This is a genomic window from Micromonospora sp. RHAY321, from assembly GCF_023896955.1.
Lineage (GTDB): Bacteria > Actinomycetota > Actinomycetes > Mycobacteriales > Micromonosporaceae > Micromonospora.
In genome coordinates, this window is the sequence record NZ_JAMHIW010000024.1 from 1 (window position 1) to 57,671 (window position 57,671).

Sequence of the window (57,671 nt, forward strand, 5' to 3'; positions counted from 1 at the left end):
CGCGGCCCGTCGGTTACCATCCGGTACCTGCCCGCGCGCCTCGGCTGCGCCACCAGCCGCGTACCCAGTGGGCGGCCGCCAGCGGCGGGATCAGCGCGCTGGTGGCCAGCATGGTGGCGACCTCGTCGACGGATCGGGGGCCGGGGGCGATCCTCGCCCGGGCGAACTCGACGGTGCCGACGGCCCAACCGAGCGCGGCCAGAACGGTGGCGACGTCGAGCGCCCGCCGGGTCGGGCCGCCACGTGGCCGTGACCGGGCGGTGATCGCGCCGGCGACGGCCAGCACGGCGGCGCCGGTGACCGCGACGTGCCGGTGCCGGCGCCCCGGCGGCACGCCCAGTTCGGTGCGCCAGCGCGGGCCGTACAGCCGGCGCAGCAACGCGTCGTCGGCGTTGCCGCGCTGCGTGCGCAGGCTGATCCACCGGCTCTCCGGGCGTACCGGATGGGTCACCGTCCGCTCCCCGACGAGCAGCTCCCAGCCGGCGCGGCGGATCCGGTGGGCCAGCTCGGCGTCCTCGCGGTAGGCGCGGGGGAAACGTTCGTCGAAGCCGCCCACCGCCGCCAGGGCGGCCCGCCGGTACGCCATGTCGGCGGTGATCCACTCGCCGTCGGCCAGGCCGGCGGTGACGCGTTCCCAGTCGGTTGGCCGCCGGTGCGTCGGCAGCGGGACCCGCACCCGCCCCTGCACGCCGCCGACCCGGTCGCCGACGGCCAGGTCGGCGCGCAGCCGCCGGGCCCAGTCGTCGGCCGGCACCACGTCGTCGTCGAGGAAGACCACCCAGGGCGCCCGGGCCGCCCGCCAGCCGACGTTGCGGGCCGCCGCCGGGCCGGCGCTCCGACCGGTCAGCACCTTGGTGTACGCCGCCAGCGCCCCCGGCACCGCCAGCTCGCCGGTCTCGTCGCGCCGGTCGTCGACCAGCAGCAGCTCCGCCTCCGGCAGCTCACCGATCTGGTCGGCGAGCGCGGCGAGCAGCACGGCCAGGCTCGGCCGGCCGAGGGTCGGCACCACGAGACTGATCACCGGGCACCGCCCAGCGCCGACCGGCGGACCGCGAACGGGCCGAGGGCGAGCAGCTCCACCGGCGCGGAGCCGAACAGCTCCATGGCCTCGCGCGGAGTGTCCACCATCGGCCGGCCGGCGGTGTTCAGCGAGGTGTTGACCACCACCGGCAGCCCGGTCAGCCGCTCGAACTCGGCCAGCAGCTCGGCCACGACCGGCTCGGTGTCGGCGGCGACGGTCTGCACGCGGGCGGTGCCGTCGACGTGGGTGACGGCCGGGATGCGGTCCCGCCACCACGGTTTCACCCGGTGCACGAAGAGCATGTACGGGCTGGGCAGCACACCGTCGAAGATCTCGGCGGCCCGCTCGGCGCGGACCATCGGCGCGATCGGCCGGAACTGCTCCCGACCCTTCACATCGTTCATCCGGGCGGTGGTGGCCGGGTCACCGGGGTGGGCCAGCAGCGACCGGTGCCCGAGGGCGCGTGGGCCGTACTCGCTGCGGCCCTGGTACCACGCCACGATGCCGTTGTCGGCCAGCACCCGGGCCGCCTCGGCGGCGATCGACCGCGGCCGGGTGTACGGCAGGGCGGCCCGGCGCAGCTCCGCCTCCAGTTCCTCGTCGGACCAGCCACGGCCCAGGTCCACCCCGCTCATCGGCGCCGTCCGGTCACCGAGCGTGCCGGCGACGTGCAGGGCCGCACCCAGCGCGGTGCCCGCGTCGCCGGCGGCCGGCTGCACCCAGACCCGCCGGTACGGGCCCTCGGCCGCGAGCCGGGCGTTGGCCACGCAGTTGAGCGCGACGCCGCCGGCCAGGGCCAGGGTGGACGCCCCGCCCGAGGCGTCGTGGAGCCAGCGGGACAGTTCGAGGATCACCTCCTCCAGGCGGGCCTGCACGCTCGCCGCCAGGTCCGCGTGGTCGTCGGTCATCTCGCCGTCGGGATCGCGCGGCTTGGCGAGGCTGGCCCAGTCGACCCGGTCCACGGTGAACCCACCGTCGTCGGTGACCCGGACCAGCTCGCGCAGCAGCCCCAGGTGGCGGGGGCGGCCGTAGGAGGCCAGCGCCATCACCTTGTACTCGTCGCTGGAGTGCAGGAAGCCGAGGTGTCGGGTCAGGTCCTCGTAGAGCAGGCCGAGCGAGTGCGGCAGTTCCTGCGTGCGCAGTGACCGCAGCTCGCCGCCGTCGTACACCCCGGCGAGGTGACTGGCCACCTCGCCGCGCCCGTCGAGGACCAGCACGGCGGTGTCGTCGCCGGCGGTGGGCGCGGCCAGCCCGGCGGACGCGGCGTGCGCCACGTGGTGGGGGACGAAGCGCACCCGGGCCGGGTCGAGGCCCGGCAACGCGGCGGCCAGGAACTGCGGTGCGCGGGTGGCGTACTCGACCCGCAGCCAGTCCCACGGGTCGCTCAGGCCGAGGGCCGCGGCGTCACCGCAGAGCGTCGGGTCGAAGGAGTAGGCCACCGCGTCGAGGTCGTCGACGCCCAGGCCGGCGCTGCTCAGACACCAGGCGGCGGCGAGTTCGGGCAGCTCCCAGGCGGAGAAGGGCACCGGTCGCTTGCCGTGCTTGCGACGGCTGAACCGCTCCTCCTCCGCGGCGGCCACCGCTCGCCCGTCGACCACCAGGGCAGCGGCCGGATCGTGGAAGATCGCATTGATACCGAGGACCCGCATGAAGGGTCGGTACCCCTGCTTCGCCCGACTAACCTGTAGATCATCGACTTCTCCGCGGGCGCGGATCGACTGGTCCGGCGCGTGATCGGGCGATCACCATCCGTGTCCGATGTGGCCGGAGACGGCGGAGGCCCCGCCGGGTGGCGGGGCCTCCGGTGACGGTTGCGGTCAGGAGACGGAGATGCTCCCGTTGCCCGCGCGGACGCAGGCCACCGACCGTGCGCTGGTGGCGGCGGCGCCGCTCAGGCACTGGCCGAGCACCTGGTGCCCGGTGGCGTTCGGGTGCCACGACTCCTGGCAGGTCTGGAAGTAGCTGACGCAGGTGTTGGCGATCCGCTGGATCGCGATCTTGTCCTTGCCGGAGAGGCTGGTGACGAAGGTGCCGTTCGGAGGGTTGTCCTGCAGCCGGATCGGGGTCGCCAGCGCGCCGGTCGGGCTGGCCGCCGACTCGCAGAGCCGGGCGCCGTCGAAGGCCCGCTGCACGTTGAGGTAGACCAGGTCGGCGCCGGGGAACTCGGCGGCCAGGGTGTCCCGGGTGGACTTCACCAGGGTGCCCAGGCCCTGCGAGAAACGGTGTCCGGGCGCGAGGCTCGCCCGGTGGATCGGGCAGCCGGCCGCGTAGCGCTCGGCGCCGAGGTCGCGGAACTTGTCCCGGGTGTCGTCCCGGCCGTCCTGGGTGTGGAACGTCGGCTCCAGGTCCAGCGGCAGCGGGTTGGTGTAGTCCTGGAACACGACCCGGTGCTGCCCGTCCGCGTCCACCTGGTCCAGGGTGGTCAGCAGCTGGCGTACCGCCGCGGTGGTCTCCGCGGTGGCGGCGCTGAGCTGCGCGGCGGTGGCCAGGTCGGCGTCGCTGCACGGCTTCTGCTCCACCGGGCCACCGAGGTACGCCCAGAACTCCCACCAGCCCGTCCAGGCGTCGGCGATGAACCGGTTGGCGCACTTCTCCGCGACGCTGCCGAAGGTGAACGAGCTGTTGTTCGACCCCAGGCCGATCAGCACCAGGTCGATGTCCTGGGTCTGCGCGACGGCACGCACCTGGTCGATCTGCGAGGCCACCGTGCGGCCCTTCTCGCGCGCCGCCGACGCGGTGGCGATGTCGTGCGGCTGACCGCCGGAGCAGGCCAGGTTGAACCGGTTCTGGATGCCCGGGAGGTTGGCCTGGTTCAGCGAGGCGTTCGCGGAGCGGTGGCAGAAGTAGGCGTTGTTGTTCGGTGCCGTCCAGCCGGGGAAGCCCTGCGCGACCCCGTTGACGTCGACCACCGAGGTGTACGCCCCGGCGCCCTCGCCACTGATGAAGCTGTCACCGATCGCCACCGCGGCGGTGGGCAGCGCGGCGGACGCGGGGGCTGGCAACGCGACGGCGGTCGAGAGCGCCGCCGTGACGATCGTGATTGCCGCGGCGAGCGCGGTACGCCGGAACCTGGGCATGGGGCTCCCATCCATCGAAAGATGAAAGATTCTCTGAGAGCGCGATCAGATCACCCCTGTGCGACGGGCGTCAATGGCCCGTAACAGAATCGTTCGATGAAAGACACGCCGGACCGGTACACCGAGACGGGGTGCACGACCGTCACCGCCCCGCAGCGCGAGGGTCGGGCGGCCTACCGGTAAGACCGGCGGCGCCGCCAGAGCAGGGCCGCACCGGCGGCGTTCAGGCCGACACCCCAGACGAGCAGGACCGTCAGCCACTGCACCCACCGCAGGGCGCTCATCTCGCCGGAGAGCAGGTTGCGCACACTTCCGTACGGGGTCAGCCACGCCTGGGCGGGACGCAGAGCGTCCACGCCGCCCAGCAGCCCGTACAGGCCCAGCGGCAGCACGATGGTGGCGAGGAACGCGACGACCGGCGAGCGCAGCAGCAGGCCCAGCCCGGTGCCCACCAGCCCGGCAACGACCTGCACCAGCACACCGCCGACCGCGACGGTGCCGGCGTGCCGCCACGGTTGGTCGGCGATGTCCGCCGGAGCGAGGGCGAGCGTCACGGCGCAGACCACCACCCCGAAGACGCCGATGACGACTGCCGGCAACCCCACCGCCACCAGGGTCGGGCCGACGCGCACGGCATCGGGTGCCCGCCGCAGGTCACGCACCAGCAGGATGCCGAACAGCGGTGTCAGGACCGACATCAGGCTCTGCACCGTGTCCGACAGTGCGGCGAACGTCCGGTCGGCCGGGTCGGCCGCCGCGGTCAGCGCCACGGCGGCGAGCACGCCCGCCAGCAGGGTGATGGCGAGCAGCCACCGGCGGGCCCGCGTACCCAGGGCGCGCCGGAGGGCGTCACGCGTCGACTCGTGCGCCACGGCGGCCCCCTGACGGTCGGACGTACCCCGGTCGTCGGGGCTCCTCGTCGCGGTCACCCGATCGGCCCTCGCCGAAGTTCGGCGCGCCAGCGGCGTACCCCGCTCTGGTCCCGGATGTCCTCCACCCCGACCGGCGCGAGCCCGGCGCCGGCGAACGCGTCGACCTCGGCGCGGGTCAACGGCCACGGCGGCCCGACCGGCGCGGGGTCCCTGTCGGCGCGCCCGGCGGCGATGACCAGCAGGGTGCCGCCCGGCGCGACCAGCTCACCCACCGCGTCGATCGCCGCGGCACGGATCTCCGCAGGCAGAGCCTGCACCGTCATGCTCTCCACCACCAGGTCGAACGACCGTCGCCAGGCCGGTGGCGGGTCCAGCAGGTCCGCGGTGCGGTAGTCGACCGGTGAGCCGGGGTGCCGGTCGCGGGCGGCGGCCACCGCCGTGGGGGAGATGTCGAAGGCCACGGTGGCGAAGCCCAGCCCCGCGACGTGCTCGGCGTCGCGGCCGTACCCACAGCCCACCACGACCGCCCGGCGGCCAGCCCCGGTCGGACGCCGCTCGGCGGTCCACTCGACGAGCAGGCTGTGCGGGGCCTCCCGGTCCCAGGGGACGATCGCCCCGCCGTGCCGCGCCTCGGTGTAGAGCTGCTCGAACCAGCCCGTCGGGTCACCGGCGGCCAGCGACGCCGCGGCCAGCCGCCCGGTCGCCTCGTCGTCGTCCATGCCCGCTCCCGCCCCGCGCCGGCACCTGCCGGACGCGATCGCCGGTCAGACTATCGGCCGGACGGCCCCTCCGTTGTCCCGCGAACGCCACGGCGAGGCCGGTCAAGGCCGCCGGGGGCTGTTCCGTGGCTCACGTCTCAGGGGTCGACACCCGGCGGGTCGCGCGGGGCCTCCGAATCTTGTCCCAGCCTCGGGCTAGGCTCGCTGCGGCGCGCCACGCCGGCTGATGTCGCCGGTGAGAGGCAGCACACCGCCGAGACCCGGGAGTTCGACCAGTTGACCGCAGAGCCTGACACCCTGTACGGGGCCGATGACCTCACCCACCTCGAGGGGCTGGACGCTGTCCGCAAGCGGCCCGGCATGTACATCGGCTCCACCGACAGCCGTGGCGTGGGTCACCTCGTCAACGAGATCCTCGACAACTCCACCGACGAGGGTGTCGCCGGTCACGCCAGCCACGTCGAGGTGATCCTGCACGCCGACGGCTCGGTGCAGGTCGACGACGACGGCCGGGGCATCCCCACCGACGTGCACGCCAAGTCCGGCATCTCCGGCGTCGAGCTGGTGCTCACCCGGCTGCACGCGGGCGGCAAGTTCGGCGGCTCCGGCTACAAGACCTCCGGTGGCCTGCACGGCGTCGGCGCGTCCGCGGTCAACGCGCTGTCCCGCCGGTTCGACGTGACCGTCCGCCGCGCCGGCAAGATCCACGCGATGTCGTTCCGGCACGGCGTGCCGGGGATCTTCGACGGTGACGGCCCGGACGCGCCGTTCACCGCCGGCCCCGGGCTCCAGGTGGTCGGCGCGATGAAGCGCCGGCAGGCCACCGGCACCTCGATCCGCTGGTGGCACGACACGCGCTACTTCGAAACCGGCGCGGCGCTCGACGTCGACGCGGTCCGGATGAAGCTGCGCAACACGGCCTTCCTGGTCCCCGGCGTGACGTATCTGCTGCGCGACCTGACCGGCGAGGCGCCCACCGAGGAGCGGTTCCACTACCCCAACGGGCTCAGCGACATGGTCGAGTTCCTCGCCCCCGCCGGCGACCGGCCCGTCTCCGGCACCCTGCTGGTCACCGGCGAGGGGACGTACCGGGAGAACGCCGCCGACGCCAACGGCGTCATGCAGTCCAACGTGCAGCGCCGCGCCGAGGTCGAGGTGGCGTTCCGCTGGGGCACCGGCTACGACCGCACCGTCGAGTGCTTCACCAACACCATCCGCAACGCGCACGGCGGCACCCACCGCAAGGGCTTCGAGCGGGCACTGGTCCGCACCCTCGCCGACGCCGTCCGCAACACCCGCGGGCTGCTCAAGGCCAAGGAGGAGCCGCCCACCCTGGACGACGTCCTGGAGGGGATGACCGCCGTGGTGCACGTGCGGCTGCCCGAGCCGCAGTTCACCTCGCAGACCAAGGACGAGCTCTCCACCACCGGCATCACCAAGGTCATCCACACGCTGGTCGAGGCGCACATCAAGGCGTGGATGGAGGACCGGCGCACCAAGGCCGAGGCGCGCACGGTGCTCCAGAAGATCGTTGACGCGGCCCGGGTGCGGCTCACCCAGAAGCAGCAGAAGGACGCCGCCCGGCGCAAGACCGCCCTGGAGGGCGCGTCGATGCCGCCGAAGCTGGTCGACTGCCGGGCCACCGGCATCGACCGCAGCGAGCTGTTCATCGTGGAGGGTGACAGCGCCCTCGGCACGAGCCGGATGGCTCGTTCGTCGGAATACCAGGCGCTGCTGCCGATCCGCGGCAAGATCCTCAACGTGCAGAAGGCCAACCTCCAGCAGGTGCTGGACAACGCCGAGTGCGCGGCGATCGTCCAGGTGCTCGGCGCGGGCTCGGGGCGTACGTTCGACCTGTCCGCGCTGCGCTACGGCCGGGTGCTGATCATGGCCGACGCCGACGTGGACGGCGCGCACATCCGCACGCTGCTGATCACCCTGTTCGCCCGGTACATGCGCCCGCTGATCGAGGCCGGCCGGCTCTACGCCGCCATGCCACCCCTGCACAAGATCACCACCAAGGGGCGCAACCCGCAGGTCGTCTACACCTACACCCAGGCCGAGATGGAGACGACGGTCCGCAAGCTGGAAAAGGCCGGCAAGCAGATCGTCACGCCGATCCCGCGGTTCAAGGGTCTCGGTGAGATGGACGCCGACGAGCTGTGGGACACCACGATGAACCCGGCCACCCGGGCGGTCCGCCGGATCACCATGGACGACGTGGACGCCGCCGAGCGGATCCTCGAGTTGCTGATGGGCGAGAAGGTCGAGCCGCGCCGCAACTGGCTCATCGACTCCGCCGACCGGGTCGACCGCGAGGCGATCGACGCATGAGCACGGGTTCCGTCCGAGGGGAAAGCTGAGTCATGGCACGCCGCAAGGAAAACAAGGTCGACCTCTCCTCGTTCGACCAGGCCGGCGCGCGGGTCTTCGACAACCCGCTGGTCACCGAGGTGTCCGACTCCTACCTGGAGTACGCCTTCTCGGTCATCCACTCCCGCGCCCTGCCCGACGCCCGCGACGGCCTCAAGCCCGTGCACCGGCGCATCCTCTGGTCCATGTACGAGCAGGGCTACCGTCCGGATCGCGGGCACGTGAAGTCCGCCCGCATCGTCGGCGACACGATGGGTAAGTACCATCCCCACGGCGACACGGCGATCTACGACGCCATGGTCCGCCTCGCGCAGGACTTCTCGCTCAACGTCCCGCTGATCGACGGGCACGGCAACTTCGGCTCCCCGGACGACGGGCCGGCCGCCTCCCGCTACACCGAGGCGCGGATGTCCCGCGAGGCCATGCTGCTCGTCGGTGAGCTGGGCGAGGACACCGTCGACGTCGAGCCCAACTACGACGGTTCGCTCACCCAGCCGACCGTGCTGCCGGCCGCGTTCCCCAACCTGCTGGTCAACGGCGCGTCCGGGATCGCGGTCGGCATGGCCACCAACATGATCCCGCACAACCTCGCCGAGGTGGTCTCCGCCGCCCGCTGGCTGATCAACCACCCGGACGCCACGCTCGACAAGCTCATGGAGTACGTGCCCGGCCCCGACCTGCCCACCGGCGGGGTGCTGCTCGGCCTCGACGAGGTGCGCCGGGCGTACGAGACCGGGCGCGGCGTGGTGCGGATGCGTGGCAAGGTCGAGATCGGCCCGATCGAGGGCAGCCGGGGCCGCCAGGCCATCACGGTGGTCGAGCTGCCCTACGGCGTCGGCGCGGAGAAGGTCATCGCGGCGATCACCAACGAGGTCACCAAGACGAAGCGGTTGACCGGCATCGCCGACGTCAAGGACCTCACCGACCGCGAAAGCGGCACCCGGCTGGTCATCGAGTGCAAGGTCGGGGTCAACCCGCAGGCCCTGCTCGCCGACCTCTACCGGTTGACCCCGCTGGAGCAGTCCTTCGGCGTCAACAACCTCGTGCTGGTCGACGGGCAGCCGCGCACCCTCGGGCTGAAGGCGTTGCTGGAGGTCTTCCTGGCCCACCGGTACGAGGTGGTCACCCGGCGCAGCTCGTTCCGCCGCCGCAAGCGCCAGGAGCGGCTGCACCTGGTCGACGGTCTGCTGATCGCGTTGCTGGACATCGACCGGGTGGTGCGGCTGATCCGGGGCAGCGACGACGCACAGGCCGCCAAGGACGGGCTCATGAGCCAGTTCGGCCTCTCCGACATCCAGGCCACCTACATCCTGGACACTCCGCTGCGCCGCCTGACCAAGTTCGACCGGATCGAGCTGGAGGCCGAGCAGGAGCGGCTGCGCACCGAGATCGCCGAGCTGTCCACGATCCTCGACGACGACAAGGTGCTCAAGAAGCTGGTCTCCGACGAGTTGGCCGCCGTGGTCAAGCAGTTCGGCACGGAGCGGCGCACCACCCTGGTCGACGGTGACCTCAAGGAGGTGCTGGCCGCGTCCGCGCCGGCCGGTCCGCTGGAGGTCGCCGACGACCCGTGCCAGGTGATCCTCTCCGCGACCGGGCTGGTCGCCCGGACCGCGGCCGAGTCGGAGGAGAGCTCCGAGGGGCGCCGACGCAACGGCCGGGTCAAGCACGACACGGTCCGCGCGATCGTGCACTCCACCGCCCGGGGTCGGGTGCTGCTGGTGACCAGCGCCGGTCGGGCCTTCAAGGTCGACGTGCTGCCGCTGCCGGTGCTGCCGGAGCAGGCCGGCACCGTGTCACTGCGGGGCGGCATGTCCGCCGCCGAGCTGGTGCCGTTGGAGCCGGGGGAGACGGTGGTCGGCCTCGCCCCGCTGGGCGGTTCGGCCGAGGGTTCACCGGGGCTGGCGCTGGGCACGCGGCAGGGCATGGTGAAGATCTGCGCGCCGGAGTGGCCGGTGCGCTCCGACGAGTTCGAGGTGATCGGCCTGCGCGACGGCGACGAGGTGGTCGGGGCGACCTGGCTGACCGACGGCGCCGAGACGCTGACGTTCGTCACCTCGGAGGCGTCGCTGCTGCGTTTCGCGGCGGGGCTGGTCCGCCCGCAGGGTCTCAAGGGTGGCGGCATGGCCGGCATCAACCTGCCCGCCGGGGCGCGGGTGGCCTTCTTCGGCGCCGTACGTACCGACGATCCGGGGCACGGGGAGCCGATGGTGGTCACCTCCACGGGGGCGACGGTCAAGGTGACGCCGTTCAAGGCGTACCCGGCGAAGGGGCGGGCGACCGGCGGGGTGCGTGCGCACCGTTTCCTCAAGGGTGAGACGGACGTGGCCGTCGCCTGGGTGGGGCCACGTCCGGTCGGCGCGACCGGCACCGGCGAGCCGGTCGAGCTGCCCGCGGCGGACCCGCGCCGCGACGGCTCCGGCTTCGCCGTGATGCTCGGCCCAACCGTGGTGGGCCACCTCATCGAACGCGACTAACCCAACCCAACCCAACCCCAACCCCAACCCGGCCTCGTTGACCATGAAGTTATTGCGGTGACACGCCGATTCTGCGGGCGACAACTTCATGATCAACCTAGTTCGGGTGGGGTGGGGGAGTGGTGCGGCACGGTATGGTGGGCGCTCTGTTGTCGGTGAGGGTTCGGGTGCGCCGCTAAGCACTCTTCGCATGATCTTTCTTCTGTCCGGCGGAGTCGCCGGCGCGGCGTGAGCGCCGCCATCCGGGTCCGGCCGCCGCGCGAGCTGCGGGCCGCTCGCCGGCCCCGGCCACATCGCTGCTGGGGTCACCTGATCGCGGCTCCACTCTGGCCGCTGCACGGCGCGAACCTGGGCACCCTGCTGCGCACCTGCGACGCGGTCGGCGCCTGCCTCGCCGTGCCGCCGTTCCGTTGGGTGGACGAGGCCGTGGCCCGAGGCAACACGCTGCGCCGGCCGGGCTGCGTCCACCGGGTTGGCAGTCCGCTGCGCTGGCTGGCCGCCGAACGGGCCGCCGGCACCCGGATCCTCGGGGTGGAACTGGCCGACGAGGCCGTCCGGCTGGGTGATCTGCCCGCTGCTCGGGGTCGCACCGTGGTGCTGCTCGGGCACGAGTCGACCGGCATCCCGCCCGAGGCGCTCGACCACCTGGACGCGGCAGTGGAGATTCCCATGGTCGGGCACGGCCACAGCCTGAACGTCGCCGTCGCCGGCTCGCTGGTCCTCTACAAGCTCGCCGGCCTTCTCTAGCCCCTCACCCCACCCGTCGATCTTGCACTTACTGCCCCTGCAAAGGTGCACGAAAGGGGTACTTCGGAGTCCGAAAGTGCAAGATCGGCGGGGGTGGACCGCGCGGGGTGGGGTGGGGTGGGTGGGGGTTAGGCGACGTTGACGGGGCGGAACTGGACGCTGACCCGGGGGCCGACGGGGCGGGCGGTCTTCGGGATGGCGTGTTCCCAGGTGCGTTGGCAGGAGCCACCCATCACGATCAGGTCGCCGTGGCCCACGGGGAAGCGCAGGCTGTCGCCGCCGCCGCGAGGGCGCAGCAGCAGTGGCCGGGGCGACCCGAACGAGACGATCGCGACGACGGTGTCGGTGTGCGCCGAGCGGCCGATGGTGTCGCCGTGCCAGGCCACGCTGTCCCGCCCGGAGCGGTAGAGGCACATGCCGGCCGTGACGAACGGCTCGCCCAGCTCGGGAGCGTAGTGCCGGGTCAGCTCCGTCCGTGCCGTGGTGAGCACCGGGTGCGGCAGCTGCCGCTCGCCGTCGTACCAGCAGAGCAGGCGGGGCACGTCGACCTCGCGGTCGTACATCGGGCGCCGCTCGGCCCGCCAGGGGACCTCGGTGAGCAGGGTGTCGAGGACCGCGTCGGAGCCGCGCACCCAGCCGGGGAGGTGGTCGACCCAGGCGCCCCGGGTGAGGTGGTGCCGGCGGATCTGGCCGGGCAGCGGCCCCAGGGTCGGCCCGGCGTCGGCCAGGTCGAGCATCGACGGCTGGTAGGCGGCCTGCGTCATGGGGCCACCCTAGCAGCACTTTCGTACACCCGTGCCAATTGGTGTTCGTGGCCCGGATGGGCCAAGATCAAGCGGTGAGCATTCGTGATCTCCTGCGCGGCCTGCCCGTCTTTGCCCGGCCGCTGCCCCGGTTCGCACCCGACGACGCCCCGGATCGTCCCGACGACCTGTTCGTGTCGTGGCTCGACGAGGCCATCGCGGCGGGTGTCGTGGAGCCGCACGCGATGACCCTGAGCACGGTCGATGCCGACGGGCGACCCGACACCCGGGTTCTCCTCCTCAAGGACCTCGACGACCGGGGCTGGCAGTTCGCCACCGACGCCGACAGCGCGAAGGGCCGCCAGGTCGCGGGGCAACCCGCTGCGGCCCTGGGCTTCTACTGGCGCGAACAGGCGCGGCAGGTCCGCGTCCGGGGGAGCGTCACGCCACTGGATTCGCAGACCTCGGCCGGCGACTTCCTCGACCGGCCCGTCGGCTCCCGGGTGGCGAGCCTCGCCAGCAGGCAGAGCGAGGTGTTGGATGATCCGGCCGACCTCGGTCACGCCCTCGCCGCCGCCGAGGAGGCCGTCCGGGACGACCCGCAGGTGCTCTGCGCGAGCCACACGGTCTACGCGGTGACACCGGTGACCGTCGAGTTCTGGCAGGGCGATGCCGAGCGACGGCACGTGCGCCTGCGGTACCGCCGAGTCGACGACGCCTGGGTCAAGGAGATGCTCTGGCCCTAGCTGCTCCGGCCCTGGCCAGGTCGCGGTCAGCCCCCGACGGCGGCCGGGCGTACGGCGTCGAACACCGCGTCCACGACCCGTGCCCGGCCCCGCCCGTCGACGGTGGACCAGGCCCGTGCGGCGAGCGCCGTGCGCCGCTGCGGTGAGCTGAGCAACCCGTGCAGGGTCCGCGCCGCCGTTGCGCGGGCGGCCCGGCCGGCGACCCCACCGCCGGTCAGCTCCGGCAGTTCGCCCAGTCCGGCGGCCAGGCCGTGCCGCACCACCCGGGCGTACGAGTCACGCTGGTTGTCCACCACGCAGACCAGCGCTGAGGGCGCGCCCAGGCAGCAGAGTTCCCAGGTGGACGTGCCGGCGGCGCTGACCACCAGGTCGGCGTCGGTGATCAGCGCCGGCAGCGATCCGGTGGGCGGGACCGGCCGTACGACCTGCCCGCGCCCCGGGGTGATCTCCTCCAGCTCCGCCTCGATCTCCGGTCGGCCGACGACGACCGTGAGGTCCATCGGATGGCCGGTGGCCACCAGCACCCGGGTCAGCACCGGGGCCGCGCCGACGGCGTCCGTGCCGCCGAAGAAGGCCAGCACGCGGGGCCGGCTGACCGCCGTGGCGGGTCGGGGGGCCGGCGGTCGGGCGGTCACCACCGAGTCGCGCAGCAGGGCGTACCCGCTGCCGGCGAGCAGCCGTCCGGGCAGCACGGCGGACTGCGCCCCGAAGTTCTGATCGAGGTAGAGGTCCGCGTCCTGGCCCCGGCTGTCCCCGTCGATCAGGGCGAGGGTGAACACACCGGCGGCGCGCAGCGCGCCCGCCCCGGCCGGGTCCAGCTCGTAGGAGTCGAGGACCAGGACGTCCAGCTCGTGGCGGCGGGCCGCCTCGACCAGTTCGGCCGGCGACTCGGGTCCCGGATGCAGGGGGATGCCCCGCGCGGCCAGTTCCGCGGTGGCCCAGTCGAGCCGCTCGACCGCGCCGAACACCGCGACCTGGGCGCCCCGGGCCAGGAACTCCTCGGCGAGCGCCAGACAGCGGACGAGGTGGCCGACGCCGCGTCGCGGCCCGGCGTCGCAGCGCAGTCCGACCCGTAGCGTGCTCAGGACTCCTCCAGCCGCTTCTGCCGTACGTCGGCGTTGAGGGCGCGCAGCCGGGGCTGACCGTCGAGCCAGTCGGCGAGCTTGGCCAGCGGCACGCTGACGTCGCCGAAGTGGTCGGCCACCGCGCTCACCAGCGCCCAGTCCTGCTCGGTGTCGAGGGTCAGCCGCAGCGCCGAGCGGTCCGGGGTGAGCGTCACCCCGAGCACCCGGAACAGGTCCGGATGGGTGTACGCGTACGAGGTGACGTGCACGCGGTGGTGACCGGTGGCGAGCCGGTCGAGCGTACGCAGCGTCTCCGCGCGGACGATCTCCACGTCCATCCCGCGGGGCAGGGTGCGGGCGATCGACGTGCTCGCGTAGTCCAGCCCGGGCACCGCGCGGTAGACCGACGCGACCAGTGTGATGATCTCCGGGTCGAGCAGCGGGCAGTCGGCGGTGAACCGCATGACCGCGTCGGCGGGGTGTGCCGCCAGAGCGCCCACGAAGCGGCCCAGCACGTCGTCGACCGGCCCGCGGTGGCAGGGCACTCCCAGTCGCGCGCACTCGGCCACCACGGCGTCGTCGACCGCGTCGGTGCTGGTGGCGACCACCAGGTCGGCCAGGACGCCGCTGTCCCGCGCGGCGCGGACCACCCGGCCCAGCACTGAACGCCCGGCCAGCGGGCGCAGCACCTTGCCGGGTAGTCGGGACGATCCCATGCGGGCCTGCACGATGCCGACGATGCGCGGTCCTCCGGCCGCGACCGTGGCCTCCGTCGTCGGGAGCACAGCCCGCGCCGCGTCGGGCGCGCCGTCGTGGCCGTTCACTGCTGCTCCTCCTGCTTCGGGGCGAGCGCCCAGCGGGCGCGGCGCTTGGCGGCACGGGCGCCCCGCTTGGCCAGCCGCGCCGGGGTGATGGCGAGCCGGCCGACCCGGTAGCTGAGCGAACCGCTGAGCAGACTGATCGTCGTCTCGGCCCGGCGCAGCGCCCGCTCCCGCGAGGTGAGCAGTTCGTCGGTCCACCTGGCCAGGGAGGCGAGCCGGCTGATCTCCTCACGCTGGCGCAGCCACGCCTCCCGCAGTTGCTGGTAGCTGTGCGCACCGACCGGCGGATCGGTCGGCTCGATGGCGTGCAGCCGGGTGGCCAGGCTGCCCCGGCCGTCGGTGTCCAGCCCGTGCAGCGCCGCGGTGATCGCCGCCTCGGCCTCCACCGCCTGCGCCACGGTGTCCCGGGACAGGTCGTGGCCGGCGAGCCCGCCGAGCACCACGGTCAGTCCCGCCACGTCGAGGGTGGACGACCACGGGTTGGCGTATCCGCCGGTGAGCAGCTCCGTCGCGAAGCGCCACAGCCCGCGTGCCAGCACCACGTCGCCGGGCAACGCGGCGGTGGCCCGCCAGCTCGGGTCGAGCACCGCGTAGCGGTCCCCGTCGACCACGACGTTGTCGGTGCTGGCCAGCGCGCCCGCTCCGGCGATCCGGCCGTCGTCGTCGGTCTGGCCGGCGAGCCAGCCCGCGTACCCCTGGAGCAGCGTGCGCAGCGTCGCCAGGTCGCGGCGCAGCGCCGCGTCGAGCAGCAGGGTACGCAGCAGCCGCCCGGACGGCACCGGCCCGGTCAGCGCGTCGGGATCCCGGTACGCGGCCTCGCGGCTGGCGAACGGCGCGGCGGCCGGCACCCTCGCGTCGGTCGGCGCGGCGAGCCCCCACCGCCATCCGGACGGGCCGTGCAGCACCTCCAGCACGCCGATCCCGGTCGGCCCGGTCTGCGCCAGCACCGTCGGCAGGTCTCCGCTGCCGGCCGGTGTGGCCGGGTCCTCCGGCCCACCGGGTCGCCGGGCCAGCATCAGCCAGCCCGGCGCGAGGTCGGCGGCGCGCCCGGCGTGCAGCGCGTCCACGGCCAGCCGGGCCGGGTCCTGGAGCACCGGCGCGGTGGTCGAACCGCCCGCGCAGGCGCCGTGCAGCACCGCGTCGAAGAGCCCGGACCCGGTGTCCCGGTCGAGCTGGTCGGCGTCGAGCAGCGCCGTCGCGCTGCCGGCGGCGGGGTACGCGGCCCAGCAGGCGGTCGGCAGCAGCCCGGAGCCGGTGAGCCGCTGGCGCAGCTGCTCCCGGTTGGCCGGGTGGGTCCGGTCCAGCACGCCGCCGATCACCCAGGCGGAGTCGTCCCGGTCGGCGTACCAGGGGGTGGCGGCGACCATTCGTTGCAGGCCGAGCGGGTTGTCCAGGCGCAGCAGCAGAGCGCCACCGGGCCGTACGGCGGCGGCCAGGCGCGCCAGCACCCCGTCCCAGCCGAACCGGGCGCCCTCCACCGACTCCACCGGGTCCAGCCCGGCACCGGCGATCACCACGTCGTACGTGTCGTCGTCGGGCAGCCCACCCGGGCCACCCACCACCACCCGGGCGGCCCGCTGGGCCAGCGCCACCGCGTCCGGGTGGCTGCGCAGCAGGCAGGTCACCTCGGCGTGGGCGAGCCGGTCCAGCAGCGCCGGGTCGTGCGGCCCGGCCAGCAGGACCCGCGCACCGGCCGGCACGATCCGGGCGACCAGAGCGGCCAGCGGCCCGCCGTCGGCCAACCGCTCCTTCGGCAGGTCGGACCAGGCCAGCATCTCGCCGCCCGGCAGGGTCATCCGGCCGGCGGGTGCCGTCTCAGTCGTCACGGTCTTCCTCTTCCTCCTGGAGGTGCGCCCAACCGAGCAGCTCGCGCAGCTCGGCCGGCGTGCAGCGGTGGTCCGTGCCCAGCTCGGCGCGGGCGATCTCGACCGCGGTGGGCAGGTCGACCGCGGCGCCGTGCAGCTCCGGCCACTGCCGCCGGATGCGGGCGGTCCCGCCGAAGGTCGGATCCTCGTTGGACAGGACCATCGGGTCGCCGTAGACCGCCGGTTCGCAGCCCGCCGCGATGCCGTAGAAGATGGCGCTGGTCAACCGGTTGGACGCTACCCGGCGATGCCGGCGCAGCTCGGTCAGCTGGTTGTCGAGGAACTCGGGGTCGGTGTCCTTCCACCAGTGCCCCCGGTAACCGTGGCAGATCACGCGGAAGCCGGCGCGTTCGTAGAGGCGGCGGACGTTGCGCATGCCGTACTCGTGCCAGTAGAGGCAGACCGTCACGGGGCCGGGCTCGGTGTCCCGGATACGGGCGATCAGCGCGCGGTGGTCACCCTTGACGTGCTGGCCCTCCCAGCCGTGGAACGGGTACCAGATGGTGCCCTCCCGTTCCTCGGCGGGCGGATCCTCGGGCCGCATGGCCAGCAGGTAGACGAACGGGGCGCCGATCACGACCACGTTGCGCCGCCCCACCGACCAGGCCCGGCGGCGGGTCTGCTCCGACCAGAGCAGGCTCGGGGTGCGGTCGGCGTACGGGTGGCCGGGGGCCAGGCCGTCGCCGATGTTCCAGCCGTGCTGCACGTACCCGTTGATCCGCGGTGGGTGCCGGTCGCCGAGGCCGGCGTACCGGGCCAGCACGTGGGCGTGGCCGTAGAAGTGGTTGGCGTGGTGCATCAGGTTCCCATCAGGCGGCGGAACGCACCGAGCCGGCCCGCAGGGCCGCGGTCAGCGCGTCGATGACGCGGTCCTGGTCGGCGTCGCTGAGTCCCGGGTAGAGCGGCAGCGACAGCTGCTGGGAGTAGAACGACTCGGCCACCGGGCAGGATCCGCGCCGGTAGCCCAGGTCCGCGAAGGCCGGGTGCCAGTGCACGGGGATGTAGTTGACCTGCACGCCGATGCCGGCGGCGCGCATCCGGTCGTACACCTCGCGGCGACGGCCGTCGAGCACCCGGATCGGGTAGAGGTGCCAGGCGGGTCGCGCCCACGACCGGCGGCCCGGCAGCCGGACGCCCGGCAGGTCGGCGAGGGCCTCGTCGTAGCGGGCCACCAGCCGGTCCCGGCGGTCCAGGAACTGACCGAGCCGGCGCAGCTGGCTGCGGCCCAGCGCGCAGAGCACGTCCGGCAGGCGGTAGTTCAGCCCGAACTCGTGCACCTCCTGGTGCCAGCCGCCCTCGTCCGGCCACCGCTGCTCGTCGCGCTCGCGGACCAGGCCGATGTTGCGGAACCGGCGGGCCCGCTTCAGCAGCTCCGGGTGCGGGGTGGCCACGGCGCCGCCCTCGGCGGTGGTGAGGTTCTTGGTGGGGAAGAACGACAGGGTGGTCAGGTCGGCCAGCGTCCCGACCGGGCGACCCTTGTAGCTGGCGCCGATGGAGTGCGCGGCGTCGGCGAGCAGCAGGGCGTCGTGCCCGCCCATCGCGGTGCGCAGCGCGTCGTAGTCGGCCGGGTGGCCGGCGTAGTCGACGGCGGACACCACCCGGGTGCGGGCGGTGGTCGCGGCGGCCACCGCCGCCGGGTCGAGCGTGAAGGTCTCCTCCTCGACATCGGCAAAGACGATCTTGGCACCGAGCGCGACGGCGCTGCTGGCGGTCGCCACGAACGTCATCGGCGGCACGATCACCTCGTCGCCGGGGCCGACGCCGGCCGCCGCGTACGCCACGTGCAGCGCCGCGGTGCCGTTGGAGACGGTGGCGCAGCCCGCGCCGCCGGTCCACGCCGAGAGGTCGGCCTCGAACGCGTCGACCTGCGGCCCGGTGGTGAGCCAGTCGCCGCGCAGCACACCGGCCACGGCGGCCACGTCGTCCTCGGTGACGGAGTGCCGGCCGTACGGGAGCATCCCCGTCATGCGGTGAGACCGAGCATGTCGCGCAGCTGGTCGACGCTGAGCCACTCGTCGTTGGTGTCCGACTGGTAGGCGAAGCCGTCCGGCACCGGCTCGCAGTCGACCGGCGGCTGGTAGCCCCAGCCGGCGATGGTCGGCTGGACGATGTACCGGTCCTTGGCGCGCAGCGTCCGCCGGCTGTCGTCCGGCGCGATCATCTCCTCGTGCAGCTTCTCGCCGGGCCGGATGCCGATCTCGTGCGTGGTGGCCTCCGGTGCGACCGCCTCGACCAGGTCGAGAATCCGCATGCTGGGGATCCGCGGCACGAACAGCTCGCCGCCCTGCATCTGGTCGAACGAGTCCATGACGAACTGGACGGCCTGCTCCAGCGTGATCCAGAAACGGGTCATCCGCTTGTCGGTGATCGGCAGGCTCTTGCCCTCGGCCGCCAGCCGGCTGAACAGCGGGACCACCGAACCCCGGCTGCCGACCACGTTGCCGTAGCGGACCACCGCGAACCGGGTCGGGTGGTGGGCGGCGTAGTGGTTGGCCGAGACGAACAGCTTGTCGCCGACGAGCTTCGTCGCGCCGTACAGGTTGATCGGGCTGGACGCCTTGTCGGTGGAGAGCGCGATGACCTTCCGCACCCCGGCCTCGATGGCGGCGTCGACCACGTGCTGCGAGCCGGTGATGTTGGTGGCGATGTACTCGGAGGGGTTGTACTCCGCGGTGTCCACCTGCTTCAGGGCGGCGGCGTGCACCACGTGCTGCACGCCGTGCATGGCCCGGGTGAGGCGGTGGCGGTCCCGGATGTCGCCGATGAACCAGCGCAGCCGAGGGTCGTCACCGAGCTGCTGGCGCAGCTCGTACTGCTTGAGCTCGTCGCGGGAGAACACCACCACCCGGGCGGGGTCGGCTTCGGTGAGGATGTGCCGGAGGAACGTCCTGCCGAAGGAACCCGTTCCTCCGGTGATCAGAATGGACGATCCATTCAACTCACTCAATTTGGTGCTCCCGTGATCGTGGATGAACGGGCGGCCCTCGGCCGGCCGACCGGGGTGAGACGTTAACCGCGGCGGGTTAACGGGCCGGCGCTCGCGGGTTAACCGCTTCCCCTGCCCCCGTGAATGCCGGGCACCGGGTAGGCGAACACTTCCGGCCACCCGCGAAGCGGCCTGACCAGGCTCGATCCGGCCGTTACAGTGGCCGCGCGAGCGACCCGTCCGCCCCTGCGTGCCGTCGGTTCCCGCGTTCACCCGACCGTCGCGCCACCCCGGCGCGAGCGGTTCACCCCGAGCGTCACCGGCGTGCACCGGCCCGGTCCGCCGGCAGTTCAGGAGGCGTTGATGGCATCCGGCAGCGACGTGATGGAACGGCCGGCGGTCCCGGCCGGGACGCAGCCGGCCACGGTCGGGCGGCGCTGGCTGGTCCCGCTGCTGTTGCTCGTCGGCTGGGTGCTCAGCGTCGCCTGGCGGATGTGGCTGTCCCGGCACATCGTGCTGCCGATCGCGCACACCGACGAGGACAGCTACCTCAACACCGCCCGGGCGCTGGCCGGCGGGCCGGGCGGGTTCAGCAGCGAGAACGACCTTCTGCGCCGGGTGGGCTACCCGATGCTGATCTCGCCCGCGTTCCTCGGCGACCGGGACTTCAGCGACAGCTACCGGCTGGTCCACCTGATCAACGCGATGGTCAACTCGACGCTGCTGCCGCTGGCGTACCTGCTCGGCCGGCGACTGCTCCAACTGCGCCGGTCGTACGCCCTGCTCGGGGCCGTGGTGGCCGCGACCCTGCCGGCCACCGCCTTCTACTCCGGCGTCGCCATGATCGACACGGTGATGGCGCCGCTGGTGGTCGCCTGGCTGCTCGCCGTGCACCGCTGGATCGAGCGGCCCGGGCCGGTCGCCGCGGCCACCGTCGGCCTGCTGGTCGGCGCGTTCCACCTCCTGCACTCCCGCGGCCTGGTGATCGTGGCGGTGCACGCCGGGCTGGTCCTGCTGCTGCTGGTCCGCCGCCGGATCACGCCGGCCGCGGTGCTCGCGGCGCTGCTGCCGGTGCTCGCCCTGGCGCTGGTCAACGAGGCCGGCATCCGGCTGCTCGGGGACAAGGTCTACCTGCTCGGCAGCACCCCGGGCGGCAGCGTGGTCGACGCGGTCGCCTCCGGCGCGGGCGTGGTCCGGGTCGGCGCGGCGGTCACCACCCAGCTCTGGTACCTCGTGGTGATCACGTTCGGCATGGCCGGGGTCGCCTGGGCCGCCGCCGTCCGTGAGCTGTGGCGCCCCCGGCGCGGCGACGCCACCCGCTGGACGATGGGCGTGGCGCTGGTGGTGAGCGTCGGAGTGGCCAGCGGTGCGTCGGTGATCCTGGCGGGCATCACCGGGAAACCGCTGGACGCCATCTACGGCCGCTACGTGCAGATGCTGGCCCCGTTCTGGTTGCTGGTCGGGCTGGGAGTGCTGCTCACCGCCGGCCGCCGGGTCGTGCTGCGCCGGGCCGCCGTCGCGGTGGCCCTGCTGGTCGCCGGCGGCGCGCTGATCGCCGTCCGCCTCGCGTACGTCGCCAGCCGGGGGCACTCGCTGCGTTACGGCGGCTTCGGCGCACCGGACCTGATGGCGCTGACCGGCGGCTGGCGGGAGTTCCGACCGGTCGTCGGGTCGCTGATCGGCATCGCCGGTTGCGTGCTGCTCGTCGCGGCGGTCCGGGTGCCCCGGCTGCGGCTGCCGGTGCTCGGCGCCCTGGTCGTGGTCAACCTCGTCACCATGCAGGTGATCGACCAGCGGTTGGTCCGGCCGATGGTGGCGAGCACCGCGCCGACCCCGTGGGTGGCCGATGTCGGGGTCCGTCCCGGCGAGCGGGTCTGGGCCTCCACGGGCGTGCACTACATCCAGCGGTTCAACCTCAGCCACCAGGTGACGTGGACCGACGTGCGGTGGTTCCGGGAGCAGCCGCCGGCCGCGGCGCAGGTGGTGTTCGCCCGCTGGGCGCCCGGTCAACCCGACGACTGGGACGGCGCGGCGTACGGCTTCGTCCGGCTCGGTGGCAATGTGCGCCAGAACTGGGCGGCGTGGCGGCGGGCCTGACCGCCCGCGCTCCGGTGGGCATCGCTTTTCGTGAACAGTCGATGTCCACCGGACACACGGCCGGTTAATGGTATCGGACGATTGCGGAAATGCGTACCGGAATCAGCGCTGCCGACGATCGGCCCGGGCCAGCGAAATCGGTATGACGGTGATTTCCCGCCCGTCGGACAGCTCCTGTCGCGGGGTGCCCTCGACGAATCGGAAACGTCGGTTCATCTGTCGTACGACCGTGTTGTGCGCCAGCACCTCCCCGTCGAGCCGGTCCAGGTGCAACCCGTCGAAGGCGTACTCCACGGCCTCCCGCATCACCGCCAGCCACGCGGGCAGCGTCTCGCCCCGTTCGGCCAGCCCGTCGGCGTCGAGATAAAAGCCCCACGCGCCGGTCCGGGTGCCGTCCAACCGCAGGTCGAAGAAGGTGACCACGCCGCAGGGCAGGTCGTCGCGGACGTACACGAGCACCCGCCGGGACGGGTCCCCGCGGACCGCCGACCACCACCGGGCGTGCTCGTCGGCGGTGATTTCGTGGCTGGTCTTGCTGACCTGACGGTTGGTTTCCTGATTACGCCAGGACAACATCAGGTGAACGTCTTCCGCCGTCGCTTCGCGCAGCACGTACCTCTCGCTTTCCGATCTGTTCACGTCCGGTTCCGGCACCCTACCCGGGCGCACCGGGAAATCGAATGACCATTCGTCAGGAGGTAGACTCCGGCGCATGAACGAATTGAGTCGCGCGCAGATCCGCGACCTCATGGCTCAGGTGCTGAAGAACCAGGACAAGGAGCTGCCCGCCGACGACGGCGCGCAGTTGCGGGAGATCGGTTTCCGCTCGCTGGACTTCTCCGAGCTGGCCCTGCGGGTGGAGGACGAGACGGGGGAGGAGCTCAACTTCGACGCACCCGGCCTGCGCCGCATCGCCACCGTCTCCGACGTCCTCGACTTCCTCGTCGAGCTCCAGCAGCAGTGACCGTCGCGACACCCCACCCCCCGGCCGGCGCGCGCCCGGCCGGCGCCGACAACCGGCTCGTCGTCGGCGGCACCACAATGACCTGGGGGACGTTGCCGACGCCGGTGCTGCCCGACCCGGCCGCGGTGCTCGCGCACTCCGCCGGTCACGCGCTCGCCGCCGCGCGGCAGCACGCCCTGCACGGCACCGAGCTGCTGCTCAGCACCGTGGGCCGGGTCGACGCGGCCATGCGCGCGGAGCTGCTCGACGCCGGGTTCACGGTGACCGTCCTCGACGACGACGGCGCGCACCCCAGCGCGCCGCCCCGCCCACGCGCCGCCGAACCCGGCCGGCTCTGGCTGCTGACCTCCGGCTCGACCGGCCGTCCCAAGCGGGTCGGGCACACCCTCGACACGCTGACCACCGTGCGGGCGGGCCAGCCGGACCGGACCTGGCTCTGCCCCTACGCCCCCGGCACGTACGCCTGGTGGCAGGTGGTGACCCTGTCGCTGACCCAGGCCGGTCAGCACCTGGTGGTCGTCGAGCCGGACGAGTTGGACGACTGGCCGGCGGTCGCCGCCGCGCACGGGGTCGACGCCGCTTCCGGCACGCCGACCTTCTGGCGGCGCACCCTCTACCGGGACGCCGCCGCGCTGGCCCGGGTGCCGTTGCGCCAGATCACCCTCGGCGGGGAGCCGGTGGACCAGGCGATCCTGGACCAGCTGCGGGAGGTCTTCCCCGCCGCCCGGATCTCCTGGATCTACGCGTCCTCCGAGGTGGGGGCGTCCATCGTGGTGCACGACGGGCGAGCCGGGTTCCCGGCCGCCTGGCTGGGCAGGGAGGCCCCCGGCCGGCCGACCCTCTCCGTTCACAACGACGAGCTGGTGGTCACCTCGCCGTACCACGGGGTCGGGCTGGCCGGCCCGGTCCGCACCGGGGACCGCGTGCAGGTGGTCGACGACCGGGTGCTGATCACCGGCCGGCTGGATTCCGACGAGATCAACGTCGGCGGCAGCAAGGTCTCCGCCGGTGTGGTCCGCGGCGTGCTGACCGGGCATCCCGCGGTGGCGTGGGCCCGGGTCACCGGCCGCAGGGCCCCGGTGCTCGGCCGGATGGTGGTCGCCGAGGTGGTCCTCACCCCCGCCGCCGACGTCACCGACGAGGCCGCACTGGTCCGCTGGTGCGCCGAGCGGCTGCCCGAGCACGCGGTGCCACGCCGGATCCGCGTGCTGACCGAGATCCCCGTCAAGGAGACCCTGAAGAGCGATGTCTGACCTCGCCGACACCCAGCTCGTCCCGCCCAGCTCCGTGGTTCTCGTCTCCGGCGGCTCCCGGGGGCTGGGCCTGGCCATCGTCACCGACCTGCTCGACCACGGCGTACGGGTGGCCGCGTTCGCCCGCACGGTCACCCCGGAGCTGGAGAAGCTCGCCGCCGAGCACCCCGACCGGGTGCACGTCGGCTCCGTGGACGTCACCGACCTGCGCGCCGCCCAGGGCTTCGTCCGCGAGGTGGAGCAGCGCCTCGGCCCGATCGACGGCATCGTCAACAACGCCGCCGTCGGGCAGGACTCCCTGCACGTGCACACGTCGACCGACGACATCGCCCGGATCATCGAGACCAACCTGACCGCGCCGCTGCAGCTGACCCGGCTGGTGATCCGGCGGATGCTCGGCAAGGGGCTGCGCGGGCGGATCGTCAACATCACGTCGATCTGCGCGCAGCGCGGCTTCCCGGGCCTGGTCGCGTACTCGGCCACCAAGGGCGGCATGGACGCCGCCACCCGCTCGCTCGCCCGGGAGCTGGGTGGTCGGATGCTGGTCAACGCGGTCGCTCCCGGTTTCTTCGCCTCGGAGATGTCCGCGGTGCTCGGCCCGACCCAGCTCGACCAGATCGTGCGCCGCACCCCGACCGGCCACCTGACCGAGCCGGTGGAGGTCGTACCGGTGGTCCGGATGCTGCTGCGGGAGCACACCAACATCAACGGCCAGGTCATCGTGGTGGACGGTGCCGCCTCCATCTGACCTGCGACCGGTGCCGCCGGAAGCGGCGACCGGGCCGGTCACCATCGCCGGCCCGGTCGCGCCGTCGCGGCCGGGTGGCGCCGGCGGGCCGCGCCCGGTGCCGGGGCTGCTGGCCGCCGCCGAGCGGCACCTGCGCGTCGGGACCCCGGCCGCGCTGGCCGACGCGGTGACCCGCAGTCACCTCGACGACGGACGCTGCGTGGGCTGGTACGGGCCGCCCGCGCCCGGGTGGCGGGTGGCGATCGACGCGGAGCGCGCGGACGCCCCGGTGCCGCCGGCGCTGGCCCGCCGGTTCGGCGCCGGCGACTTCTGGGCGCGCTGGACCCGGGCCGAGTGCTGCTGCAAGCTGGCCGACATGCCGGTGGTCGCCTGGTGGCGCCGCTACGGTCTGGGTACGCCGGCCGACGGCGCAGCGGTCTGGCGGACCCTGCGGTTGGCCGACCTGGTGATCACCGTCGGCTTCGCCCCAGCGCCCGGCTTCCATCGGGGATGAGGCCGGCGGCACCGCCGCTCGCGTGCCGGGTCTCCTGTCGAGCGTGCACCCGTCAGATCAGGTCCCAGCTCAGGGGAGTGCCGCGCGGCACGTCGGTGGCGAAGGTCCGACCGAGGACCCGGTCGATCTCGACCGGTGCCAGCCCGCCGGCCGGCCGGATGGACCGGACGTTGTGGGCCGTGACCGGGTCGCCGGCCCGTACGTCCTCGACCACGAAGAGCGAACGGCGGAACCGCAGGCCCTCCCGCTCGGCGGGGGTCGGGCCGATCGCGGTGCCGCCCAGCGCCGCGTACGCCCGGCCCGACTCGGCGACCAGGGCCGTCAGCTCCGACGGGTTCAGTGAGAAGTCGGAGTCCACGCCGCCGTCGGCCCGGTCCAGCGTCACGTGCTTCTCGATGAAGCAGGCGCCCAGCGCCACCGACGCGACCGCCACCCCGATGCCGGGCGTGTGGTCGGAGAGCCCCACCGGCACGTCGAACGCGCCGGCCAGCACCGGCAAACGGCGAAGGTTGCTGTCAGCCGGCGGCGCCGGGTAGGACGCCGTGCACGCCAGCAGCACGATGCCCGCCGCACCGCCGTCGCGGGCGGTCCGCACGGCGGCGTCGATCTCGGCCACCGTCGCCATCCCGGTCGAGATCACCATCGGCTTGCCGGTGGAGGCCACCAACCGGATCAGTGGCAGGTCCACCAGCTCCGAGGAAGCAATCTTGTACGCCGGCGCGTCCAGCGACTCCAGCAGCTCCACGGCGGTCGCGTCGAACGGCGACGAGAAGACGGTCAGGCCCCGTGCGCGGGCCCGCGCGAAGATCGGGGCGTGCCACTCGTACGGGGTGTGCGCCCGCTCGTAGAGGCGGTACAGGTTCTCCCCGCCCCACAGCTCGTGCCCGCTGGAGATGCGGAACGCCGGTGTGTCGACGTCGATCGTGATCGTGTCCGGCCGGTACGTCTGGAGCTTGAGGGCGTGTGCCCCGCTGTCGGCCACCGCGTCGACGATGGCCAGCGCCCGGTCCAGGTCGCCGTTGTGGTTACCGGACATCTCGGCGACCACGAAGGGTCGCTCCCCGGCACCGACCGCGTGCGGTCCGATCTTGATTGTCGCCGTCATTCCGACCTCTGCTCAGGTACGCCCGCACCGAGGTGCGGTGGTGCTGTCGTCGTCCGCCCGGCGGGCGGAGGACCTGGAAAACCAGGGCGCCGGGAGCCGACCCGGCTCCCGGCCTGGTGTGCGGTGGAGGGGGTCACGGCAGGCGGCGCCCGGCCAGCGCGTCGACCCGATCCGTGTTCTCGACGGCGCGCTCGCCCGGTGCGGCCGCGGACCGGGCTGGTCGGCCCGGGTCCTCGTCTCCGAGGTCCGGCCCGGCACCGTTGTCGGCATCCCCCGTGGCGCCGCCCCGGCGCAGCCGGCCCGCGACCCGGTGCGCCTGACGCAGCGCCGAGTACGACAGGTAGTCACCGCGGCCGACCAGACGGTGCTTGAGCCCGGCCACGCCCGGTGGCACCGGGTAGCCACCGGCGGGCAGGTAGCGGCGGTAGTGCTCGGCCACCCGATGGAAGAAGGCCCGCCGCAGGTGCGGGTGCAGCCGGTCGTCGTTGCCGACCACCACCAGGAGGTGGCTGATCATCAACTCGAACAGTTCGGCCTGCAACTGCTCGTCCGGATGCCGCCGCCGGGCCCAGTCCATCAGCCGTTCGTACTGCGCGAAGGCGTCGAAGTGCCGGCCGCTGCGGGTGGAGGTGATCGCACCCTGCCGGCCCTGCCGGTACAGGTAGCAGACCTGGTCGAGGACGGAGATCTTCTCCGCGCCGATGAGCAGCGGGTGGCTGAACGGGATGTCCTCGTACCAGCCGGGGAAGAACCGCAGCTCCAGCTCGTCGAGGAAGGCCCGGCGGACCACCTTGTTCCACGCGGTGTGCTGCACACGAAGCAGCTGCGGCTGGTCGGCCAGACGGGCCACGCCGGGCATCCCGCGCAGCAGGTGACTGCTCGCGTCGACCTCACGCCGGCCGTCCTCGTGCACCCGCAGGTGGTCCAGCATCAGCACGTCGGGCTGGTGCTGGCGCAGCCGGTCCAGCACCGCTGCGATGGTGCCCGGCGGCAGCCAGTCGTCGCTGTCGACGAACCAGACGTACCGGCCGGTGGCCACGTCGAGACCGGCGTTGCGGGCCAGGCCCAGGCCCACGTTGCTGCTCAGGTGGACGACGCGGACCCCGTCGCGGCCGGCGGCGTACGACCGCAGCATCGCGCCGCAGCCGTCCGGGGAGGCGTCGTCGACGGCGATCAGTTCGACCGCCCCCGCCTCGCCCGCCGGTACGTCGGCCCGGATCGACTCAAGGCACTGGTAGAGGTACGCCTCGACGCCGTACACGGGCACGACGATGCTCAGCAGCGGTGCGTGCGTCGGCTCATTGACCACGCCGCCACCTTCGACGACCCGGATGGCCGGGCTCGGAACCTGACGTGGCCGACGAAGGTGGAATCCCTGAACTTGCGCGGAGCGGAAGGTTAACGCGGCCCTCCGGCGCCGGTGGGACACGTCCGGTTCACCCTGGAGTGACCCGGTAGGGTGCCCCGGGTGCGGCCCTGCCCCGGCCGCCGTGGGCGTCGCCGTCGCGCCGTCCGACGCCGCGCCGAGGAGGAGACGCACGTGCTGGTGATCCTGCGGAGCGCCGGGACCTCGGCATGACGAGCACCGTCGCCGAGTCGGCGGCCCGGCCCGCGCCCACCGCCACCCGGCTGCCCTCGCTGACCGGGCTGCGGTGGATCGCCGCGTTGCTGGTCTTCGGCTTCCACGCCGGGACCATGCGGATCATCACCGAGCCGGACTACAGGGCCGTGGTCGACACGCTGTTCACCCTCGGCCTGTCCGGGGTGCAGTTCTTCTTCATCCTCAGCGGCTTCGTGCTGGTCTGGTCGGCCCGCCAGGGCGACTCCCGGCGGAGCTTCTGGCGGCGCCGGGTCGCCAAGATCTATCCGAACCATCTGGTGCTGTGGGCCGCGGCGCTGCTGGTCGCCTGGTGGTTCGCCGATCCGGTGCTGCCGGCCGCCGCGCTGGAGAACCTGCTGCTGCTGCAGGCCTGGGACCCCCGGCCGGGCTGGTTCTACAGCATCAACACGGTGAGCTGGTCGCTGTCCTGCGAGTTCTTCTTCTACCTCTGCCTGCCGTTGGCCCTGCCGTTGCTGCGCCGCTCCCGGCCGGCGTTGCTCTGGACGCTGGTCGTCGCGTTGCCGCTGCTGATCCTCGCGCTCTGGCCGGCGCAGCACCTGGTGCCGGAGGCCAGCCGCTGGTGGTTCACCCAGGTCTTCCCGCCGGTGCGGTCGCTGGAGTTCTGGTTGGGCGCGGTGGCGGCCGAGCTGATGCGCCGCGGGCTCTGGCGGGGCCCCGGGTTGACCGCGGCCAGCCTGATCTTCGTGGTCACCTGGCTGGCCGCCGCCCAGTGGATCCGCGCCGAGCTGTGGACCACCCTGCTCGCGGTGGCGTACCTGCTGGTGATCACCGCCGCCGCGGACGCCGACGTGCGGGGGCTGCGCTCGCCGTGGCGGTCGCGGCCGCTGGTGTGGCTCGGCGAGGTCTCGTTCGCCTTCTACCTGGTGCACGTGCTGGTGATGACGAGCGTGCTGCGGTGGACCGGGGACTGGGGGACCGGCTTCGGCGGCTGGCGCGGCCCGGCGGCGGTGCTCGGCTTCCTGCTGGTGAACCTGGTCCTCGCCGGGCTCCTGCATCGCTTCGTGGAGACCCCGATGATGCGGCGGCTCGCGCCGCGCCGCCCGGCCCGCCCGGCGGTCGTCCCGCGACAGCGGACCGGCGGCGCCCAAGCCGGCCGCACCGAACCCGGCGGCACCGCGCAGGCTCGTGGTGCGGAGGCCGAGGCCGAGGCCACCGGATCGCACGACGTCGAAGTGGACCGACCCGGCGAGCGAGCGACCTACGCCGAGTCGCGCTGACACCGTCCATCCTGGTCGGCGCGGCGTGCGCCGACACGCCCGGCACCCATGCACCCGGGCGGCCACGACGGTAGCGTGGGTACGTGCTTCCGGTCGCGCTCACCTGTCCGCTGTGGTGGGTGGCGCGCTGGGCGACACGTGTGCTGACCAGCCTCGCCGTCGTCGCCGCCCTCGCGCTCGGCGCGGGCACGGCCCCCGCCACCGCCTCCGGGTCGATGGCGCCGGCCTCCGGGCCGACGGCGTTCACCCCCGGGCTGCTCGCGCCCACGCCCCGCCCCGCCCCGGCCGGCGGTGCCGCACACACGACGCCGATCGGCGCCGAGGGAGCCGTCGAGCAGGCCGGCCCGACGTGGTCGACCGACGGGCAGGCAACGCCCCTCGCTGAACAGGCCGCCGCCGTCGACGCGGCGCCGGTTCGCGCGGCCGGCGCCAGCCGGCTGCCCCGCTCTGCCGGCCCGGCCAGCCGGGCGCCCCGGGCCCCACCCGCACGCTGAGCCACCGGGACGCGTCCCGCCGCCGCACTTGTCGACTCATCCGCTCCGCACCCCGCCGACCCGTGGCCCGCCGCCGGTGGCCCGTGCGGATCCTCATCGCATCACTCTCTCCCCGAGGTGCCGACCATGGAGACCGTCGTCTTCCACCATTTCCTGACCGAGGTGCCGCAGGCCGCCGCCATCTGGTCAGCCCTGTTCCTGCTCGCTCTCACCGTGCTCGCCGTGCTCGTCGCCCGCCCGGAGCGGGACCAGCCGGCGGTCGACCCGGCGCCGGCGCCGAGCGCCCGGGAGGTGGCCGAGGCCGAGGCCGCCGACCTGCGCCGGTACGCCGAGGAGGTCGCCGTCGCCGCTGCCGGCGCTGCGCAGACCGCCCGCCGGCGGCGCGCCGACTGGCTGACCGCTCAGGAACAGGTGGAGCAGGCCTGGGCCAGGTACGACGAGGCGGACACCGCCGCCCGTCGGTTCGACGGGGCCGGCGCGCTGCCCACCCCGCGTACCCCTCGGACCCCCGCCGAGTACGCCGCCCGGGAGCGCTATCTGCATCGTGCGGCGATGGAGGCGCACTGGCGCGGTGACCTGTCCATGCGGCAGCTCGGTGACGTCTTCGCGCACCGCAACGGCTGGGATCCCCGCCGGCACCCCGTCGAGCAGGAGGCGCTGCTGAGCCGGGCGGTCCGGGACGCGCGGCTGGCCGACTACCGGGCCGCGGCCGGGCGGGAACGGTCGGCGTGGCGGGACGCGGAACTGGCCGCCTCCTCGGCCCGGGCGCTCGCCGAGGAGGCGTACGCGGCGGCGGCCCGGCTGCGCCCGAACACGCTACCGGCACGTCGCACGATGACCGCGGCGCTGCGTCCGGCGGCCGTGACGCGGTGGCGTCCGGCCCGGGTCGGCTGAGTCGCCGATTAGGGACGTGAGCCCGGTCACACCCGCTCGAAACCGGGCGCACGGCACGATCGGCGCGATTGTTCCCGCGAATCCGGTGCCGTTGTCACCGGCCTGTCCGGTTCCCGCCCGCAGGCGCCTCCGTAACCGGTTGTCCCATCGAGTCGCGTCAGTGGCAATACGCGCAGAAATTGCTGCGCCATTTCAGGTTTACGCAGGTGAACCTGGCTTGGCAGGGTGGGAACACGACCAGTAGTGTCGTCCCGTCCGGTGCGGTAACCGTTCGCAAGAGGCGACGCCGCGCCGACCCGCTTAATCGTGATCAACGAACCGGGGACCCACCAGTAAGTCCGGGGTGAATCCGCGAGCCACGGCTGCGGTAGGGCGATCTTCCCGCCCGAATCCGTCAGCTAACCCGGTAGGCGGTGTCGGAAGGAGTTCCATCCTCGTGCAGCAACTCTCCACCCCTCGGTTGTTCCCTCGCCTCCACGGCGCCGCGGTGCCCCCGCCCATCCGTCTTGTGACGGTGAGCTGACCCCCGGGTCACCGCCTCTTCCGCCCGGCCACGCCGGGCCATCCCCTGAGCGGTTCATCATCCGCGGACCACGGTCCGCGCGTTGGCGCCTGCCCGGATACCGGTCCGGCCCCGGTGTGCCGCTCTCCCCCTGATCCGTGGAGGACCCCGTGAAGCACACCCTGCAGCGTCAGCTCCGCCGCCTCACCAGCGAGCGCCCGTACCAGATCGTCGCCGCCTCCGCCGCGGCCCTCGCGATCGCCACCACCGGCGGCGCCCTGCTCGCCGGCACCGACGGCGCCCCGGCCACCCAGCACACCGCGACCACGGTCGCCGAGATGCGCAGCGACACCGCTGCCTCCCGTGGCGACGCGCGCGACGCGTCCCCCTCGGCCAGTTCCGCGCCGACCACCACCGCTCCCGCGCCGGCCACCAGCGCCGCGTCGCCCGCCGCCAAGGCCAGCAGCAACCCGGACCTGACCCGTAAGCCGCAGCCGCCGAAGCCGCCCGCGACCAAGGTGCTCGACTACGACTACCAGGCGCAGAACACGTACTACAACTGTGGCCCGGCGGCCACCCGCAACGCCCTCAGCGCCACCGGCATCGACCGCACCCAGGACGAGCTGGGCGCCGAGCTGGGCACCACCGAGATGGGCACCAACTCCGCCCTGGACACCACCCGGGTGCTCAACGCCGAGGTGAAGGGCTCCCCGTACCGGACCCGCATGTTCGCCGGCACGCCCAGCCCCGCGCAGATGGACCAGCTCCAGGCCGACGTGGTCGCGGCCATCAGCGCCGGTCGCGGCGTGGTGGCCAACGTCGTCGGCGACGCCACCGACACCAACGGCGGCTGGCACTCCTACGGCGGTGGCCACTACATCGCCGTCGTGGGTTACAAGGACAACGGCCGGACCGTGCGGATCGCCGACTCGGCGAACGCCGCCGACCCGGCGTACTGGATCACCACGATCGACCTGGCGAACTGGATCGCCACTCGGGGTTACTCCGCCTGACCCGGGCGCAGCCGCCGCGGGCGCCGTCCCCCACGAGGGGCCGGCGCCCGCGGCGTCCGCGTCGGTGCGATCAGTAGCTGACGAAGCCGTACAGCGCGAGGTGGTTGGACTTCGTCCCGCTGACCGTGTGGTCGATTACGGACGGCTGGACGCTGCCCTTCACGAAGAGATAATCGATCTTGCTGGAGCCGCTGGTGGCCTTCGACCCGTAGCCGGTCATGCCGTACCCGCTCAGCGTGCCCGACGCGATGCCCGTACGGTTCGCGTCGATGCCCACGATGCGGATCGTCGAGGCGTTCAGCAGGCTGGTCGCGTCCGCACCGAGGTGGATGCCGCTGTTGGCGATGCCCGGGTCGCCGTCGCCGGCGCACGCGTTCTGCCGGTTCTCCTGGGGTAGGTGCATCGTCGCGGCGAACACGCTGGTGCCGGTGGCCTTGATGGTGAACCGGGCCGCGATGGCGCTGGTCCGCTTCCACTTGTAGTAGTCGGTGCTGTCCGGGTCGCTGTTCGGCGGCTTGTAGAGCGTGCATCCGGCGCCGTTGTCGTAGGCCGTGCCGGGCTTGAGCCAGCCCGCGCTCCAGTACTTCGAGATGTCACCGGCGGCGAGGCTGAGCGTCCTGGTGTTCCAGATGATCCCGTTGGTCTGCTTCTTCTTGAGGTCACCGAGCGCCTGGGAGCTGCACCTGTGCGTGCTGCCCCACGGCTCCGGGTCACTCCAGGCGACGACCGCACCGTACGTGCCGGGCGGGTAGCCGAACTTGGCCGACAGTTGATCGGCGTACGCCTCGGCCTGGCCGGTGCCGCGTACCTGCTGCACGATGAGGATGTCGGGCGCCACCACACCGGTGGTGCCGGTGCGGCCGGCGTCGTCGACCAGGATCGAGGTCAGGTGGTCCGGCCCGGAGATCCGGGTGCACGTCCCATCGGAGTTGTTGACCACCAGGTTCTCGATGTTGTTGTTGTAGACCCGCAGGACCCGGTCGGCGGCCACCGCCGTGTCGGCGCCTCGGGCAGGGCTGGCTGGTGTGGTGCCGAGAGCGGGGGTGCCGGGCACGGTGGCGAGCGCGACGGCCGCCAGGGCCGCCGCCAGTGCTGATCGACGCTTCGTACGCACGGTCGGCTCTCCTCTCGCGATGGCTCGACGGTGGCCGAGCCCGTCCAGGCGCCGGACTCTACAGTGGATCTTCCCGGCACGGTGTCCCCGCGCGCGTCGCCGGCGACGGCTCTCGTACCAGCGGTCGAACCGTGCAAGACTGCGGCCGTGGTGGATGAACCAGGTGGCCGGGCAGGCCGCGGACCGGTCCTGTTGCTTCTGCACGGGATGGGGGCGACCGGCGACGTCTGGCTGCCCTGGGCGCCGCTGCTGGAGCAGCACTGGCCCGGGCGGTGGCTGGCACCGGACCTCGCCGGTCACGGTTGGTCGGCGCCGCTGCCGTCGTACTCCTTCGACGGGTTCGCCGAGCGGATCGCCCACGGCCTGGCCGCCGACGACCGGGTCGTCGTGCTCGGGCACTCGCTGGGCGGGGTGGTCGGCCTGGCGCTGGCCGCCCGCGCCGCCGGCACGCGGGTGGACGCCATGGTCGGGCTGGGCATCAAGGCCGTCTGGTCACCCGAGGAACTGACCCGCGCCGCCGAACTCGCCGCCCGCCCGGTCGCCTGGTTCCCCAGCCGCACCGAGGCGGCCCGCCGCTACCTGCGGGTCTCCGGGCTCTCCGGCCTGCTTCCGCCCGACCATCCGGTGGTCGACGCCGGGCTGCGCCAGGTCGACGGCCGGTGGCGGCTGGCGATGGACCCGGGCGCGTTCGCCGTTGGCGAGCCGGACCTCGCCGCTCTGGTGGCCGCGACGGACGTGCCGGTGGTGCTGGCCCGAGGCGAGCACGACCCGATGGTCACCGACGCCCAGCTGAAGGAGTTCGGCGTACCGGTCGCCACGCTGCCGGGGCTGGGGCACAACGCGCACGTGGAGGACCCGGCGGCGGTGCTGGCGCTGCTGGACGCGTACCGCTGAGCCGCTACACCGGGGTCGACGTGGCCAGGGGCCTCGCCGGCGCCAACTCCTGCCGGGCGGCGGTCAGGAACGCGTCGGCGTACGACTCGGCCGGGAAGTCACCCAGGTAGCGGCGGCGGGTCGCCCAGCGCGCCTCGGCCAGCGGGTCGGTGTCCAGCAGTGCGGTCAGCACGTCGTCCACATTCGACATGTCGCGGCGCAGCACGTAGCCCGACCCGGCCAGCGGGAAGCGGTCCACGAACCGGTCGCCCCCGTCGCCCATGTCGGTGACCGCGTAGGGCTTGCCGGAGTAGAGGTAGTCGGAGATCACCCCGGACACGTCGGAGACGAGCGCGTCCGAGGCGTTGACGCACTCGGTCAGGCTCAGCTCCCGGGCCGCCGCGCCCATCACGTGCTGCCGCCCCGTGCGGGCCCGGTCGGCGGCCAGCAGCTCGGTCAGCCGGCCCAGTTGCCGGGCCGAGGCCGGGTTCTGCGCGGTGTACGGGTGGGCGCGCAGGATCACCGTGGCGCCGCGCTCCAGCAGCCGCCGCAGCAGGCTCTCCGCCACGGGCAGCGAGCAGTAGTCGGCGTCGGCGTGGTGCCCGGTCCACGTCGGGGTGTAGAGCACGGTCGGGTGTGCCAGCCCGCGCACCGGCTCCGGGCGTACCTCGATCGACTCGACCTGCGGGCGGCCCACCACCACGAACTTCTCCGCCGGGATCCGCACCCCGGCACGGGCGTACCGGTCGATCGCGGCCGGACCGGCCACGAAGATCCGGTCGAAGATCCCGGACACCGGGTTGGCGCTCGGCGCCTTGTCGCTGTCGCCGTGGTGCAACTGGACGTGGGTGAGCTGGGTGAACCGGATGCAGTGGCTGTTCTTCGCCCCGTGGTTGACGTAGAACGCCGCCCGCAGGCTCGGCACCAGAGCCTCGTCGAGCGTCCGCAGGGTGGGGCAGTAGACCACCGGGGCGTTGGTGGCGGCCCCGATCGGCGCCAGGAACTCCGGCTCGCGCAGCACGACCATGAACGGCCGGCCGATCCGCTCCAGGTACGGCAGCCACATGGTCACCTGGTACTCGGAGCCGGGCGGGGCGGAGAAGTAGAGCAGGAACTCCGGCTGGTGCCGGCGCAGCGCGCGGGCCACCGCCCCGCCACCGGCGGTCGGCCGGAACCGTCGCCGGGCCAGGTCCAGTGCGACCGCCCCGGCTCCGGCGCCCACCACCAGGCTGGCGACCAGCGCCACCGCTGCGGGCAGGGCCAGCGCGGCGGCCAGGGACACCGCGGCGAGCAACCCGAGCAGGGCGGTGCCGAGCTGGTCGGCGATCACCGGGGTCCAGGCGCGCACCGGCAGGTTGACCGCCCGGATCTCCAGGTTGCCGGCGGTGCGCAGCGGCCCCACCAGCAGCACCAGCCCCAGCAGGACCAGCGCCGTGGCGACGAGTGCCGGGTCGAGCCCGTCGTCCAGCCGTCGGGAGTATCCGACCAGGACCGCGGCGGCGATCAGCGCCGTCTCGGCGACGAGGTCCGCACCGGGCCGGATCCGCCGTTCAGCGGCCGCCGCGGCCAGCGCGCCGACGGCCAGCGCCAGCCCCCAGCCGGTGGCGCCGGTCAGCGCCACCACGACGAAGGCCAGCACGGCCAGGCCGGTGCTCAGGCACCGGGCGGCCAGCTTTCGGACCAGGTCACCGCGCATGTCGCTCCGTTCGCCGCCGTCGGTGTTCCGCCGCCGTCAGCGTCAGCTCGCGGACGCCGCGCCGGCCGGCGCCTCGACCCGACCCGGCGCGGACTGGGCCGGCACGGCCGGCGCGGCGGTGTCACCGGGCGCCCGACGTACGTCGATCACCTGGCCGGTCAGCTCGGAGATCAGCACGTCCAGCGACGACTGGGCGACGGCCTCGGCGGCGAGCAGGGTGTGCTCGGGCTCCTCGCCGAAGGCGCGGGTCCGCATCGGGGTCGCCGTCCGCTCCGGGTTGATGCAGTTGACGCGTACGCCGAACTCGGCCCACTCGTCGGCGAGTGCCTGGGTGAGGTTGACCAGGGCGGCCTTGGTGGCCGAGTAGAGCGCGTAGCGGGCCCGGCCCCGGGTGTAGGAGCTGGACGTGTAGAGCAATAGCTGACCCTTGGTCTGCTGGAGGTACGGCAGCGACTGCCGGGCGATGGTGACCGGGCCGACGAAGTTGACCTGGAGCACGCGGTCCATGGTCGCCTCGTCCATCTCGGCCAGGGCGCCCTTCTCCAGGACCCCGGCGGTGACCACCACGTGGTCGATCCGGCCGGTGGCCTCGAAGGCGGTCTTCAGTGCGGCCTCGACGTCCTCGGCCCGCTCGACGTGCGTGCCGGTGGTGGAGCGGCTGAAGGGGAAGACCTGGGCGCCGTAGCGCTGGGCCAGCTCGCTCAGCTCGTGGCCGATGCCGTAGCTGCCGCCGAACACCACGATGGTGCGGCCGGTCAGCTCCTCGGTGTAGCTGCGGTGGTCGGTCAGCCGGGGCGCCTGCGCCGCGGCGAGCTGGAAGAGCTTGTCCGCCAGGTGCACGTCGACCGGGTGGGTGACCTTGATGTTCTCGTCCGAGCCGTCGATCACCTTGATGGGCGTGCCGGGCAGGTAGCGCAGCACCACGCCGCAGTCGTCGGTGGCGGCGAAGTTCGGGTCACCCTCGGCGATCCGGTACGCCTCGCGGATGGTGGGGGAGCGGAACGCCTGCGGGGTCTGCCCGCGACGCAGCCGGGAGCGCACCGGGATGTCGGTGATGCAGTCGTTGTCGTCCACCTGGATGATCGTGTCCGCGGACGGGATGGCCACGTCCACGGCGTCGTAGGTCCAGAGGGCGTTCACGCACTCGCGGACGATCCGGCCGCTGAGCAGCGGACGCACCGCGTCGTGGAAGAGGATGTTGCAGTCCGCCGGGCCGACCGCGTCCAGCGCGATCCGGGTGGTGGCGTTGCGGGTGTCGCCGCCCTCGATCACCTTGGTGACCTTGCGCAGGCCGGCCTTCTCGACGATCTGCCGGGCGTCCTCGACGTGCCCGGTCGCCATCAGCACGATGATCTCGTCGATCTCCGGCGCGGCCTCGAACACCGCCAGGGTGTGCTCGATGATCGGCTTACCGGCGATCTTCAGGAGCTGCTTCGGGATGCCGAGGCCCAGCCGGGTCCCGGTGCCGCCGGCCAGCACCACGGCCACCGTCCGCGAGGGCCGCCACGGTGCCGGGGTCTCCGGGGCGGCGTCCGGGCCAGTGGTCTGGTCCTGCGTCATTGCCGGATCCTCACTCTCAGGAATGCGTTAACGGAAGGTTCCGCCCGAGCGGCGACGGAATGAACCTTAACGCGCGAACCGCGTCGCCCCAACGGGGGCGACGCGGTCGACAGCGCCGTGTCGATGCCGGAGGTTCGCCGGCGCCCTACTTGCTGTTCGCGTAGGCCTCGTACGCCCGGATCACCTCGTCGGTGGGGCCGTCCATGCGCAGGACGCCAGATTCCAGCCAGATTGTCCGTTCACAGGTGTCCCGCACCGAGGAGAGCTGGTGGCTGACCAGGAACACCGTGCCGGCGCCCTCCCGCAGCTCCCGCACCCGCTGCTCGCTGCGCTTGCGGAAGCCCTTGTCGCCGGTGGCGAGCGCCTCGTCGATGAGCAGCACGTCGTGCCTCTTCGCCGCGGCGATGGAGAAGCGCAGTCGGGCCGCCATGCCCGAGGAGTACGTCCGCATGGGCAGGCTGGCGAAGTCACCCCGCTCGTTGATCCCGGAGAAGTCGATGATCCCCGCGGCCTGCTGGGCGACCTCGTCGGGATGCATCCCCATGGCCAGGCACCCGAGGACGACGTTGCGCTCGCCCGAGAGGTCGTTGAGCAGTGCCGCGTTCACACCGAGCAGCGACGGCTGCCCCTGGGTGTAGATCGCGCCCCGGTTGACCGGCAGCAGGCCGGCGATGGCACGCAGGATGGTGGACTTGCCGGAGCCGTTGCTGCCGATCAGCCCGATCGCCTCGCCCCGGTACGCGGTGAAGGAGATCCCCTTGACCGCGTGCACCTCCCGCACGTTCGGCGCGTTGGTGCGCTTCACCAGCCGGCGCAGCGCGGCAACGGGCGTGGTGCCACCGGCGGCGCCCTGGTGCACCCGGTAGATGATGTGCGCGTCGTCCACGACCACGGTGGGGATGCGCTCGCCAGCCGGATCCAGCGTCGCGGTCGCCTGGGGGGAGTCCTCGAAGTGCTCAACCACGGCCGTACTCCTGTTCGCCGCGCCAGAAGTAGATGAAGCCACCGATTCCGGCCACCAGCGCCCACCCGGCGCCGACCAGCCAGAGCTGGGTCAGCGACTCGTTGAGCAGTGGCGCCTGCTCCAGCAGCACGTACCGGGCCAGCTCGATGTAGACCAGCATGGGGTTGAACTGCACCAGCGTCGTCGCCCAACCGGGCAGCCGGTCGAAGAGGCTGACGCTGTAGAGGACGCCGGAGCCGTACATCCAGGTGCGCAGGATGAACGGCATGACCTGCTTCAGGTCGCTCGCCTTGGCGCCCATCCGGGCCACCAGCAGCACCACACCGGCGTTGAACACCGCCTGCAGCAGCAGCGCCGGCACGAGCAGCAGCCACTCCAGGGTGATGGGCTCGCCGGTGGCCAGCACGATGCCGATCAGCACCACCATCGAGGCCAGCAGCTGCTGGAACTGGGTCATCGTCGTGGACAGCGGCAGGGTGGCCCGGGGGAAGTGCAGCGCCCTGATCATTCCCAGGTTGCTGCTGATCGACTGGGTGCCGGCCAGGACGGCGCTCTGGGTGAAGTTGAAGATGAACAGCCCGGTGGTCAGGTAGGCGATGAAGTTCGGGATGCTGTTCTGTGCCAGCACCACCCCGAAGATCAGGTAGTAGACCGCGGCGTTGGTCAGCGGGGTGAGCACCTGCCAGAGCTGGCCCAGCTTCGCGTTGCTGTACGAGGCGACCAGTTTGGCGTTGGCGTACGCGGCGATGAAGTGCCGGTAGGCCCACAGTCGGCGGCTGTACTCGGCGAGGCTGGGTCGCTCACCGGCGACCCGTAGTCCGTGCCGAGCGGCCAGCTGCGCCTGGGTCAGGCCCGTTTCGGGGTCGACCAGCGCGGTGGTGGCCATGGAAAGGGCGCTCCGATCTTTCGGGACGACGGGGTTGCTCGCGACGATGGAATCCTAGTGGGAGCTGTGCGCGGAGCGCCGCCTCGTCGCTGCGAGGACAGTAGTCCGAAACACGTCGGGACGCAACCGTACCGTCGTTGCGCTACCCTGGCCTTCGTGACCTGCGAGAAGAGTCCCTGGTGACGACCGAGAAGAGGCGCGCCCCGGCCGGCGCGGCGGTGCTCCGTGGCGAGATCACCACGGCCATCCGGCGCGCGTTGATGCAGGAGCTCGCCGCGGTCGGCTACGGCCGGCTCTCCATCGAGGCGGTGGCCCGACGGGCCGGCGTCAGCAAGACGGCGATCTACCGGCGATGGAGCTCCAAGCTCGACCTGGTGCTGGAGCTCGTCGCCGCCGCGGCGCACGGCAAACTGCCGGCGCTGGACACCGGCGACCTGCGCGGGGACCTCGCGCTGCTGTTCCAGGTGGTGGCGCACGCGCTGCGGCACCCGCTGGCCGCGCAGATCATTCCCGACCTGCTGGCCGAGGCCGCCCGCAACCCCAGCATCGACCAGAGCCTGCGTCAGGTGCTGTACGCCCGACAGCAGGAGATCGGCGGCCGCCTGGTCACCCGTGCCGTCGAGCGTGGCGAACTGCCCGCCGACACCGACCCGGACGCCGCCGTCGACCTCATCGTCGGCCCGCTCTACTGGCGGCTCGCCATCGCCCGCCTCCCGCTCACCGACAGCTACCTGGACCGCCTGGTCGAGTCGGTCGCCGCCGGGCTCGGAGCGGAGAGCGCGGTGCCCCACCAGCGCGACGTGGCGGTCGGAAAATGACCCTCGCCGCCGGCGGGCACCCCCGCGTGTCCGGTGCCAGCCCGGTAGGCTGCACCCGCCAATTCGGAGACCCTCCCGTGCCGATGCCAGGGCGGTCCGGCCCCCTGCGTGCACGAATAGACGACAAGGACGGCTCGTGACGGAAGTCCAAGACGTTGTTGAGGCGCCCGCGCCCGCCGACCGGGCGAAGCCCACGGCACCGGGTGACCGCCGATCGGGCCGGGGTCGTGGCCCGATCCGCCGGATCAACGCCGGAGTAGCCGCGTTGCCGGTCGTCCTCACTGATGCGGGAGTCGTCTCCTTCGCACTGTGGACACTGCTGTACCACCTCAACCTGGCCCTCGACCTCCGTCCCTCCATCGTCTTCGCCGCCTGGGTGGTCACCATGGTGGTGACGGTGGTCGTCGGGTGGCGGCTCCGTTCACGCGGTGCGGCCGGCCGTCAGATGTCGACCGCCGCGGCGATCGCCGAGTCGGCCGAGACGTCGTCGACCGGCAACGGCTGGCCGGGGTTGCTGCGGCGTTACTCCCTCCCGGTGGGCGCGGCCGCCGCCGCGGCCCTGCTCGCCGCCCTCGGCGACGGTCGACTCACCTGGTGGTTGGCGGTGGCCCTCGGGGTGGTCGCGATCGCCTCCGCGTGGACGTCCCTGCGGGTGCGCTTCGCGACGGCCAGCTCCAGCTCCGACGATCCGGCCGACGAGGGTTCCGCGGTCGGCGGTCCGGTGACCACGCCGGTGCAGGCGTATGTGGTGACCGTCGTCGCGTTGGCCGGCGCCTGGTTCGGGACGCTGCTCGCCCGGGTGTCCCTCGACGACGTCTTCTACGTCGGCAAGTCGGTCTGGGTGGCCGAGCGCGACGAGATCCCCTTCCGGGACTTCCTGTTCACCGAGGGTGTCCTCCCCGGTGGGACGGCGAACCCCCCGATCCCCTCCTTCGAGGTGTTCATCGGAGCGTTGGCGCGTGTCCTGCACGTCCACGCCGCCTCGGTGACCTGGTACCTCATGCTGCCGGTGCTGGCAGTGTTCACCATCTTCGCGCTGTGGCGCCTGGTCCTGCGGTGGGCGCCGAGGCGCCCGCTGCTGGTCTTCGGCGTGGCGCTGGCCTACATCGTCCTGGTGGCTGGCGCACCGGACGCGCTGAACACCTACCACCTGCCCCGGCTCACGCAGGGCAAGAGCGTCTTCGTCCACGCGCTCATCCCGCTTGCCTGGGTGTATCTCACGGACTTCCTGGAGACCCGGTCCCGGCGTGCGCTCGGCCTGCTCGCGCTGCTCTCCGTCGCCGCCGTCGGCCTGACCACCACCGCGGTCATCCTGCTGCCACTCCTGGCGGCCACGGCCGCGGCCGCGCTCCTGGTCATGCGGCGACCGCGTGAGGCGGCCCTCTGCTTCGCCGCCGCCGCGGCCTACCCGCTCCTGTCCGGCCTGCTCACCCGCCTCACCACGAACGGCCTCGACAACGTGATCGCCACGTACACCGAGGTGCAGGAACCGCGGGCCGTCTATGAGTTCACCCTGTGGCTCGGCGTGCTCGGTGTGATCGGTGGCCTGGCCATGTGGGCGTCCCCGCTGTTGCTCCGGCGCGGCGTGCCGCGACTGCTCAGCGCCGCTGCCGCGCTGAGCGTGACGATCCTGCTCATTCCCGGCGTGCTGGTCGTGGGTGCCGAGCTGACCGGCCTGGCGGCGGTGCTGTGGCGGGTGCCGTGGATCATCCCGCTGCCCCTGCTCGTCGGCCTCCTGGCGGCGATCCGGCTGCCCCGGCTCACCTGGGTGAACCGAGCCCTCGCCGTCGGGCTTCCCGTCGCCCTGGTGCTCACCTTCGCCAACCTTGGCGAGCCTATGTGGACGGCGAATGTCCTCCAGGACAAGCCGAGTTGGCGGATGCCGGAAACGCGGAAGAACGTGACCTTCTGGATCACCAGGCAGGACCTGCCGAAGGGCCTGGTGCTCGCCCCCACGTCGGTCATGCGGGCCATGCCCCAGGTCACCACGCGCACGCGCGTGGTGATGGCCCGGGACCTCTACCTCACCGACTACGGCATCGACACCCCGTTCGCCAAGGACCGGCTGCTGCTGGGCGCCTTCGCCGACGGCACCGAGCAGGTCCCCGTCGCCGAGGTCGACGCCGCCCTGCGCCGGGTCGACGTGAGCGCGGTGTGCCTGTGGAGGACGAACAAGGCCGCCAACGACGCGGCACCGGCCCTGGGCCTGGTGAAGGTCGCCTCCCGGAAGTCGCCCGGCGGGATGATCTGCTATCGCACCACGACGACCGCCTCGGCAACCAGCGGCGGCTGACCTGCGGAAATGTCGGTGCGCGGGTGCTTCGGGTGCGGCCAGGTGGCCATCCCGGACCGGTCCCGCGCACCGACCGGGTCCAGGCCCGCGCCGTGACGCCGGGGGAGCGCCGCTGCGTTTGACCGGAATGTCAGCCGATACCCGGCCGATGCCGCTGTGCCCACTCGCGTTAAGGTCGCAGTCACGCGCTGGAGGCCGGCCCTTTGGGCAACGGGTCGGCCGCGCGGCACACTGCACTCCAGGAGCTCGGACATGGGACACGGCCTGCGCGACGAGCGGAGGAACGGTCGAACGGCGACCCGGTGCTCGCGTCGGGTCGCGGCCGTCGACCGGCCCAGCGCCTCCGGCCTCGGAGATCTACCTGCTCAAGCCGGTCATCAATCTCGTAGGGAGCGTACTCGTTGTTCGGCACGTTGACAGGACGTATCGGAGTGGCGGCCCAGGCCGCGCTGCTGGTGCTGTCCTACCTGGTCATGCTCGTCGCCGGCGCCCTCGGTTGGATCGGGCTGTTCGCCGTCGCCGGGCTGATCGCCGTGATCGGCGAGTTCGCCGTCGCCCGCTGGTCGCCGCAGTCGCAGCTGCTGCTGGAGAAGGTGGGCCTGCACTGGTCGTACCGGCAGCTGACCCGGGACCTCGCGGCCGTGCTGCTGGTCGCCGCCGAGGTGCCGCTCACCGGCACCGAGCTGACCGTGCTGCTGGTCCTGCCGGCCGTCGTCTGGGTCGTCTCGGTCTTCGCCGGCGCGCTCTCCACGATGATCGACCGCCGGAACCCGCTCTCGGCCATGGTGCGCAACATCGAGCTGGGTCCGATGCGCTCCGCCCCTCGGCCGCCGGCGTGGGCGGCCGCGGTCGCCGGTGACCGGATGCCCCTGCTCAACCTGCTGCTCGTTCCGGCCGCCGTCGCCGCCGCCGTGCAGCACGACCCGACGCCGTTCTTCATCGCCGGCGCCGTGGCGGTGGTGGCGACCGGCCTGGTGGGCGCGATCATCGCGCTGACCTGGCTGCGTGGCCGGGGCGCCGGGCAGGGCCCTCTGCTGCCCGCCGTCCAGCGCTGGCTGGACACCTACCGACCCGAGGTCGCGCTCTACTTCGCCGGCCCGGCCAAGGACGTCTACCAGGCGAACATGTGGCTCGCTCCGACCGAGGCGCTGCAGCAGCGCGCCGTGGTGCTGATGCGCAGCCGGGACGCGTTCCTGGAGCTGGCCGACACGCGGCTGCCGGTGATCTGCGTACCGGCCGGGGTGGACTTCATGAACCTCGAGTTCGGCAGCGTCCGCACGGCGCTCTACTCCGCGAACGTCGGCGCGAACATCCACCTGCTCCGCGAACCCGGCATGAAGCACGTCTTCGTCGGGCACGGCGACAGCGACAAACAGGCCAGCGTCAACCCCTACAGCAAGGTGTACGACGAGGTCTGGGTCGCCGGCCTGGCCGGCCGGGAGCGGTACGCCCGCGCCGGCGTGGGGGTGCTCGACTCGGACATCGTCGAGATCGGCCGGCCGCAGCTGGCCGGGGTGCACACCTTCGGCGCCGAATCGGTGGACCGGCCGTTCACCGTGCTGTACGCGCCCACCTGGGAGGGCTGGCTCGACGACGACCCGTACCACACCTCGCTGGTGCTGATGGGCGAGCGGATCGTCAAGGGCGTGCTGGCCACCAGCCCCCGGGTACGCCTGATCTACAAGCCGCACCCGCTCACCGGGTCGCGGTCCAAGGCGGCCAGGGTCGTGCACGAGCGGGTGGTCGACGCCATCCGGGCGGCCGGCGGCAACACGAACGCCTCCTCCCTCGACGGGACCGCGCACCTGGTGGTCACCGGACGCACCCCGGGGCTGTTCGACTGCTTCAACCAGACCGACCTGCTGATCAGCGACGTGTCCAGTGTGGTCTCCGACTTCGTGCAGAGCCAGCGGCCGTACGTGGTGGCCAACCCGGCCGGCCTGCCGGAGGACGAGTTCCGCCGCGAGTACCCGACCGCGCGGGCCGCGTACCTGCTCTCCAAGGACTGCGGCGAGCTGGAGAAGATCGTGGCGGTCACCCGGGCCGGCGACGACCCGATGACCGAGGCACGCCGGGAGCTGAAGACCTACCTGCTCGGCCCCGCCGAGGCCAACCCGATGGACCGGTTCCAGGAGGAGATCGCCCGCCTCTGCCGCTGAACCTCGCGTACGACGATCCGCGCCCGGCCCCGACACCCGTCGGGCCGGGCGCGGTCGTGTCAGGCCAGCAGGGCGGCCACCGCGTCGGCGACCGGGACGTCCGCCGGCAACGGCCGCGCCGCCACCACCGCGGTCACCGGCAGCGGACCGTACAGGTGCGGGAAGAGCTGCCCGCCCTGCGACGACTCCCACCGCAGCGCCTCGCCCAGCCGGTCGTCCTCGACGCTCAGCAGGGTCAACCCGATGGCGCCGGTGAAGAACCGGCGGGCGGTCTGCACCACCTGGTCCGGACCGGACAGGTGGATGAACCCGGACTCGTGGTCCAGCGCCGTGCCGGTGAAGGTGCCGGCGGCGAGGGCGTCCGCCCACTCCGTGGCCGGCAGCAGTTTGTAGATCACAGCCGCAGCCTACGTGCGCGGCGCCGGGGCCCCCGCCCGGTTTTCACCGGTACCGCCGCGGTCGTCGCCCTCCACCGGGCATGCTCAGGTGGAGCGGCCGCGGAGGGATGGGCGATGGCGAGCTACGACGACGACTGGACCGACAGCCAGCGCGGGCTGTACGACGAGTGCTACCGGGCTGGCGGCGAGTGGGCGCAGGACCCGGACACCCCGTCCGATGACGTGCAGCACGTGATCAACCTGGCCGAGGCGGACGACGACGCCTTCGACGACGCCGAGATCGACTACCCGCCTCTGGTCGACGCCGTCACCCAGGCCAGCGGGGTCAACGTCACCAGCGTGCCGGCCCGGCACGACGACCCGGGTTTCCGGGGCTTCGTCGACGGCGTCCGGGACGCCGTCGCCGACGACGTGTTCGGCCTGTAGCCGACCGACCGGGGAGGTGGCCCTCCCGCTCGCGGCGCGGTTCTGCCACCATGCGCAGGACGGCGTTGCGAACGGACGGGGGCACGGGTGCGGATCCTGCTGGTGGAGGACGACCGCCGGGTCGCCGCTGCGCTCTCCTCCGCCCTCACCCGCCGCGGATACCAGGTCGAGCACGCGTCCACCGTCGCGGCGGCGCTCTCCGCCGCCCCGTCCGACCTGGTGCTGCTCGACCTGACCCTGCCCGACGGTGACGGCACCGACCTGTGCCGGGAGCTGCGCCGGCGCAGCAGCCAGCTGGGCATCATCGCGGTGACCGCGCGGGGCGAGGAACGCGACCGGGTGCTCGGCCTGCGCCTGGGCGCGGACGACTACGTGGTCAAGCCGTTCTCGATGGTGGAGTTGCAGGCCCGGATCGAGGCGGTGCTGCGCCGGGCCGCGAACGCCGCACCGGAGCGGCACCTGATCGAGGCCGGGGCGGTGCGCATCGACGTGGCCGCCCGGACGGTGACGGTGGACGGCCGCGTGGTCACGTTGACCCGCAAGGAGTTCGACGTCCTGCTCTCGCTGGCCCGCCAGCCCGGGGTGGCGGTGCCGCGCGACCGCATCCTGCTCGACGCCTGGGGCACCACCTGGGCCGACGGGCACACCGTCGAGGTGCACGTCGGGTCGCTGCGGAGCAAGCTGGGCGACGCCCGCCTGGTAGAGACCGTACGCGGCGTCGGCTACCGGCTGCGCGATGCGTGAGGAGCCGCCGTGCGCCGTCGACTGGTGATCAGCTACCTGCTGCTGATGGTGCTCGTCCTCATCGCGTTGGAGACTCCGCTGGCCGTCACGCTGGCCAGCCGCGAGACCGAACGGGTCCGCGCCGACCGGCTCGCCGACGCCACCCGGTTCGCCTCGCTGGCCGGGCCGGCGCTGCGCGGAGGCGGGCCGGACCCCCTCGAGGCGGAGCTGCGCAGCTACGACGAGCTGTACGCGATCGGCGCGGCGGTCGTCGACCGGGACCGGCGCACCGTGGTCGCCTCGCCCGGGTGGCAGCCCGCCGCCGGGACCGCCGCGGCCCTGGACGTCGCGCTGTCCGGCCAGCAGACCAGTGCCCCCGGGTCGGTGTGGCCGTGGACGGCCGGCCCGGTGGTGGTGGCGGTGCCGATCAACGACGGTGGTGAGGTGCTGGGCGCGGTGGTGATCGTGACCCCGGCCGGCCCGATCCGTCAGGCCGTCGCCAGTTGGTGGCTGCTGCTCACGCTGGCCGGTCTGCTGGCCGTGCTGGCCTGCGTGCTCACCGCGTTCGGGCTGGCCGGTTGGGTGCTGCGCCCGGTCACCGAGCTGGACGCCGTCACCCACGAGATCGCCGAGGGTGACCGGGGCGCGCGGGTGCAGCACCGGCTCGGCCCGCCGGAGCTGCGCCGGCTCGCGACGAGCTTCAACCACATGGCCGACGTGGTCTCCGACGTGATGGACCGGCAGCGTGCCTTCGTGGCGCACGCCAGCCACCAACTGCGCAACCCGCTCACCGCGCTGCGGCTGCGGGTGGAGGAGCTGGGCCCCAGCCTGACGGACCCGGAGGGGCGCTCCGAGCACCGGCTGGCACTGGAGGAGACCGACCGGCTGGCTCTGGTGCTCGACGCGCTGCTCACCCTGGCCCGGGCCGAACGGGAGGAGAACGAGCGGGTCACCGTCGACGCCGCCGCGGTGGCCGCGTCCCGGGTGGCGGCGTGGGCGCCGCTGGCCCGGCACCGGTCGGTCGCGCTGCGGCTCGCCACGACCGACGCCCCGGCGTACGCGCGGACCGTGCCGACCGCCGTCGACCAGGCACTGGACGCGCTGATCGACAACGCGGTGAAGTTCAGCGGTGTCGGAGGGGCGGTGACGGTGACCGTGGCCCGCCGCGACCACGGGGTGGCCCTGGAGGTGCGCGACACCGGCCCGGGCATGACCGAGAGCCAGCTCGGTCAGGCCACCGAGCGGTTCTGGCGGGCACCGGACGCGCAGAACGTCGACGGCGCGGGTCTCGGCCTGACGATCGCCGCCGTCCTGGTGGACGCGTCCGACGGGCGGCTCACCATGCGCCGGGGGGAGCCGCGTGGCCTGGTCGCCGGCCTGTGGTTCCCGGCGCCCCCACCCGACCCCGTCGAGGCGGCCGACGAGGATCCCGCCGCCGACCTACGGCCCGCCCCCGCCCGTTAGCGGGACGGCCGTCAGGGTTTGGCCGCCCGGTACCAGGCGGCGGCGCCGGGGTGCAGCGACAGCGGCGCGGTGACGATCGCCGAGCGCGGGCTCATCCGTCCAGCCGCCGGATGTGCGGCGCCCAGCTCGGCCCGGCGCTCCATCAGCAGCCGGGTCACCTCCCGGACCAACCGCTCCGGCAGGTCGGCCCGGACGATCAGGTAGTTCGGGTCGGCGACCGTGGTCACCGGGTCCACGCCGTACACCGAGCGGGGGATGTCGCGGGAGACGTAGACCTGGCCGTAGCGGGAGCGCAGCGGCTCCGTCCACTCCCTGAGGTCCACGAGCCGGGTGGCACTGCGCCAGGCCAGCTCCGTGATGCCCTGCACGGGCAGCCCACCGGAGAAGAAGAACGCGTCGATCTGCCCGGAGCGGAGCGCGGCCACCGAGTGGTCCAGCCCGAGCCGCTCCAGCTGCACCTCGTCGTCGCCGAGCCGGGCCACCTCCAGCAGGCGGGTCGCGGTGATCTCGGTGCCCGAGCCGGGCGCGCCGACGGACACCCGCCGGCCGCGCAGGTCGGCGACCGTGCGGACCGGTCCGCCGCCCGTGGTGACCAGGTGCAGCTGGTCGTCGTACACCCGGGCGACCGCGTCGACCGCCGGGCTTCCCGCCGTGGTCGTGGGCAGCACGTCGGCCTGCGTGAAGCCCAGCTCGGCCGCGCCGGAGCCGACCAGCCGGACGTTCTCCGCCGAGGCGGCGGTGATCACCACGCTGGCCCGCACGTCGGGCAGCTCCCGGTTGAGGATGGTCGCCAGGGACTGCCCGAAGGCGTAGTAGACGGCGGTCGGGCTGCCGGTGGCGATCCTGATCGTCAGGGGCTCGGCCGGCGCGTCCTGGCAGCCGGCGGCGCCGGTCAGGGTCGTGGCCAGCAGCAGCGCCAGCAGGGCCGCCGTCCCCGGACGGCGGTGGCCGGGCCGGGAGGACGCGGTACGACTCACGCGGTGCACTGTGCGCCGTCGGACGGGGGCGCGCAAGCCCCGTTCGGGTCGTCGAGGTGGCCCGCTCCGTCAGCAGGCCGGGTGGCGGGCCCGCTCCGGTGCCGCGCCGCGTGCCGCCTCCATCGCGGCGCTGCGCAGAATCCGCTGCCGGTCCGGCCCGTCGGCGACGCTCACCAGGAAACAGCCGGTGCCCGGGCGGAGCACGGCCGGCACGTCGAGCACGGCCGCGCCGCGGATCAGCACCGCCGCCAGCTCGCGGTCGGTGAGGCGCACGCCGAGGATGTGCCGGCGGACATGCCGCCCGCCGGCCAGCAGCGCCGCGCGCCAGGCCGCCGCCGCGAGCTGGGACACCCACCGCCGGCGGGCCGGTGACGCCCCGGGCAGCGGCCCGCCGAGCAGCTCCCGACGCCCCTGCCACCAGCCGGCGTCCAACATCCGGGCGTACGCGCCGTGGTGCTCCCGGGGCACGTAGAGCCGGTGCAGCTCGTAGCGGCGGCGCAGGCCGCCGACGGCGGCCTCGTGGCGGACCGGGATGTCCAGTCGGGCGAGCAGCTGCCGCATCCGCTGCGCGGCGTCCTCCCGGTTGAACTCGACACCCGGCGAGTGCGACGGAGGCGCCGCGGTCGGCCGGGCGGCCGTCGGCGGGGGTGTGCACCGCAGCAGGCACGCGGCCTCGAACGCGTCGCCCAGGGTCAGCCAGTCCAGCGGTGGTGGCGTCGCCGGTGAGCGGGGCCGGTCGAGCAGGGCGGGTTCACGGGCCAACGAGGTGCTCCCTTGTCGGAGTCTGGGTTCCCCTACCGTGGCCCCTGCGCCGCCGTTGCGGAACCGATCCCGCCCAGCCTTGAGGAAATCTTGCGGCTTGGCGGCCGCGCCTACAGGTCGGTGACCACCAGATCGACCTGCCGCGGCCGGCCGGCCGCGGCCTCCTGCTCCACGACGGTGTGCTTCAGCTCGCGCAGCGTGCCGATCAGCTCCGCGGCGGTACGCGGCCGGGCGCCGGCGACCAGCAGGTCACGGACCACACGCCCCTTGGTCGCCTTGTTGAAGTGGCTCACCACCGAGCGGACCGGCACACCGTCGACCTCCCGCTCGTGCAGCACCCGCACGGTCACCGTGCGCTCGGCCAACTCCCCGCGCGGCGTCCAGGTGGCCGCGTACGAGCCGGAGCGCAGGTCGAGCACCGGCCCGGAACCGGCCGCGGCCACCAGCGCCGGCGCCAGCACCGGCCGCCAGTACGCCGACAGCGCCCCCACGCCGGGCAGCCGGGCACCGATCGGGCAGCGGTACGGCGGAATCCGGTCGGCGAGCCGGACCGCGCCCCACAGGCCGGAGCTGATCAGGATCGACCGTCGGGCAGCCCGCTGCGCCGTCGCCGGCAGCGAGGCCAGATCCAGCGCCTCGTAGAGCACCCCGGTGTAGATCTGCGCGGCCGGCGCGGTGGCGGCCACCCGCAGCCGGGCGTTGCGGCGCAGCTCGCCGCGCTGGCCCTCGCTGAGCCCGAGTGCCGCCCGCGCCTGCGCCTCGTCGGGCCCGGAGCACAGCGCCACCAGCGCGTCCAGCACCCGCTCCCGGGCCGGGTTCAACTCGGGCAGCGACAGCCGGTCCGGGTTCCACCGTCGCCCGGTGCCGGCGTCGGCCTTCCCCTCCGAGGGCGGCAGCAGGATGAGCATCGGGTCTCCTCGACGGGCGGTACGGGCGGCGCCCCGCGCGCCGGCCCGGCCAGCGTACGACCAGCCGTTACCGCCACGGCCGCACCGGGGTGTCGGGGTGGTACACGCGATAGCCGTCGACCTCCCGTACCGGCGCGGCGTCGGGCCGGTCGCCGAGCAGCCGCCGCAGCCGCCGCTCCATCGGCGAGTCGACCTCCACGACGTAGCCGGGTCGCTCGGTCCGCCCGACCTGCCGCCAGTAGGGCAGGTAGCGGTTCTGCCCGGGGGACAGGTCGGCGTCGAGCACCCCGCAGACCACCGTCTCGTCGGTGTTGAAGATCAACCGGTTGCAGGTCCAGTAGTCCCCGTACACCTCGTGGGGGCCGTTGGCGCGCAGCGCGGAGGCCAGCTGCCGGGCCTGGCGCTCCTCGGTCCGGGACGCCTGCACGCCGCTGGTCGCGAAGAGCACGGTGATCACCAGCATGGTCGCGGTCAGGGCGGCCAGCACGGCGGTTGCCAGCGCGCCGGTGAGTCGACCGAGCGCTCCGGCCGTCCCTCGCCAGCAGGCGACGGCGGCCACCCAGAGTGGCCAGAGCACCGCCGGCAGCGACAGTTGCAGCACGGACAGGTAGCGGGCGTTGTCCAGCGGGCTGGTCGCGGCGAGCGGGCTGCGCACGTACGACAGCAGGGTCAACGCGGCGCCGGCGACGAGGGCGAGCTGCACCACCGGCCGGACCCGCTCCCCGCGCGGCGCGCCCGCGGCCCGGCGGTACGCGAGGACCGCGAGCACCGCGGCGATCACCAGCAGCACCGGGTAGAGCAGCCCGAACCACTGCTGCCAGCGGCCGCAGCCGTCCACCGGGCAGAGCCCGTGCGCCAGCGGCACACCCTCCAGCAGGCCGCCCCGGATCCGGTCCGACCACGGCGGCATCGGGCCCGCCTTCGTGCTGACCTCCCGGAACACCGACAGGGAATCCTCACCGGGCGCCGCCCGCAGGTTGTCCCACAGCATCGGCGCCACCCCGACCACGACTCCCGCCACCAGCAGCAGGCCGGACCAGCCGAGGAGTTCCCGCCGCACCGCCCACACCAGCGCCAGCCCGGCCACCGCCAGGTAGGGCAGGATCAGCCAGTCCGACCAGGCGGCCAACCCGACGAGCAGGCCGAACAGCGCGACGGCGAGCCGACGGCGGCGGACCGTGCCGGCGGCCAGCCCCATGGTGATCAGCAGCATCAGCAGCACCGCCGGCTTCACCTCGGGCCGTCCGCCGACCACGGTGAGCTGGTCGCGCACCACCCGCTCCGGCCCGAGCGCCAGCAGACCGACGACGAACGCGGCGAACCACGGCGTGCAGAGCCGCCGGGTCAGCCGGTAGATCAGGTAGAGGAAGACCGCGTACAGCGCGAGCATCGGCAGCCGCAGCACCGGCCAGCTCGGCCCGGCCACCGCGACCAGCGGCGCGGCCAGGTACGACTCCAGCATCCCCATGTAGTGCTGGCCGTAGAGGAAGACCGGGCGTTCCCGGCCCTGCCCGATGTGCAGCGCGGCGAGACCGAAGGTGGCCTCGTCGCTGTTCGACACCGGCACGGTGTACAGCGTCAGGACCAGCCGGTAGACGACCCCGGCCAGCCCGAACAGCAGCGCCACGAGCGCCGGTCGGTCGAGTCGCGGGCGCCACCGCCCACGGTCCTGCTCTGGTGTCGACACGACCACGCCCCCGTCGTCGTCCCGACCGGAGTGTTTCACGGACGGCGGGGTGGTCGGGGTGGTTCGCGGCAGACGGGGTCGGCTCGCGTGGCCGTGGTCGTCGACGTGTGGCAGGGTTGGCGCGTGCCACCCACTCCCGCCGGCCAACTGGCCGTTCCGAACCTGCACCGGGCCGCGCGGATCGAGGACGCCGTGCACCAGCTCGTGGAGCGTCGGTTGCGGCGCACCGGCTGGCGGATGAACATCATCGCGTACACCGGCTACGGCTCCCCGGGTTGGGTTCGGGTGATGTGCCGGGTGCTGCTCGGCCGGCCGGACACCCGTCAGCGGGGCCGGCTGGACAAGGTCCGTGGCTGGCGCAGCTTCACCACGCTGCCGGCCAAACACGTCACCGTGACCATCGAGGCCGGCGGCGTGCGGCACGAGACCCGTGCCGATCGCAGCGGCTTCGTCGACACGCTGGTCGAGGCCGACCTGCCGCCGGGCTGGGGTACGGTCCGGCTCAGCGTTCCGGACGCCGAACCGGTCGACGCGCCGGTGCGCATCCTCGACCCGGACGTCAGGTTCGGCATCCTCTCCGACATCGACGACACGGTGATGGTGACGGCGCTGCCCCGGCCGCTGCTCGCCGCGTGGAACACGTTCGTGCTCGACGAGCACGCCCGGGCCGCGGTGCCCGGCATGGCGGTGCTCTACGAGCGGCTGGTCACCGCGCACCCCGGCGCGCCGGTCTTCTACCTCTCCACCGGTGCGTGGAACGTGGCGCCGACGCTGACCCGGTTCCTGTCCCGGCACCTCTACCCGGCCGGGCCGTTGCTGCTCACCGACTGGGGGCCGACGGCCGACCGCTGGTTCCGCAGCGGCATGGAGCACAAGCGGGTCACCCTGGCCCGACTGGCTCGGGAGTTCCCGGAGGTGCGCTGGCTGCTGGTCGGCGACGACGGGCAGCACGACCAGGAGATCTACCGGGAGTTCGCCGCCGCGCACCCGGAGAACGTCGCCGGGGTGGCGATCCGCCGGCTCTCCCCGACCCAGTCGGTGCTGGCCGGCAGCCTGCCCGCCCCGGCCGGCCGCCCGTCGGCGGGGCCGGTGGGGCAGAAGTGGCTCTCCGCACCGGACGGCGCCGGCCTGTGGCAACTGCTGCGCGACGCCGGCCTGGTCTGACCCGCGCAGCGGGCGGCGTCAGCCCTGGCGGAGCCAGATGACCCCGAGCGGGGGGACCTGGAGGGCGGCGGAGGCGACCATTCCGTGCCACGGCACGTCCTCGGCACGAACCTCGCCCAGGTTGCCGACCCCGGACCCGCCGTAGTGCTGCGCGTCGGTGTTGAGCACCTCCGCCCAGGTGCCACCGGCCGGCAGCCCGATCCGGTAGTCGTGCAGCGGCTGGGCGGAGAAGTTCGCCACGCAGACCAGCGTCGAGCCGTCCGGGGCGATCCGGATGAACGACACGGTGTTGTTGGCGACGTCGTCACCGGCGATCCACCGGAACCCGGCCGGCTCGGTGTCCTGCGCCCAGAGCGCCGGGGTGTCCCGGTAGACCCGGTTCAGGTCGCCGACGAGGCGCTGCACCCCGGCCCGGGCCGGGTCGTGCAGCAGGTACCAGTCGAGGCCGCGCTCCTCGCTCCACTCCCGGTCGTCGGCCAGCTCGGAGCCCATGAAGAGCAGCTGCTTGCCGGGGTGCGCCCACATGTACGCCAGCAGCGCCCGCACGTTGGCCAGCCGCTGCCAGGTGTCGCCGGGCATCTTGCCGGCCAGTGAGCCCTTGCCGTGCACCACCTCGTCGTGGCTGATCGGCAGCACGTAGTTCTCGCTCCAGGCGTACGCCAGGGAGAAGGTGAGCTGGTGGTGGTGGTGCTGGCGGTAGATCGGGTCCTTCGAGGTGTAGAGCAGGGTGTCGTGCATCCAGCCCATGTTCCACTTGAACCCGAAGCCCAGCCCGCCGTCGGCGGTCGGTCGGGTCACTCCCGGCCAGGCGGTGGACTCCTCGGCGATCATCACCACGCCGGCGTGGTGCTTGTAGACGGTCGCGTTCACCTCCTGCATGAGCGCGATGGCCTCCAGGTTCTCCCGGCCGCCGTACTGGTTGGGCGCCCACTCGCCGTCCTTGCGGGAGTAGTCCAGGTAGAGCATCGAGGCGACGGCGTCCACCCGCAGCCCGTCGACGTGGAACTGGTCGCACCAGTAGAGCGCGTTGGCGACGAGGAAGTTGCGGACCTCGCGGCGGCCGAAGTCGAAGACGTACGTGCCCCAGTCGGGGTGCTCGCCGCGCCGCGGGTCGGCGTGCTCGTAGAGCGGGGTGCCGTCGAAGCGCGCGAGGGCCCACTCGTCCTTGGGGAAGTGCGCCGGCACCCAGTCGAGGATCACGCCGACGCCGGCGGCGTGCAGCTGGTCGACCAGGTGCCGGAACTCGTCCGGGTCGCCGAAACGGGAGGTCGGCGCGTAGTAGCCGGTCACCTGGTAGCCCCAGGAACCGCCGAACGGGTGCTCCATGACCGGCAGGAACTCCACGTGGGTGAAGCCCAGCTCGGTGACGTACGCGGTGAGCTGCTCGGCCAGCTCGCGGTAGCCCAGCCCGGGCCGCCACGAACCGAGGTGCACCTCGTAGACGCTCATCGGCTCCTGGTGCGGCTGCCGCTCGGCCCGGCGGGCCAGCCAGTCCGCGTCGGACCACCGGTAGGTCGAGTGGTGCACGACCGACGCGGTGGCCGGCGGCACCTCGGCGTACGCCGCGAGGGGGTCGGCCTTGTCCCGCCACTGCCCGTCGGCGCCCAGCACGCGGTACTTGTAGCGGGAACCGACGCGGGCGTTGGGGACGAACAGCTCCCACACGCCGCTGGAGCCGAGTGAGCGCATCGGCCAGCCGTCGTCGGGGCCCCAGCCGGTGAAGTCGCCGACCACCCGCACCCCGCGGGCGCTGGGCGCCCAGACGGCGAAGGCGACACCCTCGTCGAAGACCCGGGCGCCGAGCGCCTCCCACAGCCGCTCGTGCCGGCCCTCGCCGATCAGGTGCAGGTCCAGCTCACCGAGGGTCGGCGGGTAGCGGTACGGGTCGTCGTGCACCGCGCCGTCCACCTCGACCCGGTAGTCGAGCACCGTGCCCTCGACGTGGCTCTCGAAGACGCCGGTGTCGTGCACCCGCTTCATGGGGTGCCGCTCGTCGCCGAGAAGCAGCACGACGTCCTGGGCGCCGCGTCGCATCGTGCGGATCGTCGTCCATCCGTCGGCGGGGTGCGCGCCGAGCAGCGCGTGCGGGTCGTGCGTCACGCCGGTGATCAGCTGGTCCATCGGGCGTCCTTCGGAGCGGGAGCGGTCGGCGCGGTACCACCGGACAGGTCGGAGGGGACGTCCGCGACGGTGAGCGTGGCCGGGACGGTCGCGGCGGGCACCGGTGTGCTGGGCGCGGTCGGCCGGCGCACGGTGAGCACGTGCGCCGGTTGCAGGTACGGGTCGAGCCGCACCGCGTTGCGCTGACCCCAGTCGTAGCTGGTGCCGGTGAGCTCGTCGTGCACGGTGAACCGCTCGTGCCAGTCGAAGCCGAGGGCGGGCATGTCGAGCGTGGTGTTGCCCCACTGCACGACACGCGGGTCGAACGAGCAGATCACGATGACGGTGTTGCCCGTCTCCGGGTCGTGTTTGGACCAGCACAGCAGCGCCGGGTTGTCGATCTCGTGGAAGCGCAGGTTGCGCAGCTGGTGCAGGGCGGGGTTGTCGTGGCGTACCCGGTTGAGGGTGGCGAGGAAGGGTGCCAGCGAGCGGCCCTGCGCCTCGGCACCGGCCCAGTCGCGGGGGCGCAGCTCGTACTTCTCGTTGTCCAGGTACTCCTCCGCGCCGGGGCGGGCCACGTGCTCGAACAGCTCGTAGCCGGCGTACAGGCCCCAGGAGGGGGAGAGCAGCGCCGCCAGCACGGCCCGGATCTTGAACATGGCCGGGCCACCGTGCTGCAACGACTCGTGCAGGATGTCCGGGGTGTTCGGCCAGAAGTTCGGCCGCATGTAGTCGGCCGCCGCGAGCAGCTCCTCGCAGTACTCCCGCATCTCGGCCGCCGTCGTGCGCCAGGTGAAATAGGTGTACGACTGCGTGAAGCCGATCTTGCCGAGGCCGTGCATGATCGCCGGCCGGGTGAACGCCTCGGCCAGGAACAGCACGTCCGGATCGACCTTCTTCACCTCGGCGATCAGCCAGTGCCAGAAGTCGAACGGCTTGGTGTGCGGGTTGTCCACCCGGAAGATCCGGATGCCCTCGCCGACCCAGTGCAGCACCACCCGCAGCACCTCGGCCCGGATGCCCTCCGGGTCGTTGTCGAAGTTCACCGGGTAGATGTCCTGGTACTTCTTCGGCGGGTTCTCCGCGTACGCGATGCTGCCGTCGGCGCGGGTGGTGAACCACTCCGGGTGCTCGGTGACCCACGGGTGGTCCGGTGCGCACTGCAACGCCAGGTCCATCGCCACCTCCAGGCCCTGCGCCGCCGCCGCTTCGACGAAGGCCCGGAAGTCCGCCGGCGTACCCAGGTCGGGGTGGATGGTGTCGTGGCCGCCCTCGGCGGCGCCGATCGCCCACGGCGAGCCCACGTCGTCCGGCCCGGCGGTGAGCGCGTTGTTGCGGCCCTTGCGGTTGACCCGGCCGATCGGGTGGATCGGCGGCAGGTACAGCACGTCGAAGCCCATCGCGGCGACCCCGGGCAGCCGCTCGGTGGCCGTGGCGAAGGTGCCGGAGCGGGCCGGAGCGTCGGCGTTCGCCAGCACCGCCCCCTCGGACCGGGGGAAGAACTCGTACCAGGAGGAGAAGAGCGCCCGCCGCCGGTCCACCCAGAGGGAGTACGTCTCACCGGCCGTCACCAGCTCCCGCACCGGGTGGTCCCAGAGCAGGTCGGCCAGGGCCAACGCCGGGTCGACCCGCTGCGGCAGCGGCAGGTCGGTGTCGACCAGCGCGGTGAGGGCATCGGCGACCCGGGGCCGGTCGGCGGTCGGCACCAGGCCCCGGGCGGCGGCGAGTACCCGCGCACCCTCGGCCAGGTCGTTGGCCAGATCCTCCGGCCCCTGCCCGGCGGCGACCTTCTTGGTCACCGCGTTCTGCCAGGTCAGGTACGGGTCCGCGAACGCCTCGACGGAGAACGTCCAGGTGCCGACGGCGTCCGGCCGGATCACGGCGTGCCAGCGGTCCTGCCCGGGTTCACCCGGACGCATCCGGGTGAACGGCCGCTGCTCGCCGTCCGGGCCGGTCCAGACCACGTTGCAGCCGAGTGCGTCGTGCCCCTCCCGGTAGGCGCGGGCCGACACCGGAACTGGTTCGTCGACCACCGCCTTGGCCGGGTACCGCCCGCACGAGACGACGGGGGAGACGTCTTCGATCGGGAACCGTCCAGTCACCCCGCCAACCTACTGCGCGAGATCCGTTCGCGCGCGGCCAAGCACGTCACGTGCCCTTCCCACACCTGGGAGCGCGCGGGCAAGATCCGCACACTTTCGGGGAAGGTGCTGCCTCAAGGCTCGTCGACGCAGCAACTTCCTCGAAGTTGTGCGGATCTTCGCGCCACAGTCACCTCGTTGCTCACCTCTCCGCCGGGAACGGCGGTCTGAGGCCGGCGGTGAGCAGGCGTCTGATTCGCGCGTACTCGGCGGCCATCTCCGGGGTGGCGAGGACGTCGTCGAGGTCGGCCGAGACCTGGAAGTCGACCTCCTCGACCGAGCGGATGGCGAGCTCGTAGAGCTCGCCGCGCCGGTTCTCCTCCAGATAGGTGGTCCAGTGTTCGAGCGCGGAGATGACGATCAGGAGCCCCTGATCCAGGTCGTCGTCCGCGCGGATGCCCGCGTCGATCCGTACCAGCTGTGCGCGTAGCTCCGTCGCGCCGGCCGTCCGGACGGTCTCGCGGGCGCTGGTCAGGGCCGCCCACCCGTCCTCGTCCAGTTCGTCGGCCGAGACGGTGTGGAGCAGTTCTTCCCGGACCAGTCGGGTCACTGTCTCGAGGCCGAAGACGCGCAGGTCGTCCTCGTCGGCCGCGACGACCAACCGGAGGATCGCCGCTTCGAGTTCGTCGTACCGCACGTCGTGCTCAGCCCGCGCCGACCGACCGGTACACGTCGAGCGTCTGCCGGGCCACGGCGTCCCAGGAGA

At 73.1% G+C, this 57,671-nt stretch carries 50 protein-coding genes and 1 riboswitch (1 of these 51 running past the window's edge); of the genes, 21 read left to right on the forward strand and 29 right to left on the reverse strand.

Features of this window, described 5'->3' with window-relative positions; genetic code table 11:
* Positions 1-13: 13 nt before the first annotated feature.
* The 5 genes from M8C17_RS29795 to M8C17_RS29815 form a co-directional block, all read right to left on the reverse strand.
* Positions 14-1,021 (reverse strand): glycosyltransferase family 2 protein, encoded by a 1,008-nt coding sequence (locus M8C17_RS29795; protein WP_252419906.1) that lies wholly within the window; start codon positions 1,019-1,021, stop codon positions 14-16.
* Positions 1,018-2,670, reverse strand: coding sequence for a carbamoyltransferase C-terminal domain-containing protein (locus M8C17_RS29800; RefSeq protein WP_252419907.1), 1,653 nt, complete (start codon positions 2,668-2,670; stop codon positions 1,018-1,020). The genes M8C17_RS29795 and M8C17_RS29800 overlap by 4 nt, the downstream gene beginning before the upstream one ends.
* A 168-nt stretch (positions 2,671-2,838) precedes the next feature.
* Positions 2,839-4,098: a hypothetical protein gene (locus M8C17_RS29805; RefSeq protein ID WP_252419908.1), complete on the reverse strand. Its 1,260-nt coding sequence runs from the start codon at positions 4,096-4,098 to the stop codon at positions 2,839-2,841.
* A gap of 173 nt (positions 4,099-4,271) precedes the next feature.
* Positions 4,272-5,027: a hypothetical protein gene (locus M8C17_RS29810; RefSeq protein WP_252419909.1), complete on the reverse strand. Its 756-nt coding sequence runs from the start codon at positions 5,025-5,027 to the stop codon at positions 4,272-4,274.
* Positions 5,024-5,689: a bifunctional 2-polyprenyl-6-hydroxyphenol methylase/3-demethylubiquinol 3-O-methyltransferase UbiG gene (locus M8C17_RS29815; RefSeq protein WP_252419910.1), complete on the reverse strand. Its 666-nt coding sequence runs from the start codon at positions 5,687-5,689 to the stop codon at positions 5,024-5,026. Before M8C17_RS29815 ends, M8C17_RS29810 begins: the two co-directional genes overlap by 4 nt.
* 276 nt (positions 5,690-5,965) lie before the next feature.
* Between M8C17_RS29815 and M8C17_RS29820 the strand changes: the two genes are divergently transcribed.
* From M8C17_RS29820 to M8C17_RS29830, 3 genes are all read left to right on the forward strand, one after another.
* Positions 5,966-8,023, forward strand: coding sequence for a type IIA DNA topoisomerase subunit B (locus M8C17_RS29820; RefSeq protein WP_252419911.1), 2,058 nt, complete (start codon positions 5,966-5,968; stop codon positions 8,021-8,023).
* A 32-nt stretch (positions 8,024-8,055) separates the two neighbouring features.
* The gene (locus M8C17_RS29825; RefSeq protein WP_252419912.1) at positions 8,056-10,539 is read left to right on the forward strand and encodes a DNA topoisomerase (ATP-hydrolyzing) subunit A; all 2,484 of its coding nucleotides are present in this window, start codon (positions 8,056-8,058) and stop codon (positions 10,537-10,539) included.
* Between the two features lie 228 nt (positions 10,540-10,767).
* The gene (locus M8C17_RS29830; protein ID WP_252419913.1) at positions 10,768-11,286 is read left to right on the forward strand and encodes a TrmH family RNA methyltransferase; all 519 of its coding nucleotides are present in this window, start codon (positions 10,768-10,770) and stop codon (positions 11,284-11,286) included.
* Positions 11,287-11,414: 128 nt separating this feature from the next.
* Here M8C17_RS29830 and M8C17_RS29835 read toward each other — a convergent pair whose 3' ends face one another.
* The gene (locus tag M8C17_RS29835) at positions 11,415-12,050 is read right to left on the reverse strand and encodes an alpha-ketoglutarate-dependent dioxygenase AlkB (RefSeq protein ID WP_252419914.1); all 636 of its coding nucleotides are present in this window, start codon (positions 12,048-12,050) and stop codon (positions 11,415-11,417) included.
* Between the two features lie 74 nt (positions 12,051-12,124).
* Here M8C17_RS29835 and M8C17_RS29840 point away from each other — a divergent pair, with 74 nt between their 5' ends.
* Positions 12,125-12,775: a pyridoxal 5'-phosphate synthase gene (locus M8C17_RS29840; RefSeq protein WP_252419915.1), complete on the forward strand. Its 651-nt coding sequence runs from the start codon at positions 12,125-12,127 to the stop codon at positions 12,773-12,775.
* A gap of 26 nt (positions 12,776-12,801) precedes the next feature.
* Here M8C17_RS29840 and M8C17_RS29845 read toward each other — a convergent pair whose 3' ends face one another.
* The 6 genes from M8C17_RS29845 to pseB form a co-directional block, all read right to left on the reverse strand.
* The gene (locus M8C17_RS29845; RefSeq protein WP_252419954.1) at positions 12,802-13,860 is read right to left on the reverse strand and encodes a PseG/SpsG family protein; all 1,059 of its coding nucleotides are present in this window, start codon (positions 13,858-13,860) and stop codon (positions 12,802-12,804) included.
* Positions 13,857-14,579 carry a glycosyltransferase family protein gene (locus M8C17_RS29850; protein WP_308209606.1) on the reverse strand — a complete coding sequence of 241 codons (723 nt, stop codon included), beginning with the start codon at positions 14,577-14,579 and terminating at the stop codon, positions 13,857-13,859. Before M8C17_RS29850 ends, M8C17_RS29845 begins: the two co-directional genes overlap by 4 nt.
* Before the next feature lie 80 nt (positions 14,580-14,659).
* Complete coding sequence (locus M8C17_RS29855; RefSeq protein ID WP_252419916.1) at positions 14,660-16,486, reverse strand: class I SAM-dependent methyltransferase; 1,827 nt, start codon at positions 16,484-16,486, stop codon at positions 14,660-14,662.
* A complete protein-coding gene (locus M8C17_RS29860) occupies positions 16,476-17,324 on the reverse strand; it encodes a hypothetical protein (protein ID WP_252419917.1) in 849 nt (282 codons plus the stop codon). The genes M8C17_RS29855 and M8C17_RS29860 overlap by 11 nt, the downstream gene beginning before the upstream one ends.
* Positions 17,325-17,334: 10 nt before the next feature.
* Positions 17,335-18,492 (reverse strand): DegT/DnrJ/EryC1/StrS aminotransferase family protein, encoded by a 1,158-nt coding sequence (locus M8C17_RS29865; protein ID WP_252419918.1) that lies wholly within the window; start codon positions 18,490-18,492, stop codon positions 17,335-17,337.
* A complete protein-coding gene (gene pseB / locus M8C17_RS29870; protein WP_252419919.1) occupies positions 18,489-19,472 on the reverse strand; it encodes a UDP-N-acetylglucosamine 4,6-dehydratase (inverting) in 984 nt (327 codons plus the stop codon). Before pseB ends, M8C17_RS29865 begins: the two co-directional genes overlap by 4 nt.
* A gap of 342 nt (positions 19,473-19,814) precedes the next feature.
* On the opposite strand from pseB, the gene M8C17_RS29875 reads away from it, so the two are divergent.
* Complete coding sequence (locus M8C17_RS29875) at positions 19,815-21,548, forward strand: hypothetical protein (protein ID WP_252419920.1); 1,734 nt, start codon at positions 19,815-19,817, stop codon at positions 21,546-21,548.
* A gap of 102 nt (positions 21,549-21,650) precedes the next feature.
* Here the strand turns inward: M8C17_RS29875 and M8C17_RS29880 are convergent, their stop codons facing one another.
* Positions 21,651-22,187 (reverse strand): GNAT family N-acetyltransferase, encoded by a 537-nt coding sequence (locus tag M8C17_RS29880; RefSeq protein WP_252419921.1) that lies wholly within the window; start codon positions 22,185-22,187, stop codon positions 21,651-21,653.
* Positions 22,188-22,260: 73 nt separating this feature from the next.
* Between M8C17_RS29880 and M8C17_RS29885 the strand changes: the two genes are divergently transcribed.
* From M8C17_RS29885 to M8C17_RS29900, 4 genes are read left to right on the forward strand one after another with little or no spacing between them, the layout of a single operon-like run.
* Positions 22,261-22,512 carry an acyl carrier protein gene (locus M8C17_RS29885; RefSeq protein WP_252419922.1) on the forward strand — a complete coding sequence of 84 codons (252 nt, stop codon included), beginning with the start codon at positions 22,261-22,263 and terminating at the stop codon, positions 22,510-22,512.
* Positions 22,509-23,765, forward strand: coding sequence for an AMP-binding protein (locus tag M8C17_RS29890; protein ID WP_252419923.1), 1,257 nt, complete (start codon positions 22,509-22,511; stop codon positions 23,763-23,765). Before M8C17_RS29885 ends, M8C17_RS29890 begins: the two co-directional genes overlap by 4 nt.
* Positions 23,758-24,513: an SDR family NAD(P)-dependent oxidoreductase gene (locus M8C17_RS29895; RefSeq protein WP_252419924.1), complete on the forward strand. Its 756-nt coding sequence runs from the start codon at positions 23,758-23,760 to the stop codon at positions 24,511-24,513. Before M8C17_RS29890 ends, M8C17_RS29895 begins: the two co-directional genes overlap by 8 nt.
* Positions 24,497-25,006: a hypothetical protein gene (locus M8C17_RS29900; RefSeq protein WP_252419925.1), complete on the forward strand. Its 510-nt coding sequence runs from the start codon at positions 24,497-24,499 to the stop codon at positions 25,004-25,006. Before M8C17_RS29895 ends, M8C17_RS29900 begins: the two co-directional genes overlap by 17 nt.
* A gap of 52 nt (positions 25,007-25,058) precedes the next feature.
* Here M8C17_RS29900 and pseI read toward each other — a convergent pair whose 3' ends face one another.
* The gene (pseI, locus tag M8C17_RS29905) at positions 25,059-26,111 is read right to left on the reverse strand and encodes a pseudaminic acid synthase (protein ID WP_252419926.1); all 1,053 of its coding nucleotides are present in this window, start codon (positions 26,109-26,111) and stop codon (positions 25,059-25,061) included.
* 133 nt (positions 26,112-26,244) lie between these two features.
* Positions 26,245-27,420 carry a glycosyltransferase gene (locus M8C17_RS29910; RefSeq protein ID WP_252419927.1) on the reverse strand — a complete coding sequence of 392 codons (1,176 nt, stop codon included), beginning with the start codon at positions 27,418-27,420 and terminating at the stop codon, positions 26,245-26,247.
* A 266-nt stretch (positions 27,421-27,686) separates the two neighbouring features.
* On the opposite strand from M8C17_RS29910, the gene M8C17_RS29915 reads away from it, so the two are divergent.
* The 4 genes from M8C17_RS29915 (at position 27,687) to M8C17_RS29930 (ending at position 31,852) form a co-directional block, all read left to right on the forward strand.
* Complete coding sequence (locus M8C17_RS29915) at positions 27,687-28,949, forward strand: acyltransferase (RefSeq protein ID WP_252419928.1); 1,263 nt, start codon at positions 27,687-27,689, stop codon at positions 28,947-28,949.
* A gap of 83 nt (positions 28,950-29,032) precedes the next feature.
* Positions 29,033-29,443, forward strand: a complete 411-nt coding sequence (locus M8C17_RS29920; RefSeq protein ID WP_252419929.1) for a hypothetical protein — start codon at positions 29,033-29,035, stop codon at positions 29,441-29,443.
* 126 nt (positions 29,444-29,569) lie between these two features.
* Complete coding sequence (locus M8C17_RS29925; protein WP_252419930.1) at positions 29,570-30,337, forward strand: hypothetical protein; 768 nt, start codon at positions 29,570-29,572, stop codon at positions 30,335-30,337.
* Between the two features lie 287 nt (positions 30,338-30,624).
* A riboswitch (cyclic di-AMP (ydaO/yuaA leader) is annotated at positions 30,625-30,765 on the forward strand.
* 244 nt (positions 30,766-31,009) lie between these two features.
* A complete protein-coding gene (locus tag M8C17_RS29930) occupies positions 31,010-31,852 on the forward strand; it encodes a C39 family peptidase (RefSeq protein ID WP_252419931.1) in 843 nt (280 codons plus the stop codon).
* Between the two features lie 70 nt (positions 31,853-31,922).
* On the opposite strand, the gene M8C17_RS29935 is transcribed toward M8C17_RS29930, so the two are convergent.
* The gene (locus M8C17_RS29935; protein ID WP_252419932.1) at positions 31,923-32,966 is read right to left on the reverse strand and encodes a hypothetical protein; all 1,044 of its coding nucleotides are present in this window, start codon (positions 32,964-32,966) and stop codon (positions 31,923-31,925) included.
* Between the two features lie 147 nt (positions 32,967-33,113).
* On the opposite strand from M8C17_RS29935, the gene M8C17_RS29940 reads away from it, so the two are divergent.
* Entirely contained in the window at positions 33,114-33,860 is a 747-nt protein-coding gene (locus tag M8C17_RS29940) for an alpha/beta hydrolase (RefSeq protein WP_308209605.1), read from the forward strand.
* A 4-nt stretch (positions 33,861-33,864) separates the two neighbouring features.
* Here the strand turns inward: M8C17_RS29940 and M8C17_RS29945 are convergent, their stop codons facing one another.
* The 4 genes from M8C17_RS29945 to M8C17_RS29960 all read right to left on the reverse strand — a co-directional run bounded on the left by M8C17_RS29945 (position 33,865) and on the right by M8C17_RS29960 (position 38,945).
* The gene (locus M8C17_RS29945) at positions 33,865-35,535 is read right to left on the reverse strand and encodes a CDP-glycerol glycerophosphotransferase family protein (RefSeq protein WP_252419934.1); all 1,671 of its coding nucleotides are present in this window, start codon (positions 35,533-35,535) and stop codon (positions 33,865-33,867) included.
* Positions 35,536-35,577: 42 nt separating this feature from the next.
* On the reverse strand, positions 35,578-37,095 hold the full coding sequence (locus M8C17_RS29950) for a bifunctional cytidylyltransferase/SDR family oxidoreductase (protein ID WP_252419935.1): 1,518 nt from the start codon (positions 37,093-37,095) through the stop codon (positions 35,578-35,580).
* A 145-nt stretch (positions 37,096-37,240) separates the two neighbouring features.
* Positions 37,241-38,059: an ABC transporter ATP-binding protein gene (locus M8C17_RS29955; protein WP_252419936.1), complete on the reverse strand. Its 819-nt coding sequence runs from the start codon at positions 38,057-38,059 to the stop codon at positions 37,241-37,243.
* Positions 38,052-38,945 (reverse strand): ABC transporter permease, encoded by an 894-nt coding sequence (locus M8C17_RS29960; protein ID WP_252419937.1) that lies wholly within the window; start codon positions 38,943-38,945, stop codon positions 38,052-38,054. The genes M8C17_RS29955 and M8C17_RS29960 overlap by 8 nt, the downstream gene beginning before the upstream one ends.
* 218 nt (positions 38,946-39,163) lie before the next feature.
* Between M8C17_RS29960 and M8C17_RS29965 the strand changes: the two genes are divergently transcribed.
* The 3 genes from M8C17_RS29965 to M8C17_RS29975 all read left to right on the forward strand — a co-directional run bounded on the left by M8C17_RS29965 (position 39,164) and on the right by M8C17_RS29975 (position 44,215).
* Positions 39,164-39,763: a TetR/AcrR family transcriptional regulator gene (locus tag M8C17_RS29965; RefSeq protein ID WP_252419956.1), complete on the forward strand. Its 600-nt coding sequence runs from the start codon at positions 39,164-39,166 to the stop codon at positions 39,761-39,763.
* A gap of 136 nt (positions 39,764-39,899) precedes the next feature.
* Positions 39,900-42,056 (forward strand): DUF6077 domain-containing protein, encoded by a 2,157-nt coding sequence (locus tag M8C17_RS29970; protein WP_252419938.1) that lies wholly within the window; start codon positions 39,900-39,902, stop codon positions 42,054-42,056.
* A gap of 401 nt (positions 42,057-42,457) precedes the next feature.
* Positions 42,458-44,215, forward strand: coding sequence for a CDP-glycerol glycerophosphotransferase family protein (locus M8C17_RS29975; protein WP_252419939.1), 1,758 nt, complete (start codon positions 42,458-42,460; stop codon positions 44,213-44,215).
* 59 nt (positions 44,216-44,274) lie between these two features.
* On the opposite strand, the gene M8C17_RS29980 is transcribed toward M8C17_RS29975, so the two are convergent.
* Positions 44,275-44,613 (reverse strand): DUF952 domain-containing protein, encoded by a 339-nt coding sequence (locus M8C17_RS29980; protein WP_252419940.1) that lies wholly within the window; start codon positions 44,611-44,613, stop codon positions 44,275-44,277.
* 114 nt (positions 44,614-44,727) lie between these two features.
* Here M8C17_RS29980 and M8C17_RS29985 point away from each other — a divergent pair, with 114 nt between their 5' ends.
* From M8C17_RS29985 to M8C17_RS29995, 3 genes are all read left to right on the forward strand, one after another.
* Positions 44,728-45,039, forward strand: coding sequence for a hypothetical protein (locus tag M8C17_RS29985; protein ID WP_252419941.1), 312 nt, complete (start codon positions 44,728-44,730; stop codon positions 45,037-45,039).
* Between the two features lie 87 nt (positions 45,040-45,126).
* Positions 45,127-45,783 (forward strand): response regulator transcription factor, encoded by a 657-nt coding sequence (locus M8C17_RS29990; RefSeq protein ID WP_252419942.1) that lies wholly within the window; start codon positions 45,127-45,129, stop codon positions 45,781-45,783.
* Between the two features lie 9 nt (positions 45,784-45,792).
* Positions 45,793-47,226, forward strand: coding sequence for an ATP-binding protein (locus tag M8C17_RS29995; RefSeq protein ID WP_252419943.1), 1,434 nt, complete (start codon positions 45,793-45,795; stop codon positions 47,224-47,226).
* 11 nt (positions 47,227-47,237) lie between these two features.
* Here M8C17_RS29995 and M8C17_RS30000 read toward each other — a convergent pair whose 3' ends face one another.
* The 4 genes from M8C17_RS30000 to M8C17_RS30015 all read right to left on the reverse strand — a co-directional run bounded on the left by M8C17_RS30000 (position 47,238) and on the right by M8C17_RS30015 (position 51,599).
* Positions 47,238-48,212, reverse strand: a complete 975-nt coding sequence (locus M8C17_RS30000; protein ID WP_374559624.1) for a TAXI family TRAP transporter solute-binding subunit — start codon at positions 48,210-48,212, stop codon at positions 47,238-47,240.
* Positions 48,213-48,272: 60 nt separating this feature from the next.
* Positions 48,273-48,965 (reverse strand): hypothetical protein, encoded by a 693-nt coding sequence (locus M8C17_RS30005; protein WP_252419945.1) that lies wholly within the window; start codon positions 48,963-48,965, stop codon positions 48,273-48,275.
* Positions 48,966-49,075: 110 nt separating this feature from the next.
* Complete coding sequence (yaaA, locus tag M8C17_RS30010; RefSeq protein WP_252419946.1) at positions 49,076-49,873, reverse strand: peroxide stress protein YaaA; 798 nt, start codon at positions 49,871-49,873, stop codon at positions 49,076-49,078.
* Positions 49,874-49,940: 67 nt separating this feature from the next.
* Positions 49,941-51,599 carry an ArnT family glycosyltransferase gene (locus M8C17_RS30015; RefSeq protein WP_374559626.1) on the reverse strand — a complete coding sequence of 553 codons (1,659 nt, stop codon included), beginning with the start codon at positions 51,597-51,599 and terminating at the stop codon, positions 49,941-49,943.
* Positions 51,600-51,683: 84 nt separating this feature from the next.
* Between M8C17_RS30015 and M8C17_RS30020 the strand changes: the two genes are divergently transcribed.
* Positions 51,684-52,724, forward strand: coding sequence for an App1 family protein (locus M8C17_RS30020; RefSeq protein WP_252419947.1), 1,041 nt, complete (start codon positions 51,684-51,686; stop codon positions 52,722-52,724).
* An 18-nt stretch (positions 52,725-52,742) separates the two neighbouring features.
* On the opposite strand, the gene glgB is transcribed toward M8C17_RS30020, so the two are convergent.
* From glgB to glgA, 4 genes are all read right to left on the reverse strand, one after another.
* Positions 52,743-54,845, reverse strand: a complete 2,103-nt coding sequence (gene glgB, locus M8C17_RS30025) for a 1,4-alpha-glucan branching protein GlgB (RefSeq protein WP_252419948.1) — start codon at positions 54,843-54,845, stop codon at positions 52,743-52,745.
* Positions 54,833-56,926, reverse strand: a complete 2,094-nt coding sequence (locus tag M8C17_RS30030) for an alpha-1,4-glucan--maltose-1-phosphate maltosyltransferase (RefSeq protein WP_252419949.1) — start codon at positions 56,924-56,926, stop codon at positions 54,833-54,835. The genes glgB and M8C17_RS30030 overlap by 13 nt, the downstream gene beginning before the upstream one ends.
* A 181-nt stretch (positions 56,927-57,107) precedes the next feature.
* Positions 57,108-57,602 (reverse strand): hypothetical protein, encoded by a 495-nt coding sequence (locus M8C17_RS30035; RefSeq protein ID WP_252419950.1) that lies wholly within the window; start codon positions 57,600-57,602, stop codon positions 57,108-57,110.
* 7 nt (positions 57,603-57,609) lie between these two features.
* Positions 57,610-57,671: the 3' portion of a glycogen synthase gene (gene glgA, locus M8C17_RS30040; protein ID WP_252419951.1), read on the reverse strand. The gene runs 1,156 nt beyond the window's last position; the window shows 62 of its 1,218 coding nt (coding positions 1,157-1,218); its start codon lies beyond the right edge, outside the window; the stop codon is at positions 57,610-57,612.

Excerpts from the sequence above, each read along its gene's own strand:
- M8C17_RS29800 (WP_252419907.1), bottom strand. The coding sequence starts at position 2,670 with ATGCGGGTCCTCGGTATCAATGCGATCTTCCACGATCCGGCCGCTGCC.
- M8C17_RS29805 (WP_252419908.1), bottom strand. The coding sequence starts at position 4,098 with ATGCCCAGGTTCCGGCGTACCGCGCTCGCCGCGGCAATCACGATCGTC.
- M8C17_RS29815 (WP_252419910.1), bottom strand. The coding sequence starts at position 5,689 with ATGGACGACGACGAGGCGACCGGGCGGCTGGCCGCGGCGTCGCTGGCC.
- M8C17_RS29825 (WP_252419912.1), top strand. The coding sequence starts at position 8,056 with ATGGCACGCCGCAAGGAAAACAAGGTCGACCTCTCCTCGTTCGACCAG.
- M8C17_RS29835 (WP_252419914.1), bottom strand. The coding sequence starts at position 12,050 with ATGACGCAGGCCGCCTACCAGCCGTCGATGCTCGACCTGGCCGACGCC.
- M8C17_RS29860 (WP_252419917.1), bottom strand. The coding sequence starts at position 17,324 with ATGCACCACGCCAACCACTTCTACGGCCACGCCCACGTGCTGGCCCGG.
- M8C17_RS29865 (WP_252419918.1), bottom strand. The coding sequence starts at position 18,492 with ATGACGGGGATGCTCCCGTACGGCCGGCACTCCGTCACCGAGGACGAC.
- M8C17_RS29875 (WP_252419920.1), top strand. The coding sequence starts at position 19,815 with ATGGCATCCGGCAGCGACGTGATGGAACGGCCGGCGGTCCCGGCCGGG.
- M8C17_RS29885 (WP_252419922.1), top strand. The coding sequence starts at position 22,261 with ATGAACGAATTGAGTCGCGCGCAGATCCGCGACCTCATGGCTCAGGTG.
- M8C17_RS29895 (WP_252419924.1), top strand. The coding sequence starts at position 23,758 with ATGTCTGACCTCGCCGACACCCAGCTCGTCCCGCCCAGCTCCGTGGTT.
- pseI (WP_252419926.1), bottom strand. The coding sequence starts at position 26,111 with ATGACGGCGACAATCAAGATCGGACCGCACGCGGTCGGTGCCGGGGAG.
- M8C17_RS29915 (WP_252419928.1), top strand. The coding sequence starts at position 27,687 with ATGACGAGCACCGTCGCCGAGTCGGCGGCCCGGCCCGCGCCCACCGCC.
- M8C17_RS29925 (WP_252419930.1), top strand. The coding sequence starts at position 29,570 with ATGGAGACCGTCGTCTTCCACCATTTCCTGACCGAGGTGCCGCAGGCC.
- M8C17_RS29945 (WP_252419934.1), bottom strand. The coding sequence starts at position 35,535 with ATGCGCGGTGACCTGGTCCGAAAGCTGGCCGCCCGGTGCCTGAGCACC.
- M8C17_RS29950 (WP_252419935.1), bottom strand. The coding sequence starts at position 37,095 with ATGACGCAGGACCAGACCACTGGCCCGGACGCCGCCCCGGAGACCCCG.
- M8C17_RS29960 (WP_252419937.1), bottom strand. The coding sequence starts at position 38,945 with ATGGCCACCACCGCGCTGGTCGACCCCGAAACGGGCCTGACCCAGGCG.
- M8C17_RS29985 (WP_252419941.1), top strand. The coding sequence starts at position 44,728 with ATGGCGAGCTACGACGACGACTGGACCGACAGCCAGCGCGGGCTGTAC.
- yaaA (WP_252419946.1), bottom strand. The coding sequence starts at position 49,873 with ATGCTCATCCTGCTGCCGCCCTCGGAGGGGAAGGCCGACGCCGGCACC.
- glgB (WP_252419948.1), bottom strand. The coding sequence starts at position 54,845 with ATGGACCAGCTGATCACCGGCGTGACGCACGACCCGCACGCGCTGCTC.